We start from the raw sequence: 46829 nt of genomic DNA, 5'->3' as shown, positions 1-46829 counted from the left end.
CTTCGCGGCGGCAGTGGAGCAGGAGCCGAATAGCTGGAAGGCGTGGTTCAACCTGGCGTGCATGTATGATGCGGGTGGCGAGCGTAAGCGTGCTCGTGCGGCGATGCGTAACGCGTGGGCGTTGCGTTCGGGTGGTCAGGCGAAGGGCATGCGTTAGGCTCTGACCTTGTGATCCCTAGTCAATGCCACATTTATTTTCGGTATGAGACTGATAACGCCGAGGCTATGTGCCCGGTTTCATAGGCTCTCGTGGAAGTACCGCGGGTTTGAAAGAGTCCGAATAGTAGAACACGCATGAAAACTTATGCGTTCTAACGGAAAAATCTGCATTTCGGGCGTACTCTGGACATATGTCTGAGAACCTTTCGAACCCCGGTACTTTTGTTGAACCTGTCTTCGGTCGCCTCCTGACCGCAATGGTGACCCCCTTCGCGAAGGACGGCTCCGTTGATGAAAAGCAGGTTGCAGACCTGGCGAACTACCTTGTGGAGAACGGCCACGACGGCCTGGTGGTCTGCGGTACCACCGGTGAATACTCCACCATGACCGATGACGAGAACGAGCGCGTCTTCCAGATTGTGAAGGACACCGTCGGCTCTCGCGCGAAGATTATTGCCGGTGTTGGTTCGAATGACACCGCGCACACTATTGAGCTGGCGCATCGCGCCGAAAAGATCGGTGTGGACGGCCTGCTGGTCGTGACCCCCTACTACAACAAGCCGACTCAGCCGGGTGTCTACGCCCATTTTGCGACCGTTGCTCAAGCAACTGAGACCCCCGTCATGCTGTACGATATTCCGGGTCGTGCGGGCATCCCCATCGCACCCGAAACCTACCGTCGCCTTGCAGAAATTGATAGTATTGTAGCGGTGAAAGACGCCAAGGCAGACTTCGGTGCCGCAACCGAGGTCATGGCAACCACCGACCTGCACTACTACAGCGGCGATGACGGACTGACCCTTCCCTGGATGGCAATGGGTGCCGTCGGCCTCGTTTCGGTGACCGCACACGTGGCACCTGCACTCTTCCGTGCCCTGATTGATGCTGTCGTTGCACAGGACCTGGTGGAGGCGCAGCGTCTTCACCTGGAACTGACTCCGATTGTCCGAGCAACCATGGGCCGCGCCCCCGGTTGCGTTGCCGCCAAGGAAATCCTTTCCTGGCAGGGTGTGCTGGATGAGCCCGTCGTTCGCTTGCCGCACGTACTCTCCGAACCGGAGGTTGCCCAGGCTATGCGAGCTGACTTGCTCTCCTCGAGTATCGCTCACACCCTGAAGAACGCCTAAACTTTAACGCAGAACCTGCACAACTTATCGTGCAGAGCGCGTATATATAGAGGACTTAGGCTACCGTCACACCCCGCTTTTGGGGCGCATGATGTAGTCAACGGATGCGGACTCCACACCTAGCAATGGGTGAGGGGTCCGCTCTGGCGTATTGCCACGGTTTACCGCCCAATGATTCGGCCCCCACTCAGACAGGGACGTAACTTAGGCAGAGGCACCCGCGCAGTACGCCCCCAATACTTTTAAATACTTTCGGTGATTTGGACGCACCGGCAGCACCTCCGCCTCGGCACATGAGAGCCGAACCGGCGGGAGCGCTTGCGGTACGAAGCGTCGTCTACGAATCACAGACATCACAAGAAAACATAGAAGAAAGAGGAGACACACGATGAGCGTCTTTGAAGCGAATCTTCCCCTCCCGCCCCGCCTGAAGAAGGACACCCTGCGCGTGGTGCCCCTGGGCGGCCTGGGCGAAGTCGGTCGTAACATGACCGTGTACGAAATCAACGGCAAGCTGCTGATTGTTGACTGCGGCGTGCTCTTCCCCGAAGAGTCCCAGCCCGGCGTGGACCTGATCCTGCCGGACTTCAGCTACATTGTCGACCGTCTGGACGACGTGGTTGCCATGGTGCTGACCCACGGCCACGAGGACCACATCGGCGCGGTTCCTTATCTGCTGCGCCGCCGCCCCGACATCCCCCTGGTCGGCTCCGAGCTGACCCTGGCACTGGTTGAGGCTAAGCTGGCTGAGCACCGCATCAAGCCCTACACCCTCGCGGTGAAGGAACACCAGGTGGAGCGTTTCGGCCCGTTCGAGTGCGAGTTCGTTGCTGTGAACCACTCGATTCCGGACGCACTGGCTGTTTACATCCGTACCAAGGCTGGCAAGGTTCTGCACACCGGTGACTTCAAGATGGACCAGCTGCCGCTGGATGGCCGCATCACCGACCTGCGCCACTTCGCTCGCCTGGGCGAGGAGGGCGTGGACCTGTTCCTGCCGGACTCCACCAACGCTGAGGTTCCCGGCTTCACCCCGACCGAGAAGCACATCGGTCCGGTGCTGTCGAACGTATTCCGTGACGCGAGCGGCCGCATCATTGTGGCGTCCTTCTCCTCGCACGTTCACCGTGTGCAGCAGGTTCTGGACGCAGCCGCTGAGCGTGGCCGCAAGGTCGTGCTCGTGGGCCGCTCCATGGTCCGCAACATGACCATCGCTGAGAAGCTGGGCTACCTGAAGGTTCCCGCCAACGTGCTGGTGGACCTGAAGAAGGTTGACGACTACCGCCCCGACCAGATCGTGATGATGTGCACCGGTTCGCAGGGCGAGCCGATGGCGGCACTGTCGCGCATGGCGAACGGTGACCACAAGATTCAGATTGAGCCCGGCGACACCGTGGTGCTCGCCTCCTCGCTGATTCCCGGTAACGAGACCAGCGTCTTCCGCATCATCAACGCCCTCATGAAGCTGGGCGCTAACGTGGTGCACAAGGGCAACGCGAAGGTCCACGTTTCCGGTCACGCTGCCGCGGGTGAGCTGCTGTACTGCTACAACATCCTCAAGCCGAAGAATGTTATGCCGGTTCACGGCGAGGTTCGCCACCTGATTGCTAGCGGTGACCTGGCGATGGAGACCGGCGTTCCGAAGAAGAACGTGCTGCTCTGCGAGTCCGGCACCGTTGTGGACCTGCGCGATGGCGTGGCGTCCGTGGTGGGCGAGGTTCCCTGCGAGTACCTGTACGTTGACGGCCGCTCTGTCGGTGAGGTCACCGAGAGCGACCTGAAGGACCGCCGCATCCTGGGTGAAGAGGGCTTCGTGTCCATCGTGACCGTGGTGGATCGCGCCACCAAGCGCGTGGTGACCGGCCCGGATATTCACGCTCGCGGTATCGCTGAGGACGACGCGGTATTCGACGAGATTGTTCCGAAGATTACCGCCGCTCTGGAGGATGCTCTGCACCGCGCACCCGAGAAGGTGCACACCGTGCAGCAGCTGCAGCAGATTGTGCGCCGCACCATCGGTGCCTGGATTTCTCGCCGTCTGCGCCGCAAGCCCATGATTGTTCCCGTGGTTGTTGAGAACTCCTCAAAGGCCGCGAAGAACTAATACTCTGCGCGAGGCTAGTCGCCTGTCATAGCGAAAAGGCGGGGTCGATCCGTTGTGTCGGCCCCGCCTGCTGTGTATCTGCAGAATGTACGGGCGGAAAGCTACGTGAAAGCGAATGCGGTAGGGGAGAAGCGCCTCATCAGCGCCCTATCAATGCCCTCACAGAGACAGGGCGGGGCACACTTTTTAGCTCACTGATAACGAAAGAATCGATACATTAACGGGAAGGTTGATACCCTAAAAGGTATGGCTCCACGGACCACGAAGGGTCGTAACACGACCTCTACTAAAGCAAACACTAAGAAGACCACCCGCAAGCGCACCACCTCCCGAGGCGGTGCCCAGCGCGGTGCCAACGCGGCGAACCCTGTAGCGGGCGCTATCTCCTCCGTCTGGCTGAGCATCGCTCACGCTATCGGTGGGCTCTTCCGCTCCATCGGCGCGGTGCGCACCGACCTTGCGCCCGAAGACCGCCGTGACGGCGGCGCGCTCACCATCCTGCTGTTCGGCCTGATTAGCGCCGGAGTGGAGTGGTACAACTGGCGTGCCCACACCTCCCTCGGTTTGTTGCGTGCGCCCCTGGACGCCTGGCACACGATGCTGGGCGGTATTTTCGGTCAGGGCGCCCTGCTGATTCCGGTGTTCTGCCTCATCATGGCGTGGTGCGTTTTCCGTGGACCTGACCTGATTAAACGTAATAACCGCGTAGCGGTGGGCTCCTTCATCATCCTGGTGGCGACCTCCCTGTTCTTTGCTCGCCATGCGGGGCACCCCACCTTCGCGGATGGTTTTGACGCCGTCTGGGCTGGTGGTGGCGTGGCTGGCGTGCTGCTGGGCACTCCCATTGTGCGTGTGAGCGGCGGTATTGCGTTCGTTGAGATTCTGATTCACCTGCTACTGGGTATTGCTGGTCTGATGGTTCTGACGAACACTCCGATTCGTCAGGTGGTGCCGCGTACCCTGCACCTGGTCGGTCTGGCTCTGGGTGAGAAGCCGAACGGCACGACTCGAACCTCCGCGAAGGATAGCCCTTCGGATGCGACTCAGACCGTGGACCTGAACGCTGAGGAGCACGACCGCAGCTACCTGTACGAGGACGAGAAGCCGGCACGTACGACTCAGAAGTCTGGTGGCCTGTTCGCTCGTCTGCGCGGTTGGTTGGGCATTGCTCCCGCTGCGTCGACCGATTCTTCCCTGGACGAGTACGCCGGTGATGAGGCATTCGTGAGCGCCGTGGTGGATGAGACTCACCCGGAGACCACGCAGATGCCCGTACAGCCGGCGGACTCTGCACAGGATTCTGCGCAGGGATCCGCTCAGCAGACGCGCCCGGCGGCTAAGCCGAACCGCCTGTCTCGTCTGCCCGGTCGCCTCAACCAGGCACCGGCTGCGCAGGGTACGTCCGCCCAGGGGGCTTCTGCGCAGAACAGCGCGTATTCGAGCAGCCCTGACCTCTTTGACGTTGAGGCGTCGGATGCGCCCGCAGCCCGCCTGGATCAGGTGCAGCGCGCCGCCGTGGCGAACGGCCGCGTGAACCGTATTCCTGGCGAGGAGCCTCTCTTTGACGTTGAGGCATATGACGGCTTCGGTGCTTCTGAGGAAGCTGCACCGCAGACGAAACCGCACCAGGTGGTGAACCTTGCACAGTCTGCTACCTCGGCTTCCGCGTCCCAGGCTCCTGCCGCACCCGCGGCGCAGCCGCCGATTCCGACCCGCATGCACTCGCCCGGCGCGCACTCGAAGAACGCGGCTCCCGCGGCTTCGCGAGTGCCCGAGGCTGGCGCATCCCGCCCGCTGCAGAACAATACTCAGGTGGCAACCACCGAGCAGGCGCGCGGCGAACAGGTTGTGCAGTCCTCCCGCGGCGCGTACGTGCTGCCTTCTGAGGAGATGCTGGTTTCTGGCCCGCCCGCTAAGGAATCCTCCGAGGTCAACGAGCACGTGGTTGAGGCTCTGACGAACGTGCTGGAGCAGTTCAAGGTGGATGCGCAGGTCACCGGCTTCTCGCGTGGCCCGACCGTGACCCGTTACGAGATTGAGCTGGGTCCCGCCACGAAGGTGGAGCGTGTGACGGCGCTGAGCAAGAACATTGCGTACGCTGTGGCGAGCCCGGATGTTCGTATTCTGTCCCCGATTCCGGGTAAGTCCGCAATCGGTATTGAGATTCCGAATACGGACCGTGAGACCGTTGCCCTGGGTGATGTGCTGCGTTCCCCGCAGGCTCACGCGAACCAGCACCCGATGGTCATGGGTGTGGGTAAGGACGTTGAAGGCGGCTTCGTGCTGGCGAACCTCGCGAAGATGCCGCATATGCTGGTCGCTGGTGCGACCGGTGCCGGTAAGTCTTCGTTCGTGAACTCGATGATCACCTCGATTCTGATGCGTGCAACTCCCGACCAGGTGCGCCTGGTGATGGTTGACCCGAAGCGTGTGGAGCTGACCGCCTATGAGGGTATTCCGCACCTGATTACGCCCATCATTACGAACCCGAAGAAGGCTGCTGAGGCTCTTCAGTGGGTAGTTCGTGAGATGGACGCCCGTTACGACGACCTCGCCCACTACGGCTACAAGCACGTGGACGATTTCAACAAGGCGGTGCGTGAGGGTAAGGTTCAGCCCGATCCCGGTAGCAAGCGCACGGTGCACGAGTACCCGTACCTGCTGGTGATTGTTGACGAGCTCGCCGACCTGATGATGGTCGCTCCGCGTGACGTGGAAGAGGCGATTGTTCGTATTACGCAGCTGGCGCGTGCGGCGGGTATTCACCTGGTGCTGGCGACCCAGCGTCCGTCGGTGGATGTGGTGACCGGTCTGATTAAGGCGAACGTTCCGTCTCGTATGGCGTTTGCGACCTCCTCGGTCACTGACTCTCGCGTGGTGCTGGATCAGCCCGGCGCTGAGAAGCTGATCGGTCAGGGTGACGCGCTCTTCCTGCCGATGGGTGCCTCGAAGCCGATGCGTGTTCAGGGTGCGTGGGTGTCTGAATCTGAGATTCACGCCGTGGTTGAGCACGTGAAGAAGCAGGCGCCGACCATCTACCGTGAGGACGTGATGGTCTCTGCCGCGAAGAAGCAGATTGATGAGGAAATCGGCGATGACCTCGATGATCTGCTACAGGCGGCGGAGATTGTGATTACGACCCAGTTCGGTTCGACCTCGATGTTGCAACGTAAGCTGCGCATGGGCTTCGCGAAGGCTGGCCGCATCATGGACCTGCTGGAGTCGCAGGGCGTGGTGGGCCCCTCGGAGGGCTCGAAGGCACGTGAGGTGCTCATCCGCCCGGATGACCTGCAGGCGACCCTGGCGCGTATTCGCGGTGAGGAGCCTCCGGCTGCCGACCCGTACGCGAACGCGGTGGACCCGGGCGAGGCGGTCACCGACTATTTCGATGAGCCCGATGATGATGGCTCGGAGGACGCCTGGCAGCTGACCGGCCGTTAGCCTTTCAGCGCCCTATCCATTCGGCTGAGTCCACTCGGCTGGGTGAACTCGCGACATACACCCCGTATCGTCCCCGTGATGTCTGCTACGGCACACGTATAATGGACGGTACGGGGTGTTTGCGTACCCCCGATACGATTAGGTGTCGGTGCGTATGCGGTCTCTCACCGTCGAAAGCCATCTACCCGTAAGGAGCCGATATGAGTGAAGCTCGCAATTCCGCACCCGCCGGTGCGGTCAGCACAGCGAAGCCTTCGAACTGGAACGTGCCGAATGTGTTGACGGTTCTGCGTATTATTGCGGTTCCTTTCTTCATCGTTGCCCTAGTCGCGGGCGGTACCTTTGGTGCCGCTGATCCGACGCACCGCTGGCTCGCGTGGATTATTTTCATTCTTGCCATGCTCACGGACTGGGCGGACGGCTACCTGGCGCGCTCGCGTAACTTGATTACGAGCTTCGGTAAGATTGCTGACCCGATTGCCGATAAGTTCCTCACTGGCGCGGCGTTCATTGTGCTGTCGGCGCTGGGTGAGCTGTGGTGGTGGGTCACGATTGTGATTCTGTTGCGCGAGTGGGGCATTACGATCATGCGTCTGTTCGTTATTAAGTACGGTGTGATGGCCGCTAGTAAGGGCGGCAAGATTAAGACTGTGCTGCAGACGGTGGCGCTGGTGCTGATGCTTCTGCCGCTGGGTCAGCTGGGTATCGGTTGGCTGATTCCGGGTTGGGTTCTGATGGGCGCGGTCACCGCGATTACCGTGTGGACCGGCCTGGTGTATGTGCGTGATGCGTATATTTTGCGTCGTAACTGGTTGCAGGCTCAGGCCTCCCAGGGCGGCGGTAACTAGAGGCGAGGGGAGTGGCGTGTGCTGCTCCCCTTCGCTGTACCTGCGGTGCGTTGCGTGCCGCGTGAGGTTTTGGGCGGCGGTGCGCCGCTGAAAGGAGAGAATGATGGTTCCCCTCGTACTTGAAGACGCTCTGTCCCTTGAGCTTTCCTCCGCTGAGGTTTTCTCCGGCACCCCGGAGGCGGCGGCGCTGCTACTGCGTGATGCGGTGCGGTTGCGTGCCTCCCAGGAGGGGCCGGTGCAGGTGGCGACGGCTGAGTCGCTGACCGGCGGGGATGTGGGCGGCGCGATTTGTACGGTGCCGGGCGCATCCGCGTATTACCGTGGCGGCGTGATTTCCTATGCCTACGAGGTGAAGGCGCAGGTGTTGGGAGTGGATGCTCAGCTGCTGGCGCGTGAGGGTGCGGTGCATCCTGCGGTGGCGGTGCAGATGGCGGTCGGTGCGGCGCGTGTGTGCGGTGCCGATTATGCGGTGTCGACTACGGGTGTTGCCGGTCCTGATCCTGCGGATGGGCAGCCGGTGGGCACGGTCTATATCGGAGTGCGTTTACCGGGCGGCACCGAGGTGTTTGAGCGCCACTATTCGGGGGATCGTGCGCAGATTCGTGCGGCGGCGAGCGCGGATGCGATTGCCCTGCTGGCGCGTGCGGTGCGCGGCGGTGCCGGTGGTGTGCTGGAGAACGAGCTGGCGTAGCGTGCAGGGCTGTGCGGTACCTGCTGAGAAAAAGTTTTACGGTTCAAATATATTCACAGGGTTCTTTCAGCTCCGCAGGAATAAAGGCATAGGTTCGCCTGTTTGAATAGATACAAGCCGTAAGAAGAGGATGAAAATGGCGAGGCTCCTAGCTCGCGCCTCAAAAATCAGTTAGGCTTAACTCTGTACAGTCCCGCAGGTCGGGAATACCTACTCAGGAAAGTGATATAGAAGCTCATGGCTAAGCAGCGCGTATCGATTAATGGCATTACTAAGTGGAAGGAAATCGAGGAGACCCCCCGCCAGGTCGCCCCGGTCGTTGAGGAAGCTAAGGTTGTTCCCCTGCGACAGGCAATCGGTGAGGTTCTTCGCGATGTTCGCCAGCGTCAGGGTCGCACCCTGCGTGAGGTTTCCCAGCGTGCCCGTGTTTCCCTCGGTTACCTGAGCGAAGTTGAGCGCGGTCAGAAGGAAGCTTCCTCCGAACTGCTGGCGTGGATTTGCCAGGCTCTGGACATTCCGATGTCCCAGATGTTGCGTGAGGTTGCCGACCGTATGGCGGTTCTCGAGGGCGTTCAGATTCCGGATACTGTTCCGGCTGAAATGTCTGAGCAGTACAAGAGCGATTACTACATTCTCTCGAAGTAATGCGAGGCGGCACATGCCGCACTAAACGTGAAGCGATGCCGTGCATCCCCGTAAGGTGGGTGTGCGGCATCGCTTATTCTCGGGTCTATTCTCGGGTTTACTCTGGACTAGTTCTGGGTTTGTTCTCGGGTGATGTGACGAATTATGAAGCGAACTAGTGGTGAAACGGAAGGAGTGCTTGTGAAGCTGAGCGAATTTTGGGCGTGCATGGAGTATGAGTTCGGTGCCGGGTATGCGCCGGTGCTGGCGCGGGACTTGGTACTGGGCGCGCTGGGGCATGTGACCGCTGCGGAGGCACTGGACCAGGGCGTTAACCCGAAGGATGTGTGGCTTGCGATCTGCGATGAACAGGAGATTCCGCAGGAGCGCCGCCTGGGGCCGGATAAGGAGCCGCTGCGCTAATCGGTGAGTCTGGCGTTTTCTGGCGCGTGCGTCGGGTTTGTTTGAGCCCTGCCGTTTGTTCGAGTATGAGCGCTCGCGCGGGTGGTGTTTTCGAATAATTAGCGGGTAATTCGGTGTTTTTCGAAAATATATGCCGAAACCCTATCCGATTCATTCGAAATCGGGTCGTAATTTTGTTCGATTCGTGCTAGACTTTTCCACATCAGGAATTTTTCGGAAAAATCTTCAAAGTTTTCCACAGATTTTAAAAAATGGCCTTATCCTGTCAGGCTGTGACCCTAGAGTAGTCTCAGAAGGAACCGGTAGGCCACAACCTTCAAGGTCTCGATCATGAGTCCCACCGATTCCGAAGAAACATTACTCCCGTCAACCACTGACAACACAAAGAACGAGGTACTACCGTGGCTAAGAACACCAAGTCTCAGAGCGTAGCTCGCGTTCCCGAAGAGGGTCGCGCCAAGGCACTTGAAGCCGTGATGGCACAGATCGACAAGAACTACGGCAAGGGCGCAGTCATGCGCCTGGGTGATAAGGAAACCACCAAGACCGAGGTTATCTCCACCGGCGCTATCGCTCTGGATGCAGCTCTGGGCATTGGCGGTCTGCCCCGCGGCCGCGTTATCGAGATTTACGGTCCCGAGTCCTCCGGTAAGACCACCGTCGCACTGCACGCAGTAGCGAACGTTCAGAAGGCGGGTGGCGTGGCAGCGTTCATCGACGCCGAGCACGCACTGGACCCGATCTACGCGGCAAAGCTGGGCGTGGACATCGACCAGCTGCTGGTCTCTCAGCCCGACACCGGCGAGCAGGCACTGGAAATCATGGACATGCTGGTTGGTTCCGGCGCCGTTGATATCGTGGTCGTCGACTCCGTTGCCGCGCTGGTACCCCGCGCCGAAATTGAAGGCGATATGGGTGACTCCCACGTGGGTCTGCAGGCTCGCCTCATGAGCCAGGCTCTGCGTAAGATTACCGGCCGCCTCTCCGCAACCGGCACCACCGCAATCTTCATCAACCAGCTGCGTGAGAAGATTGGTGTCTTCTTCGGCTCTCCCGAAACCACCACCGGTGGTAAGGCGCTGAAGTTCTACGCTTCGGTCCGTATCGACATCCGCCGCATTGAGACCCTCAAGGACGGCGCTAACCCGATCGGTAACCGCACCCGCGCCAAGGTCGTGAAGAACAAGATGGCTCCGCCCTTCAAGCAGGCTGAGTTCGACATCCTCTACGGTGAGGGCATCTCCGTTGAGGGCGGCATCCTTGACCTGGCGGTGGAGAACGACATCGTCAAGAAGTCCGGCGCATGGTTCACCTACGACGGTGAGCAGCTGGGCCAGGGCCGCGAGAACGTTCGTAAGCTGCTCAAGGACAACCCCGAGCTCACCGAGGAACTGCAGTACAAGGTTCTGGTGAAGCTGGGCATCATTGAGGAAGAAGCTGACGAGCAGGCAGCTGCTGAGTCCGAGGGCAACGACCCGCTGGACGAGCTGGCTGAGGAGTTCTAAACCCGCCCGCGTAGCTTCTTGCTAACGCCACGACTGATTGCCGTGTGCTGTGCATTCCGCACGGTGCACGGCAATCTGTCGTTAACGGGAGCACGTTAAATGGAGTAAGAGCGGGCGCTGAGACAGCGCCTCGTTACAATGGGGGAGCGCCGTATAACCCGGCGCACCGGCCATCAAGCGACCCAACTCATCAAGCGACCCAACACAGGGGAGAGGAGGAACTGAACATGACGGAGCAGCGCATGATGGAACAGCGCATGACGGAACAGAACGGCCATAAAGAACACGAGCGAAACAGCGCGCGTGACGGCGACGCCGGTTTTGCGGCGCTGGATGCGACCGAACCGCACTTCGGCTCCTCAGCTCTGCAGGGGTCAGCCTTCCATGACCCTGCCTTCGAGGACTCGACTTTCTCTGCGCCTGTTTCCTTTGACGCTACCGGTTCGTTTGAACCTACCGCCCCTCCGGTTGAGGTAGGCGGCTTCGAGGCGCTCAATTTTGAGGCGCCCGCCGCCCTGGCGGAGCCTACCCTCAGTTGGGAGGCGCCTCCTGCTGTTGCGCCTCCTATTGTTGGAGAGCCCCCGTATGAGGATGAGCCCCCGTACCCTGACGAACCTCCCTATGAGGACGAACCTCCGTATCCGGCAGAGCCCGAGTACGCAGGAGAATATTGGGTACCCTCGGACGAAGCGGCACCCGCAGAAGCGGAGAAGCCCGCGCCCGCAAAAGCCTCTCCCCAAAAGCCTGCACAGAAAGCGCAGCAGCCCGAAAAGCCTGCACCCAAAAAGTGGGCGCGGAACAGGACCACGGATTCGGTAGCCGCTGAGGAGTTCCCGGACTGGCACCCCGCCGCGCACGGCTTTGTTGAAGAAAGCATCGCCCGCGATAACGGCGGCGACTACGCCGGTGAGTTCCGCGTACCCGAGCTACCCCTGCAGGCTGTGCCCGGCAACTTTGAAGATGGCAGTTCTGGGGGAGATGGCGAATCGCCGCGCCGCAGTCTGCTCGTTGACCCGACCCTGCCCGCCGTCTCCATTGACGAAGCGCCCGCTCGTGCCTTCACCCCCGGCGGTGCCGAGCCGCGCCCTATGGCGGCTGGCCGTATGAGTCGAGCGGGTGCCGCCTCCATCGGATCGGGGCTTACTGCCGAAGAAAAAGAAGAGATCGAGAGGCAAGCCGCTCAGCGGGATAAACAGAAGAAACGCAAGCCTTCGCGTGCCTCCAAGAACACCGACTATAAGCGCGGGTTCCGCCGCATGAGCGCGGCGCAGCAAGAGAAAATGCGGAGCCGTTCGCCCTACGCGCCCGCCTTCGGGGCTCGAAGTGACGACGAGGAAACCCGCAAGAGTCCTGCGGGCCGCGGCTCGGGGAGCAACCTATTTAGGGAGGGAAGTAGTTTGAACGAAGAACTCACCCCCGCCGAAGAAGCGCTCATCCGCGGTATTGCCGAGGAGGAGGCACAGGGTGTCGGTACCGGAAAGCGCCGTGCCGCTTCGGCTGGATCCCCAAAGGGCAGTTCTCGAGCACGCGGCTCCCAACCGGGCGGCTCTCAGATGAGACATGCTTCCTCGCCGCCGGAAAGCAACGTGCCTTCCTGGAAGCAGAAGGTGCGTGCCGCCCGGGCCGCGGAAGAAACAGACCCCTACACGCGCGCTAAAACCATCGTGTACAACCAGCTGGCGTACTCGGCAAAAACCCGAGGTCAGCTGCGGAAGAAGCTGCAGGCAGAAGGCTTCGACGCGGAGCTCATTGAGTCGCTACTCGATAAGTTCGAGGCGGCAAAACTCATTGACGACGCCGAATACGCCCAAACGTTCGTGGCGCAGAAGAGCCGCACCAAGAAGCTCTCCCGCGCCGCGCTACGCCGCGAGCTCGCTGAACGCGGGGTGCGCGGTGAAGAGGCGGAGAATGCACTGGCTCAGCGCACCGACGAGCAGGAACGTGAGGACGCCGCCGAGCTGGTGCGTAAGAAGCTGCGCCCCGGCATGGATCTGAGCGACCGCACTAAAAAGGATAGGGTGACCCGCCGACTGCTGGGGATGCTGGCTCGCCGCGGGTACTCCTCCTCGGTGTCGATGTCGGTGATTCGTGAAGAACTCGCCGCCTACGGTGCGGAGGACGAGCTCTGGTAGAGGGCGAATAAAGACGGTCCACACGCACGGATAGACCCATGCCGGGGTGACTGTAAGAATAGGCACTATAAAGGGTGAGCCCGCTACAGACATACTCTGTGGCGGGCTCACCCTTTACGTTTTTGAGTTTTATCAAACGCCTTGTCGAAGGCTATATCCGCTGTTTACTCTGCTGCTTATTCAGCGGCGCCCAGACGCTCCGCGAACTCGGCGAGGGTCGCATCCTGAGAACCAGCGATCTCCAGGAGTAGGCGCATCAACTGCGCACCCTCGCGGCGAATACGCGGCAACAAGTTGGAACGCGCCGAAGAAGAGTACAGCTCCAACAGGGCGCACACGGTCACCGCCGTGCACACCGCCAAATCCTCCGCCAGGTGCTCATCCAACGGGGCATCCTCAAAGAGGGCAGAGTACAGCGCCGGCAACGCCTTCTTGCGGTCCACCCGGTAGCGCGGGTACTCCGGCGAGGAGGGGAAACCCAGCATCGCCTCAACGAAGGGGAAGCCGCGGTGGTGCAGGCAGGTGCCCTCCGCATCGACCATGCGCACCTGCGCGCCGTCTGCCGAACCGATTAGCACGTTCTGCGGCGAAAAATCGCCCGAAGAGAGCATATATACCCTGCCGCGGTTGAGCTTGAACTGCTCGGGTACCGGCGGGCGCTTGGTGAAGAAGGGCTGCAGGACGCGGCGGAATCGGAAGGACAGCTCCTCAACCGCGGCGGGAAGAACAGGCGTATCCTCATGCTCAGCGGGGGCAGAGGCAGGGCTAGAGTCAGCACCGTGCTCGGGCGCGCGTGCCTCATCAGCCACACCGTAGAGCTTCTTCAAGCCGCGCTCAGCCAGCCCCGGCGAGGCAATAGCGCCCGGGAACTGCGCCTTGCGGTCGGCACGCGCCAGGTTCAGGCGGTAATCCTCCACCGCCTCACCCATGATGCCGCTGGCGGCAAGGGAACGGTACGCCTCAATGTAGTAGCTCAGCGCATCCAGCGCCTGCTGCTCGGTGCCCTCCAGTAGGGCATGGGCGACCGAATACTGCTCGCCCTCAACGGTTCCGGCGCTCACATCCTCCAGCGCCAGCACGCGCAGTTCAGCGTCCGCACCGTAGAGCTGCGGGAACAGGCCCGGAACCTGCTGGTTCAGCGCCTCCAAACCGTAGCGCTCGCGCAGGTACCCGAAACCGCCCGCGTTCACCGTCGAATCCTTGCGGCGGTAACGCTTCACAATAATCGAGGTCGGCAAAGACTGGGCAGATTCGAAAGACTGGGCAGACTCGGATGCAGGCTCATACGCCACACGCACCACAACGGAACGCATGCCGGTACCCAGAATCTGCACGCGCTCAACCGCGCGACCAGCCACCTGCTCCAGGGAATGCGCCCAGCTGAGCAGCTGCATCAGGTTCTGACGCATTGAGGCAGAATCAGCGCTCGCCTGAGGCGGCACGGGGGAGTAGACGGTGATCGCCTCCTCAATGAGGGTGTTCAGAAGCTCCCCGTCAGGGGCGGGAGCGGAAGAATCGTTCGGTGACAGAGCCGGAAAGTTACTACTAAGGGAAACCTGCATAGAGCCATTATCCCCCATCGGATACCCTATAGGGCATGACTTCGACCCTCAGCGATTCCGCCCAGACCCCCGAAACCAGCCCCCGCACCTACGAAGTGCGCACTTTCGGCTGCCAGATGAACGTGCACGACTCCGAACGAATGTCCGGCCTGCTGGAGGCTAACGGCTACGTTCGCGCTGAGGAAGGCACCCAGCCCGACCTGGTGGTATTCAACACCTGCGCGGTTCGCGAAAATGCGTCCAACCGCCTGTACGGTCACCTCGGCCAGCTTGCACCGGTCAAGCGCGCCCACGAAGGCATGCAGATCGCCGTGGGCGGCTGCCTGGCGCAGAAGGACCAGGACGCCATCATCGAGAAGGCGCCCTGGGTTGACGTCGTGTTCGGTACCCACAACATTGGTTCCCTGCCGGCTCTGCTGGAGCGCGCCCGCCACAACCACGAGGCGCAGGCTGAGCTGCTCGAATCCCTCGAAGTTTTCCCCTCGACCCTGCCGACCAAGCGTGATCACGTGTACTCCGGCTGGGTGTCTATCTCTGTGGGTTGTAACAACACCTGCACCTTCTGCATCGTGCCGTCCCTGCGCGGTAAGGAGAAGGACCGCCGCCCCGGCGACATTCTCGCCGAGGTTCAGGCGCTGGTCGACGACGGCGCCATTGAGGTGACCCTGCTCGGTCAGAACGTGAACTCCTACGGCGTTGAGTTCGGCGACCGTCAGGCGTTCTCCAAGCTGCTGCGTGCCTGCGGTGAGATTGAGGGCCTGGAGCGCGTGCGCTTCACCTCCCCGCACCCGGCAATGTTCACCGACGACGTGATTGACGCGATGGCGGAGACCCCGAACGTCATGCCCGTGCTGCACATGCCGCTGCAGTCCGGCTCCGACAAGGTGCTTAAGGACATGCGCCGCTCCTACCGTTCCAAGAAGTTCCTGAACATTCTGGATAAGGTGCGCGAGCGCATCCCGAACGCCGTGATTACCACCGACATTATTGTGGGCTTCCCCGGCGAGACCGAAGAGGACTTCCAGGAGACCCTGAAGGTCGTGGAGCAGGCTCGTTTCTCCTCCGCGTTCACCTTCCAGTACTCGATTCGCCCCGGCACCCCGGCAGCGACCATGGAGAACCAGATTCCCAAGGAGGTCGTGCAGGAACGCTATGAGCGTCTGATTGCCCTGCAGGACCGCATCGCCGGTGAGGAGAACCGCAAACAGCTCGGCAAGACCGTTGAGCTGATGGTCGTTGCGGAGGCTGGTCGTAAGGCTGACCAGACTCACCGCCTCTCGGGTCGTGGCCCGGACCAGCGCCTCGTGCATTTCTCGGTGCCCGAGGGTTGCGAGACTCCCCGCCCCGGCGACATGGTGACCGTGCCCATTACCGAGGCTGGTTCTTTCCACCTGATTTCTGACCCGACCGCTGAGCAGTACCAGCTGCGCCGCACCCGCGCCGGTGACGCGTGGGACCGCTCCCAGGCTGATTCCTGTGGTACCGGCACCACCCAGGTGCCCGGTGCGCCGGTGGGTCTGGGCATGCCGACCATCGGCCTGCGCCCCTAAAACCTAGATTCGAATCATGCGCCCTGTTCTTCGGGTCCTCATCCTCACCGCGAGTGGGGGTGAGGGAACCGGTAGAATGGGGCGCATGACTATCTCCGAAACTCTGCCCGTTATCGCTATTGTGGGCCCGACCGGCACCGGTAAGAGCGCGCTCGCCATTGAGCTGGCTCTGCGCCTGAACGGTGAGTGCATTAACGCTGACTCCATGCAGTTCTACCGGGGCATGGATATCGGTACCGCGAAGGTCACTGCAGAGGAGATGCGCGGCGTTCCGCACCACCTGCTCGACATTATGGATGTGCGGGATGAGGCGTCCGTGGCGGAGTTTCAGGAGCGTAGCCGTGAGCTGATTGAGCAGATTCGCGGCCGTGGCCGCTACCCGATTCTGGTGGGCGGTTCGGGCCTGTACGTGCGCGCCGCCCTGGATAAGCTGGAGTTCCCCGGCACGGATGCGCGGGTGCGCGAGCGCCTCGAGGAGCAGGCACGCGCCGAGGGTATCGGGGTTCTGCACGCCCGCCTGGCGGAGGTTGACCCGGAGTCGGCTGCGCGTGTGAAGGATGAGCGTCGCATCATTCGCGCCCTGGAGGTTTTCGAGGTGACGGGTCGCCCGTTTTCGGCGTTCATGCCGGTGCGTGAGTACGTGACCGAGAGTATTCAGATTGGTCTGGATATGGATCGTGCCCTGCTGCACGAGCGTCTGCACCGCCGCGTGGAGCTGATGCATGAGCAGGGTCTGCTCGATGAGATTCGCACCCTGAACGAGCAGGGACTGCAGGAGGGTAAGACCGCCTCCCGCGCGATTGGTTACGCGCAGTTTGCCCGTGCCCTTGAGAATGAAGACTACAGCGTGGAGCAGGCGATTGAGGACACGACGATTGCCACCCGCCAGTTTGCGCGCCGCCAGCTGACCTGGTTCCGCGCGGACCCGCGCGTGCACTGGCTGGATGCGCTCTCACCCACCCTTGCCGACGAAGCGGAAGCCATCATCCGCGAAAGCACCCGATAAGCCACAATAACGAGCCGCCACCGAACAGATACCCCCTCGAACCGGTCGGCGCGGTAAAATCATAAACGGACAGGTCACCAACCTTAAGGACAGCATATGAGCGAGAACCCTTCCATCTGGGGCGAGCTGGCAGGCCTGACTCTCACCAAGGGTCACGGTACCGGTAACGACTTTATTTTTCTGACGGACGAGAACGCAGAAATTGCCCTCACCCCCGAGCTGGTAGCCCGCGCCTGCGACCGCCACTTCGGCATCGGCGCGGACGGCTTCATTCGTGCTGCCCGCAGCACCGCCTCCCGCGCGGGTCAGAAGTTGCTTGAGGAGCACCCGGACGCTGTCTGGTTCATGGACTACCGCAACGGTGACGGCTCTATCGCAGAGATGTGCGGCAACGGTGTGCGTGCGTTCGTGGAGTACCTGCGCACTGAGGGCCTGATTGAGCTTGAGGTGGGCGAGACCGTCAAGATTGGTACCCGTGCCGGCGTGAAGACTGTGGCGCGCACCGAAGAGGGCTACGCGATTGACATGGGTCCGTGGAGCTTCATCCACGGTGACGCTGCCCGCGAGGGCGGCGAGGACTGCCTGGTGTCTGCTCGCGGCCTGAAGACTCCGCGTGCTGGCCTGTCCATTTCGATGGGTAACCCGCACACCGTGGTGATGCTCGGCTCCGACGGTAAGCTGGACGGCCTGGACCTGCACAGCCTGCCTCAGGTGAACCCCGCCCCGGTCAACGGCACGAACGTTGAGTTTGTGGTGCCGGTCGACCTGGACGTTGAGAGCGGTGCGCATGTGGGCGCTATCCGTATGCGCGTGCACGAACGCGGCGTGGGCGAGACTCTGTCGTGCGGTACCGGTGCGTGTGCGGCGGCTGCGGCGACCCGTTTCTGGGGTGGCGAGGAAGCACCGGATGAGTGGCTGGTGCATGTGCCCGGCGGTACCCTCGCGGTGACTTTCGTGCTGGGCCCGGACGACCTGGAGCATGTTGTTCTGGCTGGTCCGGCGCAGATGGTTGCGACTGTCGTGCTGCGATAGCCTGCAGCGATAGTCGGTTGCGGTAGCGAGCAGTCCTAGACCAGAGATTTTATAGACAAAAGCGGCGGGTGTTTTCTGAGAACACATTCAGAAAACACCCGCCGCTTTTATATTTTTAAGCAATAAGCGCTAGAGGATTTAGCGCCAGAGGTTTTAGTCCTCGTAGCGGTGCACCTGCAGAATACGGAAGCCCTTCGAAGTCGCGTAGCGCGACACCTCAAACTCGCCGGGGTGCAGCTCCTCAAGCTGCGCGTCCATCCACTTCTGCAAAGAATCGGAGCCCAGGTTCTTCTGAACCACCAAGTAGGCGTCACCACCGGGCGCCAGGCGCGGCAGCCAGGTCAGCAGAATCTCGTGCAGAACCTCCTTGCCCACGCGAATCGGCGGGTTCGACCAGATAGTGTCAAAACGCAGTTCGGGGTCAACCGATTCGGGGGTTCCCACGGTGACGTTCGACAGGCCGAGAGCGGCGGCGTTGCGTTCAGTCAGGCTAATGGAGCGGGAGTTCACATCCACCGCGTGCACCTGCGCCTGCGGTGCGAGCATCGCCAAAGTCAGGGTGATGGGGCCCCAACCGCAGCCGATGTCGAGCATGCGTGTACCCTGCGGGTCGGGTGCTTCCTGCAGCAAAATAGCGGTGCCCTTATCAATACCGGAGGGGCTGAAAATGCCGTTAGCTGTGGTGACGGTGACCTTGCGGCCGGCAAGCTCCACCTGCACCGGGCGGGGCTTGAATTCGGTCTCGGGGGTTTCAGAGAAATAATGCTGGTCGCTCATGCTATCCAGTGTACCGGTAGGGCAAGAACCCGCCGCACACGGGCAGAGTATGCACGGGGCGGGTTAGTAGCTTGCACGCCCTGAGCGCACAGGCGACCGAACCCCCTACCTGATGCGGGCAACGGCGGTAGAATTAGAGTCGTATGAATTCTAAGAACATCCCCGTATCTGATACCGAAAAGCTGCCCAGCGATGAGCAGCTGCGCCGCACCGTAGACCGCGTTCTGGGCCGCTCCCAGGCGGCCGCCTCCGTCACGACGTATGACGCCGCCGGTACCGCGCATCACAGCGATAACTCCTCCAGCGCTCACAGCAACAATAGCCGCCGTGTGCTGGATACTCGCGCGCGCGAAATTTCTGACGTTCAGCGCGAACACTCCGAATATGACGGTGACCAGGAAGACCTCGCTGAGCGCCGCGCACTGCGCCGTATCGCGAACCTCTCCACCGAACTTGAAGACGTCACCGAGGTCGAGTACCGCCAGCTGCGCCTGGAACGCGTGGTGCTGGCTGGTCTGTGGACTGAAGGCACCGTAGAGGACGCAGAGAACTCCCTGCGTGAGCTCGCGGCACTGGCTGAAACCGCAGGTTCCGAGGTTCTGGACGGCCTGGTTCAGCGCCGCCTCAAGCCGGACCCCGGCACCTTCCTCGGCTCAGGTAAGGCGCTGGAACTCAAGGACATTGTGGAGGCGACCGGCGCTGACACCGTGATCGTCGACTCCGAACTGGCTCCCTCGCAGCGTCGTGCCCTCGAAGACATCGTGAAGGTCAAGGTCATTGACCGCACCGCCCTGATTCTCGACATTTTCGCTCAGCACGCTAAGTCCCGCGAGGGTAAGGCACAGGTTGAGCTGGCTCAGCTGGAGTACATGCTGCCGCGTCTGCGTGGTTGGGGTGCGTCCCTGTCCCGTCAGGCGGGTGGCCGTGCCGCAGCCGGTGAGGGTATCGGTTCGCGTGGTCCCGGTGAAACTAAGATTGAGATGGACCGCCGCCGCCTGCGCGCTCGCATGGCGAAGCTTAAGCGTGAGATTGCTGCGATGGCGCCGGCGCGTGAGACGAAGCGCCTGAACCGTCGCCGTAACCGCGTGCCTTCGGTGGCTATCGCCGGGTACACGAACGCGGGTAAGTCCTCCCTGCTGAACCGTCTGACCGATGCCGGCGTGCTTGTGGAGAACGCCCTGTTTGCGACCCTGGACCCGACCGTCCGTAAGGCGCAGACCCCCGACGGCATCGGCTACACCCTCTCTGACACGGTGGGTTTCGTGCGTTCGCTGCCGACCCAGCTGGTGGAGGCGTTCCGCTCCACCCTGGAAGAGGTCGCTGACGCTGACGTCATCCTGCACGTGGTGGATGCTTCGCACCCGGACCCGGAGGGGCAGATTCGTGCCGTCCGCGAGGTCATCGCGGAGGTTGACGCCCGCCATATCCCCGAGATCATTGTGCTGAATAAGGCGGACGCTGCTGACCCGTTCGTGCTGGAGCGTATGCGCCAGCGCGAGCCGGAGCACGTGATCGTTTCGGCGCGTACCGGTGAGGGCATTGAGGAGCTGAAGCAGAAGATCGCGGACACCATTCCGCGCCCCTCCATTGAGGTGAAGCTGCTGATTCCGTATTCGCACGGTGAGATTATTTCGCGCCTGCACGAGTGGGACGCCGAAATTAAGAGCACCGATTTCGTATCGGACGGCACCTTCGTGGTGGCTCTGGTCCGTGAGGATGTCGCCTCCGAACTGTCCGAGTATGTGCTGGAGGGCGACCTGCTGGAGGTCCTGGAAGAGGAACTTGCGGAGGCACACGCCCTCACTGAGGCGACCGCATCTGACTCCGAGCAGCCCTCTACCTCCGAGGCTCTCTAGGGCGGATGAGCGTGACCGAGAGCATCAACGCGCCCAAAAACACCCCGGGAACTGTGCCCGGACCGGCAACCGACGGCACCCGATTCACCGGGCAGGAGCTTGAGACCCTGCCCGGTGCGAAGGATGCCCTGACCCTGCTGGATGAGGCGGTTGCCGCCACTGGCGGTCAGAATCGTGCCGGTCAGCGCACCATGGTGGCGCATGTGGCGCAGGCTCTTGAACTGCAGCGTCACCTGCTGGTCCAGGCGGGTACCGGTACCGGTAAGTCCCTGGGCTACCTGGTGCCTGCCCTGGCGCGGGTGGGGGAGTCGGACCAGCCGATTGTGGTTGCGACGGCGACTCTTGCCCTGCAGGCGCAGATCGTGAACCGCGATATTCCGCGTCTTCTACAAGCGCTGGAGCCACGCCCGGAGTCGCAGGCGCAGGTGGCTCTGCTCAAGGGCCGCAATAACTACCTCTGCCTGCATAAGCTGGAGGGCGGCTACCCGGAAGACGAGCCGGATGCTCTCTTTGACATGCCTTCTTCGACCTCCCGCGTGGGTGAGGAAGTGGTGCGCCTGCGCGAGTGGGCCGACCGCACGGAGACCGGCGACCGTGACGAGCTGAAGCCCGGCGTTTCTGACCGCGCCTGGGCTCAGGTATCGGTGAGCGCCGCCGAGTGTCTGGGCCGCCGCTGCCCGCTGGTGGAAGAGTGCTTTAGCGAGATGGCGCGTGGCCGTGCCGCTGAGGCTGACATTGTCATTACGAACCACGCCCTGCTGGCGATTAACGCTTTCGAGGGCATGAAGGTTCTGCCCGAACATGAGACGGTCATTATTGATGAGGCTCATGAGCTGGTGGACCGTGTGACCGGTGCCGTGTCTGGTTCTTTGACGGTTGCGATGGTTCGCCGTGCGGCGCGTAGCGTGAAGAAGCATTCGAAGGCTGATTCCGGTGCCCTGGAAATGGCTGCCGGCACCCTGGAGACCGCGTTCGAGGGTCTTGCCGAGGGCCTGCTGAAAGGCCTGGACGGTCGCCTTTTGACCGCTATTTCTGCGGTCAACGATGCCGCCCGCACCGCCCTGTCCGATACCAAACCGGACGGTCAGGACGTTGACGCCGGCCTGCAGATGGCGCGCTCGCGTGTCTCTGAGGTACACGACATGAGTAGCCGCATTCTGGAGGCTTCGGGCGAGCAGGACGTTCTGTGGATTTCTCGTCAGGGTGGTTGGGAGAACGGCCGCTACGTGGCTGCTTCCGATACCGACCCGGCGACCCTGAACATCGCCCCCTTGAGCGTCGGTTTGCAGCTACGTGACGGTCTGTTCGCTGACCGCACCGTGATTCTGACGAGTGCGACCCTGACGGTGGGTGACTCTTTTGACGTTGCCGCCGGTGCCCTGGGACTGCAGGGCGAGGGCGCGCCGCGCTGGACGAGCATCGACGTGGGTTCGCCTTTCGACTACCGCAAGCAGGGCATCATGTACGTTGCCGGGGATTTGAAGCCTCCGGGATTCGGTGTGCACGAGGGCCAGCTGGAGCGTCTGCGTGAGCTGTGCGAGGCGTCGGAGGGCGGTGCCCTGGGCCTGTTCTCCTCGAAGCGCGCCGCCGAGCGTGCCGCCGAATACATGCGTGAGCACAGCGACCTGAACATTCTTCTGCAGGGTGAGTCTTCGCTCAAGGCCCTGGTGGAGGAGTTCAGCGAGGACGTTGACTCATGCCTGTTCGGAACGATGAGCCTGTGGCAGGGCGTGGACGTTCCCGGTGACTCTTGCCGCCTGGTGGTGATGGACCGCATTCCGTTCCCCCGCCCGGATGACCCGATTGCGCAGGCTCGTACGGAGGCGGTGAACCGTCATCGCGGTAACGGCTTTATGGCGGTTTCTGCTCACCACGCGGCGATTCGTATGGCGCAGGGCGCGGGTCGCCTGATCCGTTCGGTGTCTGACCGCGGCGTGGTGGCTGTGCTGGATTCGCGTGTGGCGACTAAACGCTACGGCGGTTTCTTGATGAAGGCGATGCCGCCGATGTGGTCAACGCAGAATAAGGCCGCGGTGACCGGCGCGCTGGCTCGTCTTTCGGCGAGTATTGAGCGTTAGCTCGGGCGGGATCCAGTCCTGGCAGCGCCGCACCTTCCGCTTTGGAAATATAAAAATCACCCCGGTGATACGTGAACATTCACGTAGCACCGGGGTGATTTCTATAGAGAGCTAAAAGCCTCGTAGCTATGTCTTTTAGAGGCTGTGTTGTTTAAAACAGCTTCTTTGAGATGCTGTGGCTGTTTAGAGCCCGCGTCTTTCAGAGACTGCATCTTCTAGAGGCTGTGGTTTTCTAGAGACTACGCAGCACGGAGACGACCTTACCCATGACGGTTGCGCGGTCGCCCATAATCGGCTCGTAGTTGGAGTTGCGCGGCATGAGCCAGGTATGGCCGTCGACCTGACGGAACACCTTCACGGTTGCCTCGTCGTCAAGTAGCGCAGCAACAATATCGCCGTTGTCTGCGGTGTGCTGCTCGCGGACAACCACCCAGTCGCCGTCGCAGATTGCGGCGTCAATCATGGAATCACCCTTGACCTTGAGCATGAACAGCTTGCCGCTACCGACCAGCTGGCGGGGCAGAGCGAGCACATCCTCCACGGACTGCTCGGCAGTGATGGGGCCGCCCGCTGCAATTCGTCCAACCAGGGGAACGGGTACGAGGTCCTCATCGCCGACTTCGAAGTTCGGCAGCTCGGGCAGGGAAGAGGAAGCGCTACCGTGGATGCCGATGCCGTTCTCATCCAGCACCTCAATGGCACGGGGGAGCTTGGGGTCGCGGCGAATGTAGCCCATGGTCTCGAGGCGACCGAGCTGGTGAGTGACCGAGGACAGGGACGCAAGACCCACCATGTCACCAATCTGGCGCATGGACGGCGGGTAACCCTTCTGTTCAATCTCGGTGCGGATCGCGTCAAGAATCTTCTGCTGGCGCGCGGTCAGCGCCGGACGGGGTGCTGTTGCCATTTCTTTTCCTTCGGTCTGTGCCCCGAATTCTGTACTCCGGTCTCTGCAGTCTGTTTGAGACACAGTCCGGTCGGGGCACGGATGGGTGCTTCACACGTTTTCTGGTGAAGTCCTAAAAATTTTTTGGTTCTGCCGAAATGGGTCTTATCTCGTCAGGGGGTGGAGGAATTCTATCCGTGCCGGAGCGATACCGGAGCGATACGCAGGCAACGAGTATGCGCCTCCGCCCTATAAAACTCAGTCAGCAGCACCTGCATTCGATACAGAATCAAACCGTAACGGGTACAGAAACCTGCTGTGAGTAGGACTCATCAGGAGCGTGTGGAACGTCTCTTGACACCAGTGTAGAACACTACACCGAAAAACTCAAACAAATATTCTAGATTTTTTCTTCGAAACTCGAAGAAATTTTTAGTACATCTCTGCTAGACTTTAGAACAAGAGTTCGTATATACTCTTGAATCTCTCCTGAAATTCAGGATTTACGGGTGGATGTTCGAAGAATATTCGAAGATTCGACCCGGAGTCTTCCAGGAGAGGAGAGTGAATGAGTGTTCGAATGTATTCGAATCCTCTGCCTCTCTCTTCGCATGATCTACCCCGGATGCTCTAGCGAGCATCTGGCGAAGAGAGAGCGCAGGGGATGGGGTGCTGGGGCGACCCAGCGCAGCCCGGTGCACCCGACGCTCTGACCTAACTAGAGAATAGCTACCCAATAGTTATCGCCTAACAATCACCACTCCATAGTTATCACTCAACTAGGACCTCCGAGCGGGTATCGCTCGGCATTGCTAGACCCGCGGGGTAACCCCGGGGCGAGCTGAGAGAAAGGAACCACAATGACTACTGCAGCACCTATTGCTTCTCGTGGCACTTCTGCACACCTTCCGGCAGGTTTGGTGGTACTTCACCCCGCCCGCACTGCGTCCGCCAGCACCGTGTCCGCCCGCACTATGCAGGGGCGTTCTCATGTGCCTGCGTCTTCGCCGTCTGTTCGCTCCTCTCGTGCGGCTCATGCACCCCGTCCTGCGCAGACGGCTCAGCCTGCCCACGCTCCCGCCGTTTCTACCCCCGCTGTTTCTGCCCCTGCTGTTTCTACTCAGGCATCTTCTGCGGCTCAGGCACCTGGCGCGAAGAGTGTTCTTCTGGCTAAGGGTGGCGAGCTTCTGCGCGCGGTTCCCTCTTCTATTCGTTGTCTTGGCACTGTGCGCGGTTTCCTGAAGGGTCTGCCTCTGCTGACCTTGGCGGCGCTGATTGTGCTCGGTGCTATTAGCTTCTTTGGCCCGGCGGCTTCGGCTTCCGTGGAGAACGCTTCGGTGACTCGAACCGTCGTTGTGGTGAAGCACGGCGAGACCCTGTGGGATATTGCTCAGGCGGTGGATCCGCAAGGTGACACCCGTGATACTGTGGTTCGTATTATGGAGTTGAATTCGTTGACCAGTACCTCTGTTGATGCCGGTCAGCGTCTGGAAATTCCTCAGACTCAGCGCTAAGCATGGACCCGCGTGTGGTTGGCTTCTGCATGAGGTTGATGTCTTGACTCCGAATCTTCTATCTCTCAAGCTAGAGCGCTTGAGTCGAATTCTTGAGCCTACGAAATAGGAGCGCACCGATGCCTGTTCCCGTTGAATCCACACCCGTCGAAACTGAAACCGCGCAGACCGCTCGTCCGGTGGTTGCCGTTTTGGGCGAGCCCGGAACTCGTGGCGCCCTGGTGAAGCTTCTTCAGGATGCGGGGGCGGACGTTATCGTCACTACCGTGCCTGATCAGCTGCGTGAGGCTGACGGTATGGTGGTTACCGGCGGTGCGAGCTCTCTTGAGGCATATGAAGATCTGAAAGCTAAGGACGCTGAGCGCGTGATTGGCCGCCGTGTTGCCGGCGGTCGTCCGGTGCTGGTTGCCGGTGCGGCACTGAGCTGCCTCTTTGACTCTATTACGGTGGAGCATCCGCAGATGGGGCAGGTTCAGGTGCAGGGCATGGGGGAGTGGCCCGGTGAGAGCGTGGAGCTTTCTACCCGCGACCTGGCGCCCGGTGTTTCTGCCCTGCGTTCTTCCTCCGATAGTACGCTGCTCAAGGATCTTGAGGGCGAGGCTCACTTCAAATCTGAGCACGGCGTTTTTGAGTGGGCTTTTGATCAGAGCATTGAATATATTGCCCCTCCCGCGGTGACTTGGACTGTCACCGAGCCCGCCTATATCGCGGCGGTTGAGAACGGTCCGCTGACGGCGGTGCAGTTCTGCCCGGTAGGTTCTGGCGAGCTGGGGGCGGAGTTTATGCGCCGCTGGGTTGCGTCCCTGGCGGTGACCGGTCGCCTGTCTTCTGAGTCTCTGTCTTCTGGCGACTCCGCTACTGCTGCGGGAGGTAACTAATGTCTGCACCCGTTCTTGAACTTCTGCCCGCTGTTGATATTTCTGAAGGCTATGCGGTGCGCCCGGTGGGTGGCACCCTGTCCGGTGGTGAGCAGCGCCTCGACCCTGTTGAAGCGGCTCTGACTTGGGTGAAGTCTGGTGCTCGCTGGATTCACCTGGTTGACCTTGATTTGGCGTTTGGTCGCGGCACGAATACTGAGGTTCTGGCTGAGGTGGTTGCCGCCGTCCGTGCAGAGAGCGCCCGGAGCTCTGCCCCGGTTCGTATTCAGGTTAGTGGCGGCGTGCGTAATGCTGAGAGCCTGGAGCGCGCCCTGAGCCTGAGTCCGGATCGCGTGAACGTGACCAGTGCGGCTCTGGCGGATTCTTCCTGGCTTGAAAGCACTCTGGCTCGTTACGCTGATTCTGATCTTCTGGCTCTTGGTCTCGATGCCCGCTATAACCCTGAGCGGGGCTGGGTGACGGTGGCTCGCGGTACCGACTGGTCGGGCCCTGACCTGGCGGAGGCGCTGGCGTGGCTGGAGAGCGCGGGCGTGCGCCGCTATATCGTTACGGATGTGAGCAAGGACGGTTCCCTGGCGGGTCCCGGTGCGGAGCTGCTGGATGAGGTGCTGGCTCAGGCTGCCTGCCGGGTGGTGGCGTCCGGTGGTGTGGCGTCGCTGGCTGATCTTGAGAAGCTGCGTTCCATGGTGCCTTATGGTTTGGAGGGCGTGGTGCTGGGTAAGGCGCTGTATGTGGGTAACTTTAGTTTTGAGCAGGCTCTTGAGGCTGCTGGTTCCCGCTAAAGCTACCGTTCTTGATACATTGGGTGCCCGCTAAAGCTACCGGTTCGCGCTAGCCCGCTTATCTAGTCCGCGTAGTTTTCTTATCCGCACAGGCTCGCACAAGCTTTATATGTGACGAAGCCCCGTCTTCCTCAGTACGAGGGAGGCGGGGCTTCGTGATGACATAAACCAGGTTGCGGCTTAGTGGACCAGCTGGTTTAGCGTACGTCCTGGTTTACTGCACGTGTTGGTTTAGCACACGTGCTGGTTTAGTACACCGGGCCGGTGAGCTTTTCGCCGGGGCCCTTGCCGGGTTCGTCCGGGAAGGGAGATGCTTCGCGGAATGCGAGTTGCAGGGTGCGCAGGCCGTCGCGCAGGGGTGCTGCGTGCTGGGAGCCGATTTCGGGCGCTGCGGCGGTGACGAGGCCTGCCAGTGCGGTGATGAGCTTGCGTGCTTCGTCGAGGTCCTTGAGGTCGTCGGCGTTTTCGTCTGCTGCCAGGCCGCACTTGACGGCTGCGGCGCTCATCATGTGGATGGCTGCGGAGCTGATGATTTCGATGGCGGGTACGTCTGCGATGTCGCGCAGCTGTTCGTTGACGGCTTCGACCTGCTCTTCGGTGAGTTCGGTGTGGCCGTGTACGGGGGTTTCTTCTTCCGCGGTGAAGCGGAAACTCGTGTTTTCAGTGCTCATAGTCCTAGAATCTCATATTTCGTTTGTTTCGGTAAATGCGTCCTTAAGAGTGGGCGTCTCCGTGGACTTTCCGCGTGAATGACCGCAATTTTTATGGTGTTTTACGTCTAATTCCTTGCGCCTGTAGGGGGTTCTGCGGTATGGTTGTAGGCAGTTTGCAAGTGGAGCATGCCTCCCACCCGGTTGACCGCCGCAGACGTTAGTTTGCGAGTTTTAAGGTGAACGGGTTCGTCCGCCGCTTTCGGCGTACGCTGGTTTGTGCCTCCGCTTGTGTGACTGCGGGGGCTTTTTTAGTGCCCGCAACGGATAGTATTCACGGGGAAACCCACAGAGCACAGGAGCTAGTCATTAGCGAACCACGCATTAACGATCGTATCCGCGTTCCCGAGGTCCGTCTTGTCGGTCCCGGTGGCGAGCAGGTAGGCGTTGTCCCTCTGAAGGACGCTCTGCGTCTGGCTGAGGACGCCGAACTCGACCTGGTCGAGGTTGCCCCGAACGCGAAGCCGCCCGTGTGCAAGCTCATGGATTACGGTAAGTACAAGTACGAAGCCGCAATCAAGGCTCGTGAATCCCGCAAGAAGCAGGCTAATGCCGTTCTGAAGGAGATCCGTTTCCGCCTGAAGATTGATACCCACGACTACGAAACCAAGGTTGGACACGCTCGTCGTTTCCTTTCCGGTGGTGACAAGGTCAAGGCAATGATTCAGTTCCGTGGTCGTGAGCAGCAGCGCCCCGAGATGGGTGTGCGTCTGCTGGAGCGTCTGGCGGCTGAGCTGGCTGAGGTGAGCACTGTTGAGTCTCGCCCCCGTCAGGATGGCCGCAACATGGTGATGGTTCTGGCTCCGCTTCGCGGTAAGGCAGAGGCTCGCCGTGAGCAGGGCGCCGGCGGTCGCAAGGGTCGCGAGCGTATTGACACGACCAAGGCGAAGCCCGTAACTAATTCTTTGGCAGACGCTATGCCTGCCGAGTTGAAGGCACAGGCTTCCGCCGAGTAGGGAACCGGGTCGTCACTTTAGGATGGGCACGCGCCTCCACCGTTGGGTGGGTGTTGCGGGTTCACCCGGTGCCGGTTCCGAGGCACCTCGTTAGGGGTGCCTCACCTTTGGTCCTTGGGGCTGATGCGTGTATCGCTCAACCCCACTAAGCTACCCCGCCGTTGTGGCGGGGGATGAATGTAAGGAGAACGGCAGCTATGCCGAAGCAGAAGACCCACTCTGGTGCTAAGAAGCGCTTCAAGCTCACCGGTAGCGGCAAGGTTAAGCGCCAGCAGGCGAACCGCCGCCACTACCTGGAGCACAAGTCCTCTCGTCTGACCCGTCGTCTGGCTTCTGACCAGATCGTTACCGGCGGCCAGGCAAAGGTTGTCAAGAAGATGCTGGGTAAGTAAGCAACGCTTACTCTCTGCACCTGGCGCACTGATAGTGGTGCGCACTGATTAAAGACTCGCTCCTGTTCAGCGTGATATGTGAGCTGTTCAGGACATAAGACGAAGGAGACACACGTGGCACGTGTGAAGCGCGCGGTTAACGCGCACAAGAAGCGCCGTACTATTCTCGATCGTGCATCCGGCTACCGCGGTCAGCGTTCTCGCCTGTACCGTAAGGCTAAGGAGCAGGTCACTCACTCGCTGGTTTACAGCTACGACCACCGTCGTAAGAAGAAGGGTGACTTCCGTCGCCTGTGGATTCAGCGTATCAACGCTGCTTCCCGCGCACAGGGCCTGACCTACAACCGCTTCATCCAGGGCCTGAAGGCTGCTGGTGTTGAGGTTGACCGCCGTATGCTGGCTGAGCTGGCTGTTAACGAGCCCGCTGCCTTCAACGCACTGGTTGAGATTGCTAAGAACAACCTGCCCGAGGATACCTCGGCTCCCAAGGCTTAATGAGCCTAGGTTGTGTTCTTACCTCGAAAATCTAGGTTCGGGGTAGGATGCTTAAGCGTCGTGAGCGGCCGTCTGCACTTTTGAGTGTGGGCGGCCGCTTTCTGCGTATCTGGGGGTTGTGCGTGTGACTGTTCTGCGTTTTTGGGTGTGCCTTTGCCTGTACCCTTTAAGAGTGAACTTTTTTGAACGTATTAGTACCCCCGTTGTGATGTCCAATCCGCAGGCAGATCGTGTGCGCGATATTGCGAAGCTGCGTACCCGCGCTACTCGCACGAAGAAGGGCCAGTTCCTGGTGGAAGGCCCGCAGGCTGTGCGTGAGGCGTTGAAGGCGCATCTGAAGAAGCCGATTCTGGACGCTGTGTATGTCACGGAGGCGGCGTTTGACCGTCATGAGGATATCGCTGAGCTGCTGGAGCAGGTGTACGGTACTCCCACCCCGGAGGAGGGCCGCCGCGTTTTCATGCGTGTGGTGACCGATGAGGTGCTGGAGGCGATGGCTGATTCGGTGAGCCCGCAGGGTATTATTGCGGTTTCCTTTATGGTGGATGCGTCGTTCTCGCTGCTGTGGGGTGAGGGCGCGTTGAACCCGAAGCTGATTGCTGTGCTGTCTCGTGTGCAGGATCCGGGTAATGCGGGCACTATTCTTCGTGTGGCTGATGCGGCCGGCGCGGACCTGGTGATTACGACTAAGGGTTCGGTGGATTTGTATAACCCGAAGACGGTGCGTTCTACGGCGGGTTCGCTGTTCCACGTGCCGATTATTCAGGGCGTGCAGCTGGAGGATTTCGCGGAGGATGTGAAGTCTCAGGGTACTGCTGTGCTGGCTGCTGATGGCTATGGTGCGGTGAATCTGCAGGAGCTGAGTGAGTACACTGCGGCTCGTCGTGCCGGTGCGGAGGCGAGCGCCCCCTCCGGTGTGAAGGGTAATTTTGATCTTTCGAAGCCGACAATGTGGCTTTTCGGGAATGAAGCTCAGGGCCTGAACGCTGAAGAGAAGGCAGCGGCGACCATGCGTGTGGCTGTTCCTGTCTATGGTTCGGCTGAGTCTTTGAATGTGGGTACGGCTGCTGCTGTGTGCCTGTATGCTTCGGCGATGGCTCAGCGCGGCGTATCTGGCTAGGTTTTCTTGGTTGGGCGGTTCGTGGCTGTGATACAGCGGCGGGCCGCCTTCGCCTCATAGGTTTTAGAGTTTTGGTTTAGGGCTGTAGAAAGGGAAATTATGTCTGCTCCTTCTGGTCATTCGGGTTCGGGCGCGATTATTGCCGCGCTGGGCGCGAATCTGGGTATTGCGGTGCTGAAGTTTTTGGCTTTTGCGCTGACTCGTTCTTCGTCGATGTTGGCCGAGGGCATCCACTCGGTGGCTGACTCCGGTAACCAGGTTCTGCTTCTTTTGGGTGGCCGCGCCTCCCGCAAGCAGGCCGACGAGGAGCACCCGTTCGGTTACGGCCGTAACCGTTACATTTACGCGTTCATCGTCTCGATTATCATCTTTGCACTGGGCGGTCTGTTCGCCCTGTATGAGGGTTTCGAGAAGCTTCACGACCCGCACGGTATTACCGAGTGGCAGTGGGTTCCGGTGGCCGTGTTGGTGGGCTCGATTCTGCTGGAGGGTAATTCCTTCCGCGTGGCTGTCAAGGAATCCAGCGGCCTGAAGGGTAAGCAGGGCTGGCTGCGTTTCCTGCGCACCTCGAAGAACCCGGAGCTTCCGGTGCTTCTGCTTGAGGATGCGGGCGCACTGGTCGGTCTGCTGCTGGCCCTGATTGGTGTGGGAATGACCCTACTGACCGGTAATGGCCTGTGGGATGCGTTCGGCACCCTGGCTATTGGTGTGCTGCTGGTCTTTATTGCTGTGTTCCTTGCGGTGGAGATGAAGTCCCTGATTTTGGGTGAGGCTGCTTCTCCGGAGGATTTGGCGAAGATTCGCGCGGCGATTGAGGATGGCGACAGCGAGCGCATTATCCACATTAAGACTGTGCACCTGGGTCCTGAGGAGATTCTGGTGGCGGCAAAGATTCGCATTCATGATGCTGACACTGGTCGTGCGGTGGCTGATGAGATTGACGCGGCTGAGGTTCGTATTCGCGAGGCTATTCCTGCGGCACGCATCATTTATTTGGAGCCGGATATTTTCCGGGCTTAGTTCTAGGAGATTTTTGTTATGACCGTTGAGATGATCGTTTATCGTTTGCTAAAGATTTTCGTTGGCCTGATCATTCTTTTGGTGTACCTGCGTCTGACTCACCGTTCTCAGGCGGGGCACCAGACCCCGATTGATACCATCGGTAACTTTGTCATCGGTGGTGTGTTCGGTGGCGTGTTGTACAGCGAGCAGATTAGCCTGTTCTACTTTGTCATCTACATGGTGTTTACGCTGTGCATGATTCAGCTGCTGAACGTGGCGACCACGAAGATTCGTTTTCTGCATATGGCGGTGCGTGAGCAGCGCGTGCCGGTCATTACGGATGGTGATATCGATATTAAGAGCTTCCAGCAGGCAGATGTGGTTCTTGATCCGATGCGCCTGATTGCTGACCTTCGTGCGCAGGGTATTTACGACCTGGAAGACATTGAGTTCGCTCAGATTGAACCGAACGGTGCGCTGAGCGTGATCCGTAAGGGTGACGGTGTGCCGAACTTTGCTCTGATTGTGAAGGGTAGCTTGGTCACTCGCGATATCGCGGATGCGCACAAGACCGAGGATTGGGTGTACCTACAGTTGCGTGCCGCTGAGGTCGAGCTTGAGGATGTCTTCCTCATGGAGTTCAAGAACGGTAACCGCCTTCTGATTCTGCTGAATGACGGCACTAATATTCGCCGTGAGGTGGCAGAAGCCTCGAATATGAATGATGAGGAAGAAGAGTGGCAGGAAGGCGTGGAGGAAGCTCCTGAGCCTGAGGATACTGAGGATGCAGAGAAGGAAGTAGCGGAGCACGCTGCTGAAGATGCGCATCCGATGAAGGATTCTAAAGCGTAGAAGAAGGTAGAGAAAGATGAGTGAAGTGTCGCCCTCGTTTGAGGTTCAGGTGGTTGGCGCCGCCGTGGTTGATTCTTTGGTGGCTCCGACCCGTATGCTGGTGGCTCAGCGTTCTGAGCCGCAGACTGTTGCCGGCATGTGGGAGTTCCCGGGCGGTAAGGTCGAGCCGGGGGAGAGCTGCGAGCAGGCGCTGGTGCGTGAGTTGAAGGAGGAGCTGGGCGTGCAGGCGCGTTTGGGTGCTGAGGTGCCCGGCGCGTACCCGCAGGGCTGGCGTCTGAGCGAGCGTCTGGCGATGCGCGTGTTCTTTGCGGAGATTCTTTCGGGTACTCCGGATACTTTGGAAGATCACAGCGCGCTGCGGTGGATGCCGCTGCCGAAGTCTAAGGATGACGCGCAGGCGTACGATGATTTGCTGGGTTTGCCGTGGATTCCGGCGGATTTGCCGATTGTGGAAGCGCTCCTGCAGCAGCTGCAGGACACTGGCACTGGTGAGGCGTAGACCCAAGGTCTGACCTAATGCTCTGCGCTAGTTCGTTGCGAGGCTAAGTCACCGTTATGTGACATGTTCGCGGCGGTAACAGGATAAATTTTCTCTATCTTTTTTGGCACTGTTTGAAGGCGGGATTCCCTGTGGGGAGTCCCGCCTTTATTCATATTTTGAGGGGGATTTATGCGCCGTGTAATCCTGACTTGTGTGTTTGTTGGGGAGGGGAATTTGTCATATATGGGTTCGACACGGATACATACTTTGGAAACCTTCCGGTAGGCGGGTAGTATTGAGGGAGAAATCACATACGTATTGGGAGACAATGATGACTGCTCAACCCCCGTTTGATCCGGGTGCCTACCGCTCCGACGCGGTTCCCTCGGACACTCAAGCTATTTATATTCAGGAAGGCGGCGCTGAGCCGCGCGGAATTCTGTTCCATTCGCCGACCAAGCACCCGAAGATTCTGCGTCTGCAGGAGATTATGATTGTCTCCGCACTGCTCTGCTTGATCCACGGTGTTATTTCCTCGTTCGCACCGGATAACCTGTCCCCGCTGAAGGGTCTGCCGGAGTTCGGCGTTGCAGGCGGTATCGGCCTGCTGGTTGTTTCTGCGGTTGTGTACATTTGGGTGTACTTCACAATTCAGAAGGGCAAGCGTCTGGGCCTGACTGTTGGTCTGATTTTTGCGATTCTGGGTGCGTTCGTGGCGATTCTGTCTCTGATTGGTAATGTCATTGACGCTCAGCGCTACGGCTTCGTGCCCCTGTACGCGGCATGGTTCATTGCGAACGTGCTGTGGATTCGTGCTTCTTTTGACCCGGCTGTGAAGCAGGCTCTGAAGTAGAAGTACCCTCTTCAACCCTGTTGTTGAAAAGATATACTCTAGAACGCCCGGATGGACTATCCGGGCGTTCTGCTGTTTGCGCTTCCTTCTCTGGTCTAAAATGGATAGGATATGCGCCCGTCGCCTTACCCCTGTTCCGCACCCTGTGTGGGTAGCCGGGGGAGAGCAGACGGTGCTACCTAAGGTGTATAACGAGCCAGCCGGCATAGTGCCGGTGGTATGCAGAGAAGAGTGACAATGACCGATTCCGTGCAGGAACACGAGGGTCTTAACGGCCCGGCTCAGGTTCTCGCCCGCATTGCGCAGGTTCTGGAGGAGAACCCCGAGAACGGTTTGGACGCTATCCGTGAGGCTTTTGAGGCTGAGCGTGAGCGCGCCCGCCAGGAGATTCGCGAGAAGGCTAAGGACTTTGACAGCCTCAAGGAGGTGCGCCTGAGCTTCTTCGGTGAGAAGGGCATCATGAGCATCGCTAACCGCCAGATGCGTGATCTTCAGAACCAGCACAAGGGCCCGGTGGGTAAGCTGATGGGTCAGGCTCGTGCGGCGCTGACTGAGGCTATTGAGGCTCGTACCGCTGAGCTGGAGGCTGAGCGTGAGGCTCGCATCCTGGCTGAGGAAGCTGTGGACGTTTCTGCTGCTTCGCCTCGCCGTTCCCTGGGCGGCCGCCACCCGATTGCTCTGATGCAGGAGCGCCTGACTGATATTTTCGTCGGTATGGGTTGGGAAGTTGCTGACGGCCCGGAGCTGGAGTCTGAGTGGTACAACTTTGACGCTCTAAACATTAAGCCGGATCACCCGGCACGCGAAATGCAGGACACTTTCTACGTTGAGCCGAAGAACGCTCACCTGCTGCTGCGCACTCACACGTCGCCGGTGCAGATGCGCTCGCTGCTTTCGCGTGATTTGCCGCTGTACATTGTGTGCCCGGGTCAGGTGTACCGCACCGATGAGCTGGACGCGACCCACACCCCGGTCTTCCACCAGATTGAGGGCCTTGCCGTGGATAAGGGCCTGACCATGGCTGACCTGAAGGGCACCCTGGAGTACATGGCACGCGCCATGTTCGGTGAGGACGCTAAGATTCGCCTGCGCCCGAACTTCTTCCCGTTCACTGAGCCTTCCGCTGAGCTGGATTTGTGGCACCCGAACGCTAAGGGCGGCCCGCAGTGGATTGAGTGGGGCGGCTGCGGCATGGTGAACCCGAATGTTCTGCGTGCTGCGGGTATTGATCCTGAGGAGTACTCGGGCTTCGCTTTCGGTATGGGTATTGAACGTACCCTCATGTTCCGTAACAACGTCGCTGACATGCATGACATGGTTGAAGGCGACATCCGTTTCTCTGAGCAGTTCGGGATGGAGATCTAAATTATGCGTGTACCCCTGTCATGGCTGCGCGAGTTCGTGCCTGTAGCCGAGGATGCTTCGGCTGAAGATTTGATGGCGACCCTGGTGAAGGTTGGCCTGGAAGAAGAAGACGTTCACCGCCCCTCTGATGAGCTGTCCGGCCCGATTGTGGTTGGTCAGGTGCTCTCTATGGAGCCGGAGACTCACTCTAACGGCAAGACCGTGAACTGGTGCCAGGTGCGTGTGGTTCCGGAGGGCCAGGAGCAGACTCTGACCGGTAAGGGCATTGAGCCTTCCGGTGTTCAGGGCATTATTTGTGGTGCCCACAATTTCGTACCCGGCGACAAGGTTGTTGTGACCCTGCCCGGCGCCGTGCTGCCCGGCGGTTTCGCGATTACCGCTCGTAAGACCTACGGTCACAAGTCGGCCGGCATGATTGCTTCGACCCGCGAGCTGGGTATTGGCGATGATCACGGCGGCATCCTGGTGCTTTCGACTCTGGGCCTGGATCCGGAGCTTGGCACCGATGCGATGGAGCTGCTGGGCCTGTACGATCAGGCTGCTGAGGTGAACGTGACCCCGGACCGCGGTTACGCGTTCTCTCTGCGCGGTATTGCTCGCGAGTGGTGCCACGCTACCGGTTCTTCCTTTGAGGATTTTGTGCTGGCGTACGGCGAGCGCGCCCCGGAGGCGAACGAGTCCGGTCACCCGGTTGTCCTGCGTGATGACGCCCCGATTCACGGTAACCCCGCATGCACTCGTTTCGTGATGCGTGAGGTGTCGGGCGTGAAGGCGGATGCGCCGGTTCCGACCTGGATGTCTTCGCGTCTGCGTCTGGCGGGTGTGCGCTCGCTGTCGCTGCCGGTGGATATTTCGAACTACGTGATGCTGGAGACCGGTCAGCCGCTACACTTCTACGATGCTGACAAGGTTCAGGGTGAGATTGTGGTGCGTCGCGCCGCTGCTGGCGAGAAGCTGGTGACCCTGGATGGTGTTGAGCGTACTCTGCACCCCGAGGATATTGTCATTGCTGATGATTCCGGCGTGATTGGTCTTGCCGGTGTGATGGGCGGCGCTTCGACTGAGGTGACCGATTCGACTACCCGCATTCTGGTGGAGTCTGCTCGTTTTGATGAAGTGTCGGTGGCTCGTACCGCTCGCCGTCACAAGCTGATTTCTGAGTCCTCGAAGCGTTTTGAGCGTGGCGTGGATCCGCAGATTCAGGCTGCGGCTGCTCAGCGTGCGGTTGAGCTGCTGGTTGAGCTGGCTGGTGCTCAGGTTGAGCCGGGTGTTACTGATGTGTCGCTCGGCTATGAGCCGGTCGTGATTGATCTGCCCGCTGATTACACTGCTGGTCGTATTGGCGTGGATTACTCGCCGGAGCAGATTGAGTCCTGCCTGCGTGAGATTGGCTGCTCGGTGGAGCGTACCGAGTCTGGTTACGCGGTGACTGTCCCGTCGTGGCGTACTGACCTGCGTGCGAAGGAGGACCTGACTGAGGAAATCGCACGTATTGACGGTTACGAGAACATCCCCTCGACTCTGCCGGTGGCTCCTGCGGGTCGCGGTTACACTCCGGAGCAGGCGGGTAAGCGTCGTGCGCTGAACGCGCTGGCGGCTTCGGGTCTGACTGAGGTTTTCGCGTACCCCTTCGTGTCGGCTGATGCGAACAACCTGTGGTCGGCTCCGTGGGTGAGCACCCCTGAGAACCCGGTAACTGAGGTTCCTTCGGTTCGCCTGGAGAACCCGATTTCTTCGGCTGAGGGCTGGATGCGCCGTTCGCTGTTGCCGGGTCTGGTTGAGGTTCTGAAGCGTAACCTGTCTCGCGGTTTCAAGAACCTGGCTATTTTTGAGGCGGGTCACGTGTTCATTCCGGGTGAGCAGCTGGGTTCGGAGTCCATTCCGCCGCTGGGTGCTCGTCCTTCGAATGAGGTTCTGGCTGATTTGAACGCCGGTATTCCGCATCAGCCCACTTTCATTGCTGGCCTGTTTGCTGGTACTGAGCATGAGGTGATGCCCGGTGCTACTCCGCGCGCTTTCGATTGGCGTGACGCTCTGGACGCCGTGCGTCTGGTTGCTGACGCTGTTTCGGCTGAGATTCAGGTGCGTAACGGTGTGCACACTGCGTTCCACCCGGGCCGTGTGGCTGAGGTTCTGAACGCTGCCGGTGAGCGTGTTGGTTTTGCTGGTGAACTGCACCCGAAGCTTCTGCAGGAGCTGAACCTGCCTGAGCGTACCTGCGCGTTTGAGCTGGATTTCTCGGCGCTGTTTGCTGGTCGTGTTGAGGCGCGTCAGGCTACTCCGGTGCTGACTTTCCCGGCTGCTACTCAGGACGTGGCGCTTCTGGTGGACCGCGATCTGCCTGCTTCTGAGGTGGAGCGTGTTCTGCGTGAGGGCGCTGGCGAGCTGCTGGAGGACATCCGCGTCTTTGATGATTACCGCGGTGTCGGTATTGATGAGTCGAAGAAGTCTTTGGCGTTTGCTCTGCGTTTCCGCGCACCGGATCGTACGCTGACTGCTGATGAGGCGTCGGCTGCTCGTGAGGCTGCTGTGGCTGCGGCTGTTGAGCAGCTGGGTGCGGAACCGCGTGTCTAACCGGGTCTAACCCTATGGCGTAATGCCTAGTGCTGACGGGGTGGGAGTTGTTGGCTCCCACCCCGTAGCTTTTGGCGTTGCGTGGTGGGTTTACCTGCTGGGTTGGTTTATGAAGCGTTGATAAGCGCTTTCATTGGTGAACTCATGTGGTTATGGGTACCCTAGAAGATAGATGAAGTGAGGGAGAGAGTAATGGCTAATCGAGAGAACTCGCGCGAACAGGATGAGCTGTCGCAGTCTGAGGTCGAAGAAACCTACTTTGAGGATTCCCAGTACGAGGATTCTGAGTACGGTGATTCTCAGTACGAGGATTCCGAGTATGAGGAGTACGACGAGTACGAGGATTACGACGATGAGGAAGAGAACTCCTCTCTTTTCGCGATGAGTGAGGAAGAGCTGGATGACCGTCCGGGCGTGAACTGGCTGTCGGTTCTTTCTGCTGTCGTTGCGGTTATTCTTTCCATTGTTTTGGCTATTGCGGGTGTTCGTGCTTTTGCGTCGGTGAATAATAACGCCGAGTATGCCGGTAAGAGCTGGGTTATTCAGGGCACTTATCAGGATTTGACTCCTGACCTGATTACGAAGGGCAATGTGGCTCGTTATAAGGGCAACCTGCCGGCTGATGACGCGCTGAATGGTAAGACGTATGTGTCGAACCTGAAGGATAAGTATCAGGTGACTTCGGGCGCTCCGATTGAGTTCCGAGGTTCGCAGACTGGTGATGTTCCCTCGGAGTTCCCGCGTGAGGTGGATGGCCTGTTGGTGGAAAAGGACGGCAACCTTGAGGTCGTCTACACCGCTGAGAAGGGCACGTTGAAGCCTGTGACTGAGGACAGCGTGAATGCTGAGCGTTTTACCGGTATCGCAAGTATTGTTGGTGCGGTGCTGGTGCTTCTGCTGGGTATGGGTTTTGCTGTGTGGCTGAACCGCCGTTCGCGCGATGTCGAGTATGAGGACCTGGACGGTCTGGTGGAGGACGAGCGCTAGGCGTTCTGAATCTTGAGGATTGGCCGGTTGACGTTTTGTTGAGGGAGCCTGTTTCTGGCGCACGTGGTGTTGCTGGAGGCGGGCTCCTTTTTCGCGCTCGCCTACCGGAAAGTCTCTTGACCGGCGCAACGCGCCAGCCCACAATGTTCTTGCACGCTATGCATTCATTGCGAGGTTATGCGCCCGAATGTGTAGATACACGCTACATTCGCGGCGTTTAGTGTGACAGCTGGTGAGATAAACCCTGAAAATTCCCCCATATCTTGGAATAATCCATATTTGATGCGCATATTTATGTGCATATGTATTATCTTGGGTAGTAAAGAATGTTGCGCTGCGCCACCGTTGGGCAGCTCCGTTCTGAATTCGTGATTGGCACCGTAGGAAGAAGAGATATTATGCCTTTCCCCTCGACCAAGATCGCGCGTCAGGCACGCATCGTTGAATTGCTGCAGACCCGACGTATCCGCTCCCAGGCTGAACTGGCGCAGTACCTGACCGATGATGGTATGAAGGTTACTCAGGCGACCCTTTCCCGTGATCTTGTTGAAATTGGCGCTGAGCGCATCCGTGATGAAGGCGCCGGCTTGATTTATGCTGTGCCGAATTACCCTGCTCGTCGTGGCGGCGGCACTGCACCTGATGCCCGTATGATTTCCCTGTTTAAGGAGCTGCTGATTACCGCTGAGGGTTCGGCGAATATTACGGTTCTGCGTACTCCTCCGGGTGCTGCGCAGTTCTTGGCTTCGTCTATTGATCAGGGCGGTCTTGAAGCGATTATGGGCACTATTGCCGGTGACGATACGGTAATAGTGATTACTCGTGACCCCAATGGTGGGGCTGCGCTTGCCGAGAGCTTCTTGGATTGGTCTGCTGCTCAGTAGTAGTTGGGGCGTATCTTGCGCTGTTCTTCTGATGTTTCGGGGGAACGGTTGAAGGTACGCCCTTCTGCTGTCTTCGGGCTCTTTTTGCGGGCTTCTAGCTCGGCTTCTCTTTTTCTAGATATACCGATTTTTCTGTGGTGAGAGTTTTCTATCATGTCTGAAATACACGATTCAGCGAACAATATTGCCTACCTTTTGGCGGAGGCTGCTTCCGGTTCTGGGGCTAAGGCGGCTTTGACGATTCCGGCTTCTGACTCTGCTGATATGCAGGTGGTGAGCTACGCGCAGTTGGCGTCTGCGGCCGCGCAGGTTCAGCGTCATTTGGCGGCGCTCGGTGTTGAGCGTGGTGACCGTGTGGCGTTGTCTATGCCGAATGTGGCGTTGATGCCTGCACTGTATTACGGCATTGTGGCTGCGGGTGCGATTTGTGTTCCGTTGAATCCGCTGTTGTCGGGCGCTGAGCTGGAGTATCATCTGCGCGATAGCGGGGCGAAGGTGCTTTTTGCTTTTGCGGGTACTCGTCTGGCGTCGGAGGCACCCTCGACGGTGCCGGTGAAGAACGGTTCGGTTCGTTGCGAGATTTTCACCGGGGGAGAGGGCTCACCGGTGGCTCCTTTTGAGGCACCTGCCGATAGTGCGCTGTCAGCTGCTGTTCTAGAGCCTGTCCCGGTGGCGGCGAGTGATCCGGCGATTATTCTCTACACTTCGGGTACGACGGGCAAACCTAAGGGCGCGACGCTGACTCACGCGAATATCCTCTCGAATGCTCGTAGCTGCGTGAGCGTTTTTGGTTTCACCGCTGAGGACGTCATTTTTGGTGGTCTTCCGCTGTTCCATGCGTTTGGTCAGACGGTGTCGATGAACGCGGCGTTTGCGGCGTCGGCTACGGTGGCTTTGCTGCCGCGTTTTACCCCTGATGACGCGCTGAATCTGATGGAGCGTGCCGGGGTGTCGGTGTTGGCTGCGGTCCCGAGCATGTATGTGTCGTTGGCGGCGGCGCTGGAAGCTGAGCCTGAGCGTGCGCGCTCGCTGCGTGGTCGCATCCGTTTCGGTATTTCGGGTGGTTCGCCGCTGCCTGCGCCGGTGCATTCTGCGTTGAAAACGCTGATTGAGTGCCCGGTGTATGAGGGTTACGGTTTGAGCGAGACGTCGCCGGTGGTTTCGTTTAATCAGGCGGAGTTCGGCATGGTGCTCGGCTCGGTAGGTCGTGTGCTGCCGGGCGTGCAGGTACAGGTCCGTTGCCCGCAGGGTTCCGAGTGCGCGCCGGGTGTGAGTGGTCAGCTGTGGGTACGCGGCGAGAATGTGATGGCTGGCTACTGGAATAATCCTGCAGCTACTGCTGAGGTTTTTGACGGCGAGTGGTTTGCGACCGGCGACGTTGCTCGTGTTGATGAGCAGGGCAATATTTTTATTGTGGACCGTATTAAGGACATGGTTCTGCGTAACGGCTATTCGGTGTATCCGCGTGAGATTGAGGATGTTCTCTATACCCATGAGCAGGTGCAGTCGGTAGCTGTGTTGGGCGTGCCGGATGAGCGCGTGGGCGAGGAGATTGTCGCCGTGGTGATGCCGCGTCCGGGTACTGATGAGGGTGTGCTGCAGGCGGAGTTGAATGCGTTGGCGCGTACTCGTTTGGCGGCGTATAAGTATCCTCGCCGCTACGTGATGGTGGAGAGCATGCCGCTGGGGCCGACCGGCAAGATTCTTAAGCGTGACTTGCGGGTTGTGATTCAGCGGGGCTAGTCCCGGTATGCGGTTCTTGGCGCTCATCTGAGGACAAGCGCGGGTGAAGGGGGGTAGAATTTTGTAGGCGGCTTCTACCGCGTTATTGTTCCCGGGCGTTTTTCCGGGGCTATCCCCTTCACGAAAGAGAGAGCATGAGCGTTCCCGCTTCTGAGGCTTCGCGAACCCCTATTGAGCAGTTGATTCCGGCTGCTTGCGCTACGATTCCGAATTACCCGCATGAGGGCATCCTCTTTTACGATGTGACCACTCTCTTCGCTAATGCTGAGGTGTTCAAAGCGTGCATTGATGAGCTGGCTACTCGTTTTGAGGGTCAGTTTGATGTGGTGGCTGGTGTTGAGGCTCGCGGTTTCTTGCTGGCTTCTGCGCTCGCGTACGCTACGGGCACCGGCATTATGACGGTTCGTAAGGCGGGTAAGCTTCCGCGTGAGACGTACCGTGAGGAGTATGCGCTGGAGTACGGTAGCGCGGCGATTGAGATTCACTGTAACGATTTCGCGCCGGGTACTCGTGTTCTTCTGTTGGATGATCTGCTGGCGACTGGCGGTACCCTGGTGGCTGCCGCGAAGCTGGTGGAGCGTGCGAACCTGAAGGTTGCCGGCGTTGGCGCTCTTCTGGAGCTGGATGGTCTGGGCGGTCGTGAGGCGCTGGACGGTTACCATCTTGAGACGCTGAGCTTGGTGTCTGAGTACCCGCTGCCGTCGAAGTAGTTTTATAGAGTTTGAGGTGTACCGCCGTTTGGGCGTGTGTAGCTGATAGTGATGAGGGGTGCCCCGCCGGTTGAGCCGGTGGGGCACTTTTCTGTGGGGGTAATATTTCTGCCCTTCGGAGCCTGTCCTGTAAAATAGTGACCCGTATTTTTGGGTGCCTGTCGCACCCTGTCTTTGAGACACCATAGGTTTAAGGAGCTTACGTGTCATCTGAATCTTTACCCCAGCAGTCTGCTGATTCTTCGGCGGCTGAGAAGCTGTTTGCTGAGCAGATGGCTGCGGAGCGTGGGTATGTTGCTCGCGTGTATGCTCGCCTGGATGAGCTCCGTGAGGAGACGGCTGAGAAGCTGGCTGCTGTGCGTAAGAATCAGGCGGTGGGCGGTCATCAGAACCGTTCGGAGCGTGACTCTTTTGCTACTCACTATGAGGATCGTTTGGCGCAGCTGAATGCTGTGGATTCTCGTCTGACGTTTGGCCGACTGGATATGGACCGTGAGGGCGCTGATGCGGTGCGTTATATCGGTCGTATTGGTATTACGGATAGCAATCAGCAGCGTCTGCTGATGGACTGGCGTGCCCCGGAGGCGGGTACGTTCTATCAGGCGACTGCTTTCCACTCGATGGGTGTGCGCCGCCGCCGTCACCTGATGCTTGAGGGCCGCACTGTCGTAAATATTGAGGATGAGGTCTTCGATTCGGAGATGCTGCAGGATGAGAACACTCTCCACGGTGAGGGTGCTCTGTTGGCGGCGTTGAATAAGAAGCGTACCGGCCGCATGGGTGATATTGTGGCGACGATTCAGGCTGAGCAGGATGCGATTATCCGCTCGGAGCTACCGGGCGTGCGTGTTGTGCAGGGTGGTCCCGGTACCGGTAAGACTGCTGTGGCGCTGCATCGTGCGGCGTACCTGCTGTACACGAACCGTGAGCGCCTGTCGAAGGCTGGCGTGCTGGTGGTTGGTCCGTCGAATTCGTTCATGTGGTACATCGAGCGTGTGCTTCCGTCGCTGGGTGAGACCGGCGTGGTGATGGCTTCGTTGGCGACCCTGTACCCGGGTCTGCGTGCTGTGCCTGAGAAGGACCGCGCGGTTGCCGCGTTGAAGGGCGATTTGCGCATGGTGAAGGTTATTAAACGTGCGGTGGCGGATCGTCAGAAGGTGCCGGCTCAGGTTCAGCGTCTGAATGTTGAGGGTACTGATGTTGAGCTGACTCCGGAGATGGTTCGTTCGGCTCGTTCTCGTGCTCGTTCGACGGGCAAGCCGCATAATGAGGCTCGTGAGACGTTCGTGAAGATTCTGTTGAAGGAGCTGACCGCGAAGCTGGATGATCAGCTGAACCGTGCGGCGGGTCGTGTGGTGGAGCGTCCGTATCTGCAAGATGATGTGCGTGCTTCGATGGATGTGCGCCGTGCCTTGAACCTGGCGTGGATGCCGCTGTCGCCGGAGACTCTGTTGCGCTCGCTGTTTTCGAAGCCGCACTATCTGGAGTCTGCGACTCGTGAGTTGTCGAAGGCTGAGCGTGAGCTGCTGGCTCGCCCGGCGGATGCCCCCTTCACGGAGGCTGATGTTCCTCTGCTGGATGAGGCTGCTGAGCTTTTGGGTGATTTTTCGAAGGTGACCGGTGCGGCTGCTGCGGCTCGTGCTGCGGCGGAGCATCGTGCGAACCTTGAGAATGCGGCGAAGGCTTTGGAGAATGTTCACCAGTCGCTGGAGGATATTGGCGCTGATGGCGTGATTACTCCTGAGCAGATTGCGATGATGAATGAGGTTCGTGGCGAGCGTATGACTGCTGCGGCTGCGGCGTCTGCTGATCGTACGTGGGCGTATGGCCATATTGTGGTGGATGAGGCCCAGGAGCTCTCGCCCATGCAGTGGCGTTTGCTGATGCGTCGTTGCCCGATGAAGTCGTTTACGATTGTGGGCGATATTGCACAGGCCTCTTCTGCTGCGGCTGCTTCGTCGTGGTCGCAGGCGTTGGAGCCGTTTGTGGGTGAGCGTTTCACTCTGGAGGAGCTGACGATTAATTACCGTACTCCGGCTCAGATTGCTGAGGCAGCGGTATCGGTTGCTCAGGCTGCTGGTTATGAGGTGTCTGCACCTCGTGCGGTGCGTGAGGGCCAGTGGCCTCCGCTGGTTCATGAGGTTGCCGCCGAGTCTGTTGTGGAGCAGACCGTGTCCGTGGTCAGCGAGGAAGTCGCTCATTCGGGCGGCGCTCTGATTGGTGTGGTGTGCCCGCCGAGCCTGTATGTTCAGACGGCTCAGGCCGTGGCTCGTGCTCATGCTGATCGTACGGGTACCGCGCAGACTGCGTTGGAGAATCAGGTGCTGGTTCTGACTCCGTGGGAGGCGAAGGGCCTTGAGTTTGATGTTGTGGTGATTGTTGAGCCGCAGCAGCTGATCGATGATGCTGATGGTGCTGTGGGTGACTTGTACGTGTCGATGACTCGTCCGACTCAGCGCCTGCACATGGTGGGTTCGCGGATGCCCGCGGGTCTGTAGCTCTGTAGTACCTTTCTTGTTATTTCTTTGAGCCGGTGCCGCACCGGTTTGGGCGCTCGCCTGGGTTTTTCTGAGCGTTTGTGCCGGTGCGGTGCTAGGCTTGTTACATATTTTGTTCGAGCGCCTTCGGGCGTTGTTACCTTGTGAATGGGAGAAGCATGTCTGCCGAGATCCTCAACGCGCAGCATAATGACGATACCTTCGAGAATATTTGGCAGGAGCTGAAGTGGCGCGGCCTGGTGCACGTGAGCACTGATGAGGCTGCTCTGGAGAAGGCGCTGAGCGAGGAGAGCCTGACTTTCTATACGGGTTATGATCCGACTGCGGCTTCTTTGCACCTGGGTCACCTGGTGCAGCTGCTGGTGATGCGTCGTCTGCAGCTGGCTGGTCACAAGCCGCTGGGTCTGGTGGGTGGTTTCACCGGTTTGATTGGTGATCCGCGTCAGACTTCTGAGCGTGTGCTGAACTCTCCTGAGGTTGTTGCTGAGTGGGTTAAGTCTCTGCGTGCTCAGATTGAGCGTTTCCTCTCTTTCGAGGGTGAGAACGCTGCCCGCATGGTGAATAACTTGGACTGGAGCGGTCAGATGTCTGCTCTGCAGCTGCTGCGCGATGTTGGTAAGCATTTCCGCGTGGGCACCATGGTGAAGAAGGAGATTGTTGCGAAGCGCCTGAACTCTGATGAGGGCATTTCGTACACCGAGTTTTCGTATCAGATTCTGCAGGGCTTGGACTTCTTGGAGCTGAACCGTCGTTTCGGTTGTACTCTGCAGACCGGTGGTTCTGATCAGTGGGGTAACCTGACCAGCGGTACCGAGCTGATTCGTAAGGTGGAGGGTAAGAGCGTTCACGCTATTGGTACCCCGCTGATTACTAACTCTGATGGCACTAAGTTCGGTAAGAGCGAGGGTAACGCTATTTGGCTGAACCCGCAGATGTGCTCGCCGTACGCTTTCTACCAGTTCTGGCTGAACACTGCGGATGCGGATGTGCTGGATCGTCTGAAGGTCTTTACTTTCTTGACTCGTGCTGAGATTGCTGAGTTTGCGGAGAAGGTTGAGAAGGAGCCGTTTAAGCGTGAGGCTCAGAAGACTCTGGCGTACCTGGTGACTTCGCTGGTTCACGGTACTGAGGCTACTGATCAGGCTGTGGCTGCTTCGGAGGCTTTGTTTGGTAAGGGCGATTTCGCTGCTCTGGATGAGGCTACCTTGGAGTCTGTGGTTGCTGAGCTTCCTTCGGCTAAGCTGTCCGAGGACCGTCTGGACATGATTTCTGTTCTGACTGAGCTGGGCTTTGCGAAGTCTAACTCTGAGGCTCGTCGCATTCTGAAGGAGGGCGGCGCTTCGGTGAACGGCGTGAAGGTTCAGGGCGAGGACGCAGCGATTTCTAAGGATGATCTGCTGCACGGTCGTTTTGCGATGGTTCGCCGTGGCAAGAAGAACCAGGGCGCTGTAGAGCTTGTTTAGTCTTTTCTGACTTTCTCTATACATATAGAGGGGGAGGGGATCTTCTCTGCTGAGTGTTCGGTACTGAATGTTCGGTGGGGGAGTGCCCCTCCTTTTCTGTTCCCTATATACATTCCCTATATACACAGAGCCCCTCCGTCAGGAGGGGCTCTTCTTGTATCGCTCTGCTGCCCTCTGGCTCTGGGGTTTCTTGGTTTGTCTTTGTTGGCGAGGGCTTTGGGCGCCTTTCGACCCTGTTTTGGGGCTCCCGAAAGGGGAATTCGCAGATTTTTGAGGTTTTTTGGAAGTTTTTTGAAGATTTTTTAGTACCCATAAAACGCACTGACTAGGTAGTTTGGTGTTTGTGAGGGTGTTTGAGACCCTTTCAAGGCCTTATTTGTGGTCTACTTCACCCTATTTCGGGTTGCAGACCCATTTCGGCATCTGTATAGTTGTATGAGTCGCCGCGGCGAGGAGGAAAAAACGAAGAACTTCTTCGGTGTTTCTCCTAGTCAGAAGCGGTTGAATGACTTTCAATTGTATAGTGTTTTGGTTTCTTGCTTGAAGGAAATCCGATTTGCCTGTTGGTGATGTTGGAGGAGTTTAGGAAAGAAACATTGTGGTGTGAATCACGGAAAACGGATTTGCATGGCAAACGAAACGCTGGTATAGTTGATTGAGTTGCCGCGGGAACGCGGTAACAATGAAAATAACATGAATGACCGTTCAACGGTAAGACATCCTTCGAATGAAGGAGTCAAGGTGTTGAATCGGTGTGTTGCTTGAGAAC

37 protein-coding genes are annotated in these 46829 nt (G+C 59.4%); 33 read left to right on the top strand and 4 right to left on the bottom strand.

What is annotated here, in order from left to right; all coding sequences use genetic code 11:
• Positions 1–350: 350 nt before the first annotated feature.
• From dapA to HMPREF2682_RS06855, 9 genes are all read left to right on the top strand, one after another.
• Complete coding sequence (gene dapA / locus HMPREF2682_RS06895; protein ID WP_005507104.1) at positions 351–1286, top strand: 4-hydroxy-tetrahydrodipicolinate synthase; 936 nt, start codon at positions 351–353, stop codon at positions 1284–1286.
• A 388-nt stretch (positions 1287–1674) separates the two neighbouring features.
• Positions 1675–3390 (top strand): ribonuclease J, encoded by a 1716-nt coding sequence (locus HMPREF2682_RS06890; RefSeq protein WP_070832686.1) that lies wholly within the window; start codon positions 1675–1677, stop codon positions 3388–3390.
• 246 nt (positions 3391–3636) lie between these two features.
• Positions 3637–6831, top strand: coding sequence for an FtsK/SpoIIIE family DNA translocase (locus HMPREF2682_RS06885; protein WP_070832684.1), 3195 nt, complete (start codon positions 3637–3639; stop codon positions 6829–6831).
• A gap of 200 nt (positions 6832–7031) precedes the next feature.
• On the top strand, positions 7032–7679 hold the full coding sequence (gene pgsA, locus HMPREF2682_RS06880; protein WP_049356045.1) for a CDP-diacylglycerol--glycerol-3-phosphate 3-phosphatidyltransferase: 648 nt from the start codon (positions 7032–7034) through the stop codon (positions 7677–7679).
• A 100-nt stretch (positions 7680–7779) separates the two neighbouring features.
• Positions 7780–8370 carry a CinA family protein gene (locus tag HMPREF2682_RS06875; protein ID WP_070832682.1) on the top strand — a complete coding sequence of 197 codons (591 nt, stop codon included), beginning with the start codon at positions 7780–7782 and terminating at the stop codon, positions 8368–8370.
• Positions 8371–8607: 237 nt separating this feature from the next.
• On the top strand, positions 8608–9015 hold the full coding sequence (locus HMPREF2682_RS06870) for a helix-turn-helix domain-containing protein (protein ID WP_005507109.1): 408 nt from the start codon (positions 8608–8610) through the stop codon (positions 9013–9015).
• Between the two features lie 180 nt (positions 9016–9195).
• Positions 9196–9417, top strand: coding sequence for a DUF3046 domain-containing protein (locus HMPREF2682_RS06865; protein ID WP_070832680.1), 222 nt, complete (start codon positions 9196–9198; stop codon positions 9415–9417).
• A gap of 401 nt (positions 9418–9818) precedes the next feature.
• On the top strand, positions 9819–10922 hold the full coding sequence (recA, locus tag HMPREF2682_RS06860; RefSeq protein ID WP_070643892.1) for a recombinase RecA: 1104 nt from the start codon (positions 9819–9821) through the stop codon (positions 10920–10922).
• Positions 10923–11149: 227 nt separating this feature from the next.
• Positions 11150–13054, top strand: coding sequence for a regulatory protein RecX (locus HMPREF2682_RS06855; protein ID WP_246827276.1), 1905 nt, complete (start codon positions 11150–11152; stop codon positions 13052–13054).
• Positions 13055–13230: 176 nt separating this feature from the next.
• On the opposite strand, the gene HMPREF2682_RS06850 is transcribed toward HMPREF2682_RS06855, so the two are convergent.
• Positions 13231–14616, bottom strand: a complete 1386-nt coding sequence (locus tag HMPREF2682_RS06850) for a hemin ABC transporter substrate-binding protein (protein ID WP_070833022.1) — start codon at positions 14614–14616, stop codon at positions 13231–13233.
• 35 nt (positions 14617–14651) lie between these two features.
• Between HMPREF2682_RS06850 and miaB the strand changes: the two genes are divergently transcribed.
• The 3 genes from miaB to dapF all read left to right on the top strand — a co-directional run bounded on the left by miaB (position 14652) and on the right by dapF (position 18204).
• Entirely contained in the window at positions 14652–16166 is a 1515-nt protein-coding gene (gene miaB, locus HMPREF2682_RS06845; protein ID WP_070832678.1) for a tRNA (N6-isopentenyl adenosine(37)-C2)-methylthiotransferase MiaB, read from the top strand.
• A gap of 85 nt (positions 16167–16251) precedes the next feature.
• Positions 16252–17172: a tRNA (adenosine(37)-N6)-dimethylallyltransferase MiaA gene (gene miaA / locus HMPREF2682_RS06840; RefSeq protein ID WP_070832677.1), complete on the top strand. Its 921-nt coding sequence runs from the start codon at positions 16252–16254 to the stop codon at positions 17170–17172.
• Positions 17173–17268: 96 nt separating this feature from the next.
• The gene (dapF, locus tag HMPREF2682_RS06835; RefSeq protein ID WP_005507117.1) at positions 17269–18204 is read left to right on the top strand and encodes a diaminopimelate epimerase; all 936 of its coding nucleotides are present in this window, start codon (positions 17269–17271) and stop codon (positions 18202–18204) included.
• Positions 18205–18357: 153 nt separating this feature from the next.
• Here dapF and HMPREF2682_RS06830 read toward each other — a convergent pair whose 3' ends face one another.
• The gene (locus HMPREF2682_RS06830) at positions 18358–18981 is read right to left on the bottom strand and encodes a class I SAM-dependent methyltransferase (RefSeq protein WP_049356055.1); all 624 of its coding nucleotides are present in this window, start codon (positions 18979–18981) and stop codon (positions 18358–18360) included.
• Between the two features lie 143 nt (positions 18982–19124).
• On the opposite strand from HMPREF2682_RS06830, the gene hflX reads away from it, so the two are divergent.
• Complete coding sequence (hflX, locus tag HMPREF2682_RS06825) at positions 19125–20837, top strand: GTPase HflX (RefSeq protein WP_070832675.1); 1713 nt, start codon at positions 19125–19127, stop codon at positions 20835–20837.
• A gap of 5 nt (positions 20838–20842) precedes the next feature.
• The gene (locus HMPREF2682_RS06820; RefSeq protein ID WP_070832672.1) at positions 20843–22915 is read left to right on the top strand and encodes an ATP-dependent DNA helicase; all 2073 of its coding nucleotides are present in this window, start codon (positions 20843–20845) and stop codon (positions 22913–22915) included.
• A gap of 232 nt (positions 22916–23147) precedes the next feature.
• Here HMPREF2682_RS06820 and lexA read toward each other — a convergent pair whose 3' ends face one another.
• The gene (gene lexA / locus HMPREF2682_RS06815; protein ID WP_049341736.1) at positions 23148–23822 is read right to left on the bottom strand and encodes a transcriptional repressor LexA; all 675 of its coding nucleotides are present in this window, start codon (positions 23820–23822) and stop codon (positions 23148–23150) included.
• Positions 23823–24661: 839 nt separating this feature from the next.
• Here lexA and HMPREF2682_RS09295 point away from each other — a divergent pair.
• The 3 genes from HMPREF2682_RS09295 (at position 24662) to HMPREF2682_RS06800 (ending at position 26975) form a co-directional block, all read left to right on the top strand.
• Entirely contained in the window at positions 24662–25315 is a 654-nt protein-coding gene (locus tag HMPREF2682_RS09295; RefSeq protein ID WP_083321772.1) for a LysM peptidoglycan-binding domain-containing protein, read from the top strand.
• A gap of 119 nt (positions 25316–25434) precedes the next feature.
• The gene (locus tag HMPREF2682_RS06805) at positions 25435–26193 is read left to right on the top strand and encodes a type 1 glutamine amidotransferase family protein (RefSeq protein WP_070832669.1); all 759 of its coding nucleotides are present in this window, start codon (positions 25435–25437) and stop codon (positions 26191–26193) included.
• Positions 26193–26975, top strand: a complete 783-nt coding sequence (locus HMPREF2682_RS06800; protein WP_049341739.1) for a HisA/HisF-related TIM barrel protein — start codon at positions 26193–26195, stop codon at positions 26973–26975. Before HMPREF2682_RS06805 ends, HMPREF2682_RS06800 begins: the two co-directional genes overlap by 1 nt.
• Positions 26976–27223: 248 nt before the next feature.
• Here HMPREF2682_RS06800 and HMPREF2682_RS06795 read toward each other — a convergent pair whose 3' ends face one another.
• Positions 27224–27646, bottom strand: coding sequence for a DUF1844 domain-containing protein (locus HMPREF2682_RS06795; protein WP_012903892.1), 423 nt, complete (start codon positions 27644–27646; stop codon positions 27224–27226).
• Positions 27647–27939: 293 nt separating this feature from the next.
• Between HMPREF2682_RS06795 and infC the strand changes: the two genes are divergently transcribed.
• The 16 genes from infC to tyrS all read left to right on the top strand — a co-directional run bounded on the left by infC (position 27940) and on the right by tyrS (position 46060).
• Positions 27940–28641 (top strand): translation initiation factor IF-3, encoded by a 702-nt coding sequence (gene infC, locus HMPREF2682_RS06790; RefSeq protein ID WP_005507875.1) that lies wholly within the window; start codon positions 27940–27942, stop codon positions 28639–28641.
• A 197-nt stretch (positions 28642–28838) separates the two neighbouring features.
• Positions 28839–29033 (top strand): 50S ribosomal protein L35, encoded by a 195-nt coding sequence (gene rpmI / locus HMPREF2682_RS06785; RefSeq protein WP_004006287.1) that lies wholly within the window; start codon positions 28839–28841, stop codon positions 29031–29033.
• Between the two features lie 114 nt (positions 29034–29147).
• On the top strand, positions 29148–29528 hold the full coding sequence (gene rplT, locus HMPREF2682_RS06780; RefSeq protein WP_005507127.1) for a 50S ribosomal protein L20: 381 nt from the start codon (positions 29148–29150) through the stop codon (positions 29526–29528).
• A gap of 118 nt (positions 29529–29646) precedes the next feature.
• Complete coding sequence (locus HMPREF2682_RS06775; RefSeq protein ID WP_070832666.1) at positions 29647–30648, top strand: TrmH family RNA methyltransferase; 1002 nt, start codon at positions 29647–29649, stop codon at positions 30646–30648.
• 99 nt (positions 30649–30747) lie between these two features.
• Complete coding sequence (locus tag HMPREF2682_RS06770) at positions 30748–31668, top strand: cation diffusion facilitator family transporter (RefSeq protein ID WP_070832663.1); 921 nt, start codon at positions 30748–30750, stop codon at positions 31666–31668.
• Between the two features lie 18 nt (positions 31669–31686).
• Positions 31687–32502: a DUF421 domain-containing protein gene (locus tag HMPREF2682_RS06765; protein ID WP_049345309.1), complete on the top strand. Its 816-nt coding sequence runs from the start codon at positions 31687–31689 to the stop codon at positions 32500–32502.
• A gap of 16 nt (positions 32503–32518) precedes the next feature.
• Positions 32519–33001, top strand: coding sequence for a (deoxy)nucleoside triphosphate pyrophosphohydrolase (locus tag HMPREF2682_RS06760; RefSeq protein WP_049338511.1), 483 nt, complete (start codon positions 32519–32521; stop codon positions 32999–33001).
• 313 nt (positions 33002–33314) lie between these two features.
• Positions 33315–33836 carry a hypothetical protein gene (locus HMPREF2682_RS06755; protein ID WP_049338512.1) on the top strand — a complete coding sequence of 174 codons (522 nt, stop codon included), beginning with the start codon at positions 33315–33317 and terminating at the stop codon, positions 33834–33836.
• Positions 33837–34073: 237 nt separating this feature from the next.
• Positions 34074–35201, top strand: coding sequence for a phenylalanine--tRNA ligase subunit alpha (pheS, locus tag HMPREF2682_RS06750; protein WP_070594156.1), 1128 nt, complete (start codon positions 34074–34076; stop codon positions 35199–35201).
• 3 nt (positions 35202–35204) lie between these two features.
• A complete protein-coding gene (gene pheT, locus HMPREF2682_RS06745) occupies positions 35205–37775 on the top strand; it encodes a phenylalanine--tRNA ligase subunit beta (protein WP_070832661.1) in 2571 nt (856 codons plus the stop codon).
• Between the two features lie 192 nt (positions 37776–37967).
• Entirely contained in the window at positions 37968–38762 is a 795-nt protein-coding gene (locus tag HMPREF2682_RS06740) for a hypothetical protein (protein ID WP_049341758.1), read from the top strand.
• Between the two features lie 398 nt (positions 38763–39160).
• Positions 39161–39646, top strand: a complete 486-nt coding sequence (locus HMPREF2682_RS06735; RefSeq protein WP_049341759.1) for an arginine repressor — start codon at positions 39161–39163, stop codon at positions 39644–39646.
• 153 nt (positions 39647–39799) lie between these two features.
• Entirely contained in the window at positions 39800–41389 is a 1590-nt protein-coding gene (locus HMPREF2682_RS06730; RefSeq protein ID WP_070832660.1) for an AMP-binding protein, read from the top strand.
• A 134-nt stretch (positions 41390–41523) separates the two neighbouring features.
• A complete protein-coding gene (locus tag HMPREF2682_RS06725; protein ID WP_070832657.1) occupies positions 41524–42099 on the top strand; it encodes an adenine phosphoribosyltransferase in 576 nt (191 codons plus the stop codon).
• 203 nt (positions 42100–42302) lie between these two features.
• Positions 42303–44597 (top strand): HelD family protein, encoded by a 2295-nt coding sequence (locus HMPREF2682_RS06720; protein ID WP_070832653.1) that lies wholly within the window; start codon positions 42303–42305, stop codon positions 44595–44597.
• Positions 44598–44755: 158 nt separating this feature from the next.
• Positions 44756–46060 carry a tyrosine--tRNA ligase gene (gene tyrS / locus HMPREF2682_RS06715; protein ID WP_005507143.1) on the top strand — a complete coding sequence of 435 codons (1305 nt, stop codon included), beginning with the start codon at positions 44756–44758 and terminating at the stop codon, positions 46058–46060.
• Positions 46061–46829: the final 769 nt, after the last annotated feature.

Origin of the sequence: Rothia sp. HMSC061D12, from assembly GCF_001836735.1 — a bacterium.
GTDB lineage: Bacteria > Actinomycetota > Actinomycetes > Actinomycetales > Micrococcaceae > Rothia.
This window is presented reverse-complemented; position numbering and strand designations above follow the sequence as displayed.

Excerpts from the sequence above, each read along its gene's own strand:
- miaA (WP_070832677.1), top strand. The coding sequence starts at position 16,252 with ATGACTATCTCCGAAACTCTGCCCGTTATCGCTATTGTGGGCCCGACC.
- pheT (WP_070832661.1), top strand. The coding sequence starts at position 35,205 with ATGCGTGTACCCCTGTCATGGCTGCGCGAGTTCGTGCCTGTAGCCGAG.
- HMPREF2682_RS06855 (WP_246827276.1), top strand. The coding sequence starts at position 11,150 with ATGACGGAGCAGCGCATGATGGAACAGCGCATGACGGAACAGAACGGC.
- HMPREF2682_RS06765 (WP_049345309.1), top strand. The coding sequence starts at position 31,687 with ATGACCGTTGAGATGATCGTTTATCGTTTGCTAAAGATTTTCGTTGGC.
- HMPREF2682_RS09295 (WP_083321772.1), top strand. The coding sequence starts at position 24,662 with ATGACTACTGCAGCACCTATTGCTTCTCGTGGCACTTCTGCACACCTT.
- HMPREF2682_RS06885 (WP_070832684.1), top strand. The coding sequence starts at position 3,637 with ATGGCTCCACGGACCACGAAGGGTCGTAACACGACCTCTACTAAAGCA.
- HMPREF2682_RS06730 (WP_070832660.1), top strand. The coding sequence starts at position 39,800 with ATGTCTGAAATACACGATTCAGCGAACAATATTGCCTACCTTTTGGCG.
- HMPREF2682_RS06805 (WP_070832669.1), top strand. The coding sequence starts at position 25,435 with ATGCCTGTTCCCGTTGAATCCACACCCGTCGAAACTGAAACCGCGCAG.
- HMPREF2682_RS06890 (WP_070832686.1), top strand. The coding sequence starts at position 1,675 with ATGAGCGTCTTTGAAGCGAATCTTCCCCTCCCGCCCCGCCTGAAGAAG.
- HMPREF2682_RS06770 (WP_070832663.1), top strand. The coding sequence starts at position 30,748 with ATGTCTGCTCCTTCTGGTCATTCGGGTTCGGGCGCGATTATTGCCGCG.
- HMPREF2682_RS06870 (WP_005507109.1), top strand. The coding sequence starts at position 8,608 with ATGGCTAAGCAGCGCGTATCGATTAATGGCATTACTAAGTGGAAGGAA.
- HMPREF2682_RS06850 (WP_070833022.1), bottom strand. The coding sequence starts at position 14,616 with ATGCAGGTTTCCCTTAGTAGTAACTTTCCGGCTCTGTCACCGAACGAT.
- HMPREF2682_RS06875 (WP_070832682.1), top strand. The coding sequence starts at position 7,780 with ATGATGGTTCCCCTCGTACTTGAAGACGCTCTGTCCCTTGAGCTTTCC.
- HMPREF2682_RS06735 (WP_049341759.1), top strand. The coding sequence starts at position 39,161 with ATGCCTTTCCCCTCGACCAAGATCGCGCGTCAGGCACGCATCGTTGAA.
- lexA (WP_049341736.1), bottom strand. The coding sequence starts at position 23,822 with ATGGCAACAGCACCCCGTCCGGCGCTGACCGCGCGCCAGCAGAAGATT.
- hflX (WP_070832675.1), top strand. The coding sequence starts at position 19,125 with ATGAATTCTAAGAACATCCCCGTATCTGATACCGAAAAGCTGCCCAGC.
- HMPREF2682_RS06725 (WP_070832657.1), top strand. The coding sequence starts at position 41,524 with ATGAGCGTTCCCGCTTCTGAGGCTTCGCGAACCCCTATTGAGCAGTTG.
- HMPREF2682_RS06755 (WP_049338512.1), top strand. The coding sequence starts at position 33,315 with ATGACTGCTCAACCCCCGTTTGATCCGGGTGCCTACCGCTCCGACGCG.
- HMPREF2682_RS06760 (WP_049338511.1), top strand. The coding sequence starts at position 32,519 with ATGAGTGAAGTGTCGCCCTCGTTTGAGGTTCAGGTGGTTGGCGCCGCC.
- HMPREF2682_RS06820 (WP_070832672.1), top strand. The coding sequence starts at position 20,843 with ATGAGCGTGACCGAGAGCATCAACGCGCCCAAAAACACCCCGGGAACT.
- dapA (WP_005507104.1), top strand. The coding sequence starts at position 351 with ATGTCTGAGAACCTTTCGAACCCCGGTACTTTTGTTGAACCTGTCTTC.
- rpmI (WP_004006287.1), top strand. The coding sequence starts at position 28,839 with ATGCCGAAGCAGAAGACCCACTCTGGTGCTAAGAAGCGCTTCAAGCTC.
- pheS (WP_070594156.1), top strand. The coding sequence starts at position 34,074 with ATGACCGATTCCGTGCAGGAACACGAGGGTCTTAACGGCCCGGCTCAG.
- HMPREF2682_RS06800 (WP_049341739.1), top strand. The coding sequence starts at position 26,193 with ATGTCTGCACCCGTTCTTGAACTTCTGCCCGCTGTTGATATTTCTGAA.
- HMPREF2682_RS06830 (WP_049356055.1), bottom strand. The coding sequence starts at position 18,981 with ATGAGCGACCAGCATTATTTCTCTGAAACCCCCGAGACCGAATTCAAG.
- miaB (WP_070832678.1), top strand. The coding sequence starts at position 14,652 with ATGACTTCGACCCTCAGCGATTCCGCCCAGACCCCCGAAACCAGCCCC.
- tyrS (WP_005507143.1), top strand. The coding sequence starts at position 44,756 with ATGTCTGCCGAGATCCTCAACGCGCAGCATAATGACGATACCTTCGAG.
- dapF (WP_005507117.1), top strand. The coding sequence starts at position 17,269 with ATGAGCGAGAACCCTTCCATCTGGGGCGAGCTGGCAGGCCTGACTCTC.
- HMPREF2682_RS06740 (WP_049341758.1), top strand. The coding sequence starts at position 37,968 with ATGGCTAATCGAGAGAACTCGCGCGAACAGGATGAGCTGTCGCAGTCT.
- HMPREF2682_RS06795 (WP_012903892.1), bottom strand. The coding sequence starts at position 27,646 with ATGAGCACTGAAAACACGAGTTTCCGCTTCACCGCGGAAGAAGAAACC.
- pgsA (WP_049356045.1), top strand. The coding sequence starts at position 7,032 with ATGAGTGAAGCTCGCAATTCCGCACCCGCCGGTGCGGTCAGCACAGCG.